52 protein-coding genes (2 of these 52 only partly in view) are annotated in these 57,671 nt (G+C 63.1%); 32 read left to right on the forward strand and 20 right to left on the reverse strand.

From position 1 onward, the window contains the following. From NKH73_RS18090 to NKH73_RS18160, 15 genes are all read left to right on the forward strand, one after another. A protein-coding gene (locus tag NKH73_RS18090; RefSeq protein ID WP_352934217.1) for an ABC transporter permease crosses the window boundary here: on the forward strand, positions 1–546 show its 3' portion. It extends 303 nt beyond the left edge of the window; only the last 546 of its 849 coding nucleotides appear in the window; its start codon lies off the left edge, out of view; the stop codon is at positions 544–546. Continuing rightward, entirely contained in the window at positions 543–1,430 is an 888-nt protein-coding gene (locus tag NKH73_RS18095) for an ABC transporter ATP-binding protein (RefSeq protein WP_352934221.1), read from the forward strand. Before NKH73_RS18090 ends, NKH73_RS18095 begins: the two co-directional genes overlap by 4 nt. Then, positions 1,423–2,253: an ATP-binding cassette domain-containing protein gene (locus NKH73_RS18100; protein WP_352934224.1), complete on the forward strand. Its 831-nt coding sequence runs from the start codon at positions 1,423–1,425 to the stop codon at positions 2,251–2,253. Before NKH73_RS18095 ends, NKH73_RS18100 begins: the two co-directional genes overlap by 8 nt. Positions 2,254–2,349: 96 nt before the next feature. Then, positions 2,350–2,949 carry a VOC family protein gene (locus NKH73_RS18105; RefSeq protein ID WP_352934228.1) on the forward strand — a complete coding sequence of 200 codons (600 nt, stop codon included), beginning with the start codon at positions 2,350–2,352 and terminating at the stop codon, positions 2,947–2,949. A 143-nt stretch (positions 2,950–3,092) separates the two neighbouring features. Further along, on the forward strand, positions 3,093–5,387 hold the full coding sequence (locus NKH73_RS18110; protein WP_352934231.1) for a bifunctional salicylyl-CoA 5-hydroxylase/oxidoreductase: 2,295 nt from the start codon (positions 3,093–3,095) through the stop codon (positions 5,385–5,387). Continuing rightward, the gene (locus NKH73_RS18115) at positions 5,384–6,157 is read left to right on the forward strand and encodes an SDR family NAD(P)-dependent oxidoreductase (protein WP_352934234.1); all 774 of its coding nucleotides are present in this window, start codon (positions 5,384–5,386) and stop codon (positions 6,155–6,157) included. The genes NKH73_RS18110 and NKH73_RS18115 overlap by 4 nt, the downstream gene beginning before the upstream one ends. Beyond that, positions 6,151–6,621: a MarR family winged helix-turn-helix transcriptional regulator gene (locus NKH73_RS18120; protein ID WP_352934237.1), complete on the forward strand. Its 471-nt coding sequence runs from the start codon at positions 6,151–6,153 to the stop codon at positions 6,619–6,621. The genes NKH73_RS18115 and NKH73_RS18120 overlap by 7 nt, the downstream gene beginning before the upstream one ends. After that, positions 6,618–7,430, forward strand: coding sequence for an enoyl-CoA hydratase family protein (locus NKH73_RS18125; protein ID WP_352934240.1), 813 nt, complete (start codon positions 6,618–6,620; stop codon positions 7,428–7,430). Before NKH73_RS18120 ends, NKH73_RS18125 begins: the two co-directional genes overlap by 4 nt. A gap of 240 nt (positions 7,431–7,670) precedes the next feature. Then, positions 7,671–8,819: an acyl-CoA dehydrogenase family protein gene (locus NKH73_RS18130; protein WP_352934243.1), complete on the forward strand. Its 1,149-nt coding sequence runs from the start codon at positions 7,671–7,673 to the stop codon at positions 8,817–8,819. Positions 8,820–8,897: 78 nt separating this feature from the next. Continuing rightward, complete coding sequence (locus NKH73_RS18135) at positions 8,898–9,293, forward strand: RidA family protein (protein ID WP_352934246.1); 396 nt, start codon at positions 8,898–8,900, stop codon at positions 9,291–9,293. Between the two features lie 297 nt (positions 9,294–9,590). Continuing rightward, complete coding sequence (locus NKH73_RS18140) at positions 9,591–10,319, forward strand: GntR family transcriptional regulator (protein WP_352934249.1); 729 nt, start codon at positions 9,591–9,593, stop codon at positions 10,317–10,319. 166 nt (positions 10,320–10,485) lie between these two features. Then, positions 10,486–11,625, forward strand: a complete 1,140-nt coding sequence (locus NKH73_RS18145; RefSeq protein WP_352934251.1) for an aminotransferase class V-fold PLP-dependent enzyme — start codon at positions 10,486–10,488, stop codon at positions 11,623–11,625. 99 nt (positions 11,626–11,724) lie between these two features. Then, entirely contained in the window at positions 11,725–12,522 is a 798-nt protein-coding gene (locus NKH73_RS18150; RefSeq protein ID WP_352934253.1) for an ABC transporter substrate-binding protein, read from the forward strand. Positions 12,523–12,716: 194 nt separating this feature from the next. Continuing rightward, complete coding sequence (locus tag NKH73_RS18155; protein WP_135933560.1) at positions 12,717–13,391, forward strand: amino acid ABC transporter permease; 675 nt, start codon at positions 12,717–12,719, stop codon at positions 13,389–13,391. Between the two features lie 66 nt (positions 13,392–13,457). After that, positions 13,458–14,738, forward strand: coding sequence for a cysteine desulfurase-like protein (locus tag NKH73_RS18160; protein ID WP_352934255.1), 1,281 nt, complete (start codon positions 13,458–13,460; stop codon positions 14,736–14,738). A gap of 30 nt (positions 14,739–14,768) precedes the next feature. On the opposite strand, the gene NKH73_RS18165 is transcribed toward NKH73_RS18160, so the two are convergent. The 5 genes from NKH73_RS18165 to NKH73_RS18185 are packed head-to-tail and all read right to left on the reverse strand — an operon-like array spanning position 14,769 to position 20,051. Continuing rightward, complete coding sequence (locus NKH73_RS18165; protein WP_352934259.1) at positions 14,769–15,599, reverse strand: dipeptide ABC transporter ATP-binding protein; 831 nt, start codon at positions 15,597–15,599, stop codon at positions 14,769–14,771. Continuing rightward, the gene (locus tag NKH73_RS18170; protein WP_352934477.1) at positions 15,596–16,471 is read right to left on the reverse strand and encodes an ABC transporter ATP-binding protein; all 876 of its coding nucleotides are present in this window, start codon (positions 16,469–16,471) and stop codon (positions 15,596–15,598) included. Before NKH73_RS18170 ends, NKH73_RS18165 begins: the two co-directional genes overlap by 4 nt. Before the next feature lie 2 nt (positions 16,472–16,473). Continuing rightward, positions 16,474–17,391 carry an ABC transporter permease subunit gene (locus NKH73_RS18175; protein WP_352934261.1) on the reverse strand — a complete coding sequence of 306 codons (918 nt, stop codon included), beginning with the start codon at positions 17,389–17,391 and terminating at the stop codon, positions 16,474–16,476. A 1-nt stretch (position 17,392) separates the two neighbouring features. Beyond that, positions 17,393–18,400: an ABC transporter permease subunit gene (locus NKH73_RS18180; RefSeq protein ID WP_352934264.1), complete on the reverse strand. Its 1,008-nt coding sequence runs from the start codon at positions 18,398–18,400 to the stop codon at positions 17,393–17,395. A 58-nt stretch (positions 18,401–18,458) separates the two neighbouring features. Then, on the reverse strand, positions 18,459–20,051 hold the full coding sequence (locus NKH73_RS18185) for an ABC transporter substrate-binding protein (RefSeq protein WP_352934266.1): 1,593 nt from the start codon (positions 20,049–20,051) through the stop codon (positions 18,459–18,461). A 454-nt stretch (positions 20,052–20,505) separates the two neighbouring features. On the opposite strand from NKH73_RS18185, the gene NKH73_RS18190 reads away from it, so the two are divergent. Beyond that, entirely contained in the window at positions 20,506–22,344 is a 1,839-nt protein-coding gene (locus NKH73_RS18190; RefSeq protein ID WP_352934480.1) for a long-chain fatty acid--CoA ligase, read from the forward strand. An 83-nt stretch (positions 22,345–22,427) separates the two neighbouring features. Further along, positions 22,428–23,105, forward strand: a complete 678-nt coding sequence (locus NKH73_RS18195) for a class I SAM-dependent methyltransferase (protein ID WP_352934268.1) — start codon at positions 22,428–22,430, stop codon at positions 23,103–23,105. A 59-nt stretch (positions 23,106–23,164) separates the two neighbouring features. On the opposite strand, the gene NKH73_RS18200 is transcribed toward NKH73_RS18195, so the two are convergent. Together NKH73_RS18200 and pgi are read right to left on the reverse strand one after the other, a co-directional pair. Continuing rightward, positions 23,165–23,887: an HAD family hydrolase gene (locus tag NKH73_RS18200; protein ID WP_352934270.1), complete on the reverse strand. Its 723-nt coding sequence runs from the start codon at positions 23,885–23,887 to the stop codon at positions 23,165–23,167. Positions 23,888–23,892: 5 nt separating this feature from the next. Further along, positions 23,893–25,536: a glucose-6-phosphate isomerase gene (gene pgi / locus NKH73_RS18205; RefSeq protein WP_352934271.1), complete on the reverse strand. Its 1,644-nt coding sequence runs from the start codon at positions 25,534–25,536 to the stop codon at positions 23,893–23,895. Positions 25,537–25,825: 289 nt separating this feature from the next. Here pgi and pdxR point away from each other — a divergent pair, with 289 nt between their 5' ends. Both pdxR and NKH73_RS18215 read left to right on the forward strand, forming a co-directional pair. Beyond that, positions 25,826–27,319, forward strand: coding sequence for a MocR-like pyridoxine biosynthesis transcription factor PdxR (gene pdxR / locus NKH73_RS18210; protein ID WP_352934273.1), 1,494 nt, complete (start codon positions 25,826–25,828; stop codon positions 27,317–27,319). Positions 27,320–27,504: 185 nt separating this feature from the next. Beyond that, positions 27,505–29,094, forward strand: a complete 1,590-nt coding sequence (locus tag NKH73_RS18215; protein WP_352934275.1) for a trimethylamine methyltransferase family protein — start codon at positions 27,505–27,507, stop codon at positions 29,092–29,094. 423 nt (positions 29,095–29,517) lie between these two features. On the opposite strand, the gene chrA is transcribed toward NKH73_RS18215, so the two are convergent. Together chrA and NKH73_RS18225 are read right to left on the reverse strand one after the other, a co-directional pair. Further along, positions 29,518–30,942, reverse strand: coding sequence for a chromate efflux transporter (chrA, locus tag NKH73_RS18220; protein ID WP_352934278.1), 1,425 nt, complete (start codon positions 30,940–30,942; stop codon positions 29,518–29,520). After that, positions 30,939–31,757 carry a chromate resistance protein ChrB domain-containing protein gene (locus NKH73_RS18225; protein WP_352934281.1) on the reverse strand — a complete coding sequence of 273 codons (819 nt, stop codon included), beginning with the start codon at positions 31,755–31,757 and terminating at the stop codon, positions 30,939–30,941. The genes chrA and NKH73_RS18225 overlap by 4 nt, the downstream gene beginning before the upstream one ends. Before the next feature lie 191 nt (positions 31,758–31,948). Between NKH73_RS18225 and NKH73_RS18230 the strand changes: the two genes are divergently transcribed. Beyond that, the gene (locus NKH73_RS18230) at positions 31,949–32,368 is read left to right on the forward strand and encodes a GFA family protein (protein WP_352934283.1); all 420 of its coding nucleotides are present in this window, start codon (positions 31,949–31,951) and stop codon (positions 32,366–32,368) included. A gap of 65 nt (positions 32,369–32,433) precedes the next feature. Here the strand turns inward: NKH73_RS18230 and NKH73_RS18235 are convergent, their stop codons facing one another. After that, positions 32,434–34,239, reverse strand: a complete 1,806-nt coding sequence (locus tag NKH73_RS18235; protein ID WP_352934285.1) for an IlvD/Edd family dehydratase — start codon at positions 34,237–34,239, stop codon at positions 32,434–32,436. Between the two features lie 158 nt (positions 34,240–34,397). Here NKH73_RS18235 and NKH73_RS18240 point away from each other — a divergent pair, with 158 nt between their 5' ends. Further along, the gene (locus NKH73_RS18240) at positions 34,398–34,847 is read left to right on the forward strand and encodes an SRPBCC family protein (RefSeq protein WP_352934287.1); all 450 of its coding nucleotides are present in this window, start codon (positions 34,398–34,400) and stop codon (positions 34,845–34,847) included. A gap of 156 nt (positions 34,848–35,003) precedes the next feature. On the opposite strand, the gene NKH73_RS18245 is transcribed toward NKH73_RS18240, so the two are convergent. Further along, positions 35,004–36,197, reverse strand: a complete 1,194-nt coding sequence (locus NKH73_RS18245; RefSeq protein WP_352934289.1) for an Mrp/NBP35 family ATP-binding protein — start codon at positions 36,195–36,197, stop codon at positions 35,004–35,006. 237 nt (positions 36,198–36,434) lie between these two features. Between NKH73_RS18245 and NKH73_RS18250 the strand changes: the two genes are divergently transcribed. Further along, the gene (locus NKH73_RS18250; protein WP_352934291.1) at positions 36,435–36,812 is read left to right on the forward strand and encodes a VOC family protein; all 378 of its coding nucleotides are present in this window, start codon (positions 36,435–36,437) and stop codon (positions 36,810–36,812) included. A gap of 41 nt (positions 36,813–36,853) precedes the next feature. On the opposite strand, the gene NKH73_RS18255 is transcribed toward NKH73_RS18250, so the two are convergent. Both NKH73_RS18255 and NKH73_RS18260 read right to left on the reverse strand, forming a co-directional pair. After that, the gene (locus NKH73_RS18255) at positions 36,854–37,858 is read right to left on the reverse strand and encodes an inorganic phosphate transporter (RefSeq protein ID WP_352934293.1); all 1,005 of its coding nucleotides are present in this window, start codon (positions 37,856–37,858) and stop codon (positions 36,854–36,856) included. Positions 37,859–37,861: 3 nt separating this feature from the next. Then, a complete protein-coding gene (locus tag NKH73_RS18260) occupies positions 37,862–38,503 on the reverse strand; it encodes a DUF47 family protein (RefSeq protein WP_352934295.1) in 642 nt (213 codons plus the stop codon). Between the two features lie 166 nt (positions 38,504–38,669). Here NKH73_RS18260 and NKH73_RS18265 point away from each other — a divergent pair, with 166 nt between their 5' ends. The 6 genes from NKH73_RS18265 (at position 38,670) to NKH73_RS18290 (ending at position 45,810) form a co-directional block, all read left to right on the forward strand. Next, positions 38,670–39,569, forward strand: a complete 900-nt coding sequence (locus NKH73_RS18265; RefSeq protein ID WP_352934297.1) for a LysR family transcriptional regulator — start codon at positions 38,670–38,672, stop codon at positions 39,567–39,569. 136 nt (positions 39,570–39,705) lie between these two features. Beyond that, positions 39,706–40,185: a formate dehydrogenase subunit gamma gene (locus NKH73_RS18270; RefSeq protein WP_352934300.1), complete on the forward strand. Its 480-nt coding sequence runs from the start codon at positions 39,706–39,708 to the stop codon at positions 40,183–40,185. Continuing rightward, complete coding sequence (locus NKH73_RS18275; protein WP_352934303.1) at positions 40,182–41,741, forward strand: formate dehydrogenase beta subunit; 1,560 nt, start codon at positions 40,182–40,184, stop codon at positions 41,739–41,741. The genes NKH73_RS18270 and NKH73_RS18275 overlap by 4 nt, the downstream gene beginning before the upstream one ends. Positions 41,742–41,753: 12 nt before the next feature. Further along, entirely contained in the window at positions 41,754–44,666 is a 2,913-nt protein-coding gene (fdhF, locus tag NKH73_RS18280) for a formate dehydrogenase subunit alpha (RefSeq protein ID WP_352934306.1), read from the forward strand. 3 nt (positions 44,667–44,669) lie between these two features. Next, on the forward strand, positions 44,670–45,500 hold the full coding sequence (gene fdhD / locus NKH73_RS18285) for a formate dehydrogenase accessory sulfurtransferase FdhD (RefSeq protein WP_352934309.1): 831 nt from the start codon (positions 44,670–44,672) through the stop codon (positions 45,498–45,500). Then, positions 45,490–45,810: a formate dehydrogenase subunit delta gene (locus tag NKH73_RS18290; protein ID WP_352934312.1), complete on the forward strand. Its 321-nt coding sequence runs from the start codon at positions 45,490–45,492 to the stop codon at positions 45,808–45,810. Before fdhD ends, NKH73_RS18290 begins: the two co-directional genes overlap by 11 nt. 32 nt (positions 45,811–45,842) lie before the next feature. Here NKH73_RS18290 and NKH73_RS18295 read toward each other — a convergent pair whose 3' ends face one another. The 6 genes from NKH73_RS18295 to NKH73_RS18320 form a co-directional block, all read right to left on the reverse strand. Continuing rightward, on the reverse strand, positions 45,843–47,270 hold the full coding sequence (locus tag NKH73_RS18295) for a gamma-aminobutyraldehyde dehydrogenase (protein WP_352934315.1): 1,428 nt from the start codon (positions 47,268–47,270) through the stop codon (positions 45,843–45,845). A 29-nt stretch (positions 47,271–47,299) separates the two neighbouring features. Next, positions 47,300–48,115, reverse strand: a complete 816-nt coding sequence (locus tag NKH73_RS18300) for an ABC transporter permease (RefSeq protein WP_352934319.1) — start codon at positions 48,113–48,115, stop codon at positions 47,300–47,302. Then, positions 48,105–49,055 (reverse strand): ABC transporter permease, encoded by a 951-nt coding sequence (locus NKH73_RS18305; protein ID WP_352934484.1) that lies wholly within the window; start codon positions 49,053–49,055, stop codon positions 48,105–48,107. Before NKH73_RS18305 ends, NKH73_RS18300 begins: the two co-directional genes overlap by 11 nt. Before the next feature lie 14 nt (positions 49,056–49,069). Next, positions 49,070–50,068: an ABC transporter ATP-binding protein gene (locus NKH73_RS18310; protein WP_352934322.1), complete on the reverse strand. Its 999-nt coding sequence runs from the start codon at positions 50,066–50,068 to the stop codon at positions 49,070–49,072. Between the two features lie 169 nt (positions 50,069–50,237). Continuing rightward, the gene (locus NKH73_RS18315; RefSeq protein WP_352934325.1) at positions 50,238–51,392 is read right to left on the reverse strand and encodes an ABC transporter substrate-binding protein; all 1,155 of its coding nucleotides are present in this window, start codon (positions 51,390–51,392) and stop codon (positions 50,238–50,240) included. A 221-nt stretch (positions 51,393–51,613) separates the two neighbouring features. Then, positions 51,614–52,540 carry a LysR family transcriptional regulator gene (locus NKH73_RS18320; protein WP_352934328.1) on the reverse strand — a complete coding sequence of 309 codons (927 nt, stop codon included), beginning with the start codon at positions 52,538–52,540 and terminating at the stop codon, positions 51,614–51,616. 85 nt (positions 52,541–52,625) lie between these two features. On the opposite strand from NKH73_RS18320, the gene NKH73_RS18325 reads away from it, so the two are divergent. Continuing rightward, positions 52,626–53,075: an RrF2 family transcriptional regulator gene (locus NKH73_RS18325; protein ID WP_352934331.1), complete on the forward strand. Its 450-nt coding sequence runs from the start codon at positions 52,626–52,628 to the stop codon at positions 53,073–53,075. Then, positions 53,065–53,982, forward strand: a complete 918-nt coding sequence (locus NKH73_RS18330; protein ID WP_352934333.1) for an NAD(P)/FAD-dependent oxidoreductase — start codon at positions 53,065–53,067, stop codon at positions 53,980–53,982. Before NKH73_RS18325 ends, NKH73_RS18330 begins: the two co-directional genes overlap by 11 nt. 100 nt (positions 53,983–54,082) lie before the next feature. Here the strand turns inward: NKH73_RS18330 and NKH73_RS18335 are convergent, their stop codons facing one another. Then, a complete protein-coding gene (locus NKH73_RS18335; protein ID WP_352934336.1) occupies positions 54,083–54,859 on the reverse strand; it encodes a DeoR/GlpR family DNA-binding transcription regulator in 777 nt (258 codons plus the stop codon). Positions 54,860–55,295: 436 nt separating this feature from the next. Here NKH73_RS18335 and NKH73_RS18340 point away from each other — a divergent pair, with 436 nt between their 5' ends. Together NKH73_RS18340 and NKH73_RS18345 are read left to right on the forward strand one after the other, a co-directional pair. After that, positions 55,296–56,180 carry a phosphotransferase gene (locus NKH73_RS18340; RefSeq protein ID WP_352934339.1) on the forward strand — a complete coding sequence of 295 codons (885 nt, stop codon included), beginning with the start codon at positions 55,296–55,298 and terminating at the stop codon, positions 56,178–56,180. Beyond that, positions 56,177–57,671: the 5' portion of a GcvT family protein gene (locus tag NKH73_RS18345; protein WP_352934342.1), read on the forward strand. It continues 959 nt past the right edge of the window; only the first 1,495 of its 2,454 coding nucleotides appear in the window; its start codon is at positions 56,177–56,179; its stop codon lies beyond the right edge, outside the window. Before NKH73_RS18340 ends, NKH73_RS18345 begins: the two co-directional genes overlap by 4 nt.

Raw genomic sequence — 57,671 nt, forward strand, 5'->3', positions numbered from 1 at the left:
CTCGGGCTGATATCAGGCTATTTCGGCGGCTGGGCCGACCGCATCATCTCGCGCATCGTCGACGTCTGGATGGCATTCCCGCCGGTGCTGTTTGCCATCCTTTTGGTCGCTGTGCTCGGCACCGGCTTGACCTCGGTCATCATCGCCATCGCCGTCATCGACTGGACGCGCTTCTGCCGGGTGATCCGCGCCGAGACCATGGGCCAAGCGCGCATGGACTATGTCGAGAACGCCCGCATCGCCGGCTACGGCCGCATCGGCATCATGCTGCGCGAAGTGCTGCCCAATGTGGTGCCGTCGATCGTCGCGCTGCTGTCGCTGGAGATGGGCATCGCCGTCATCGTCGAGGCGATCCTGTCCTTCGTCAATCTGTCGATCTCGACCGACGATCCAACCTGGGGCGGCATCATCGCCGAGGGCCGCCTGTCGATCCATCAGGCCTGGTGGGTGCTGGTGTTCCCGCTGGTCACGCTGATCCTGACGGTGCTGTCGTTCAGCCAGTTCGGTGAGGCGTTGAAGGCCCGTTTCGATCCGGTGCTGCGATGAGCGCGGCGAAACCCTGCCTCGACATAAGCGGCTTGAGCGCCGTGCTGGCCAACGGCCAACGCGTGCTACGCTCGGTCTCGCTCTCGGTTCAACCTGGCGAGGTGCGCGCGCTGGTCGGCGAGAGCGGCGCCGGCAAGACGATGATCGGAAAGGCGGTGCTCGGCGTGCTGCCACTGAGCGTGCGTATCGTCGAAGGCGATATGCTGCTCGAAGGCGAGGACCTCGGCCGGCTTCAGCCAAAGGCAAGGCGCACGCTGATCGGCGCACGCACCGCACTGATCCCACAAGATCCGCTGACCGCGCTCAACCCGTCGCGCCGCATCGGTCCGCAGATGACCGACCGGCTGGTGCGCATCCTCGGCTGGAGCGGACAGAGAGCCGATCAACGCACCCGCCAATTGCTCGACGAGGTGCAGATCCGCGACCCGGACCGCGTCCTCAAATGCTATCCGCACGAGCTTTCCGGCGGCATGCGCCAGCGCGTGCTGATCGCCACCGCCTTCGCCGCCGAGCCTCGGCTGATCGTCGCCGACGAACCGACCACGGCGCTCGACGTGACCGTGCAGAAACAGATCCTGCGGCTGATCGCTGAGTTGCAACGCGAGCACGGCACGGCGATCCTGTTCGTCACCCACGATCTCGGCGTCGTCGCCAAGATCAGCCAGAAAGTGTCGGTGCTCTATGCCGGCAAGGTGGTGGAGGAGGCCGAGACGGCGGCACTGTTTGCGGCTCCGCAGCACCCCTATACACGAGCGCTGATGGCGGCGACGCCGCGCTACACCGATCCGCTCGCCTCGCTGAAGCCGGTGGACGACGCGGTACTGGCCGGACTGGCCGCGGAAATCGCCGCTGCCGACCAAGCCTGGAGGCGACCGCATGGCTGAGCCGCTGGTTTCCGTCCGCGGGCTGAAGGTCGCGCTGCCCGATATGACGCGTAAGCCGCTGATCGGCCGGGCGCCGATGGTGGAGATCCTGAAAGGGCTGGATTTCGACCTGCCAAAGGGATCGGTGACCGGCATCGTCGGCGAATCCGGATCGGGCAAATCGACGCTCGGCCGCGCTTTGGTGCGCCTGTTGGAGCCGAGCGCCGGCAGCATCAGTTTCGACGGCCGCGACATCACGCATCTGCCGGAGGCGGAGCTCAGGCCGCTGCGCCGCAATCTGCAGATGATCTTCCAGGATCCGATGTCGTCGCTCAATCCGCGCCGCACCATTTTCAGCATCGTCGCCGCGCCGCTCAAGCAGAACGGCCTCGGCGACAATCTGAAAGGCCGAGTTGCGGAAGCGCTGCATCGTGTGGGCCTGCCGCAGAGCTTCGCCAGCCGCTATCGCCACGAACTGTCAGGCGGCCAGCGTCAGCGCGTCGGCATTGCGCGTGCGCTGGCGCTGTCGCCGAAATTCGTGCTGGCCGACGAGATCGTCTCCGGCCTCGACGTGTCGACACAGGCGCAGATCCTGACGCTGCTGGAAAAGCTGGCCGCCGAGATGGGCCTGACCGTCGCCTTCATCAGCCACGATTTGTCTGTCATTCGGCGGTTGTGCCGGCAGGTGATCGTCATGCGCGAAGGCGTGATTGTCGAGGCAAGCGCGACGGACGCCTTGTTCGAGAAGCCGCAGCAGGCCTATACGCGCGACCTGATATCAGCCATTCCGCTGCCCGAAATCGATGCCGGCTGGCTGCTGCCTGCGGCGAAGGCGCCGGCATGAAGCATCATTCACAGCAAGTCTCATTCGCACGCCGAAGAGCGGGCCTCGGGCGTGCGCCCGGCAAGTCACCCACGTCCCGCGAGAAGGATGACTGACATGAGGAATGCAATCCGAAACGCAACGCTTGCGACCACCGTCCTGGCCGGCATCGGTACCGCGTCCGCCGGCTCCATCCCCGGCATGCGCGGGCACGATCACACCGGGGTTACGGTGCCCGACATGAAGCAGGCGGTCGACTTTTTCACCGAGGTCGTCGGCTGCAAGAAAGCGATGTCCTTCGGCCCGTTCGCCGACGACAAGGGCACGTTCATGCAGGATCTTCTGGGCGTCGATCCCAAGGCGGTGATCGAGGAGATCACCCTGGTCCGCTGCGGCCACGGGTCGAATATCGAGCTGTTCAAATACACCGCGCCTGATCAGAGAGATCTGCAAGCCCGCAACAGCGATATTGGCGGCTTCCATATCGCCTTCTATGTCGACGATATCGCTGCGGCGAAAGCCTATCTCGATGAAAAGAGCGTCAAGACGCGGATGGGGCCGCTGCCGGTTACCGAAGGGCCGGCGGCTGGACAGGCCATCCTCTATTTCCAGGCTCCCTGGGGCCTGCAGCTGGAAGCGATCAGCTATCCCAATGGCATGGCCTATGAAAAGGACGCAGAGACGGTGCTGTGGAGCCCGAAAACGCCGGAAAAATGATCCGGCAAGCGCGTGCTTGCGGATCTGACCGCAGGCACGCCACAGGCCTCCGAAATCAATCGCTTCAATTATGAAACTTCAAGCTTGAAATAATTTGCCTCAGGCGCGATAATAGGCGCAGAAGCGAAGAGGAGATCGCACAGATGAAGGTTGCGGTTCTCGGCGGCGGACCAGCCGGCCTCTACTTTGCCATTTCGATGAAGCTTCGGGATGCCGCGCATGAGGTGACGGTGTTCGAGCGCAACCGCGCCGACGACACATTCGGCTGGGGCGTCGTGCTGTCGGCGGAAACGCTCGACAATCTGACCAAGAACGATCCGGTCAGCGCCGTCTGGATCAAAAAACATTTCGCCTATTGGGACGATATCGCCGTCATCCATGACGGGGTGCGGACGGTTTCGACCGGCCACGGCTTTTGCGGCATCGGCCGCAAGCGGCTGCTTACCCTGCTGCAGCGTCGGGCGCGAGAGCTCGGCGTCAAGCTGGTCTTCGAGACCGATATCGCCGATCCCAAGCCCTATATGGAGAGCCACGATCTGGTGGTCGCCGCCGACGGGCTGAATTCGAAGGCACGGGGCGCCTTCGTCGACGTGTTCAAGCCCGATATCGACACCCGCAAATGCAAGTTCGTCTGGCTCGGCACGCAGCAGAAATTCGACGACGCCTTCACCTTCATCTTCGAAAAGACTAGGCATGGCTGGGTGTGGGCGCATGCCTACCAGTTCGACAAGGACACCGCGACCTTCATTGTCGAATGCAGTGAGCAGACCTGGGAGCGTTTCGGCTTCGGCGCGATGTCGCAGCAGGAATCGATCGCGGTGTGCGAACGGATCTTCGCCAGGCATCTCGGCGGCCACGCGCTGATGACCAATGCCAACCATATCAGAGGGTCGGCCTGGATCAATTTCCCGCGCGTGCTGTGCGAGCGCTGGTCCTACGAGAATCTGGCGCTGATGGGCGATGCGGCGGCATCAGCGCATTTCTCGATCGGCTCCGGTACCAAGCTGGCGCTGGAAAGTGCGGTGGCGCTGGCCGACTATGTCGATTCAGAGCCCGATCTCGAAGCCGCGTTCCGCAAATATGAAGATGCGCGGCGCACCGAAGTGCTGAAGCTGCAGTCGGCGGCGCGCAATTCGCTCGAATGGTTCGAGGAGGTCGAGCGCTACCTCGGCCTCGATCCGGTGCAATTCAATTATTCGCTGCTGACCCGCTCGCAGCGCATCAGCCACGAGAATTTGCGGCTGCGTGATGGCGAGTGGCTGGCCGGCGCCGAAGAGTGGTTTCAGCGCCAGGCCGGCGCCGGCGGCAACAGTCTTCGTCGCGCGCCGATGTTCGCGCCGTTCCGGCTGCGCGACATGGCGCTGCAGAACCGCATCGTCGTCTCGCCGATGGCGCAATACAAGGCCGTCGACGGCTGCCCGACCGACTGGCATTTCGCCCATTATGCCGAACGGGCGAAGGGCGGCGCCGGCCTCGTCTACATCGAGATGACCTGCGTCAGCCCGGAGGGCCGCATCACGCCTGGCTGCCCCGGGTTCTACGCGCCCGAACATGAGGTGGCCTGGAAGCGGCTGGTCGATTTCGTCCATGGCGAGACCGAGGCGAAGATCTGCGCGCAGATCGGCCATTCCGGCGCCAAGGGCTCGACCCGGCTCGGCTGGCAAGGAACCGACGTGCCGCTGACATCAGGCAACTGGCCGGTGATGGCAGCGTCGGCGGTGGCATGGTCGCCTGAGAATCAGCTGCCGAAGGCGATGAACCGCGCCGACATGGATCTGGTGCGCGACCAGTTCGTCGCCTCGGCCGAGATGGCTGATCGTTGCGGCTTCGACATGCTGGAGATCCATGCCGCGCATGGCTATCTCCTGTCGTCCTTTATCACGCCGCTGACCAACCGGCGCACCGACGCCTATGGCGGTTCGCTCGAAAACCGCATGCGCTATCCGCTGGAGATCTTCCGTGCCGTGCGCGCTGCCTGGCCGGCGGAAAAGCCTGTTTCCATGCGCATCTCGGCCAATGACTGGGTCGGCATTGAAGGGGTGACGCCGGCCGATGCGGTCGAGATCGCACGGCTGCTGCATGAGGCCGGCGTCGACATTTGCGACGTGTCGGCCGGCCAGACTTCGGCCGAGGCAAGGCCGGTATATGGCCGCATGTTCCAGACGCCGTTTTCCGACCGCATCCGCAACGAGGTCGGCATGGCGACCATGGCGGTCGGCAACATCTATGAACCGGACCATGTCAATTCGATCCTGATGGCCGGCCGCGCCGATCTGGTCGCGATGGCAAGACCGCATCTCGCCGACCCTTACTGGACGCTGCACGCGGCCGTCACGCTAGGCGACCGCGGTGTCAAATGGCCGGATCCCTATCTGCCGGGCCGCGACCAGATCTACCGGCTGGCCGAACGCGACGCGGCAGCGGGGCTGAAAGTATGAGCGCGGCCGCGACGATCACAGGACGGCATGCGCTGGTCACCGGCGGCGGCTCCGGTGTCGGCCGCGCCATCACGCTGGCGCTCGCCGGCGCCGGCATCAACGTGACTATCTGCGGCCGTCGCGAGGCTGCACTTGCCGAGGTCGCCAGGGGAAATGAACGCATCTTCGGCATCGCTGCCGACGTCACCAATGAGGCAGCGATGGCGTCGCTCTACAGTCAGGCCGAGGCGGAGCACGGGCCGATCAATATCGTCGTGGCCAATGCCGGCATGTCCGGCAGCGCCCCGGCACAGCGGACGTCGCTCGCGGACTGGCAGCGCACGCTCGATGTTAACCTGACCGGCGCATTCCTGACGGTGAAGCCGGCGCTGACCGGCATGGTTGCCCGAAAGACAGGCCGGATCATATTCGTCGCTTCGACGGCCGGCCTGAAGGGCTATCCCTATGTCGCCGCTTACGTGGCGGCCAAGCATGGCGTCGTCGGGCTGATGCGGGCGCTGGCGGTCGAGACCGCCAAATCCGGGGTGACCGTCAATGCCGTCTGCCCTGGCTTCGTCGAAACCGAGATGCTCGAAGTGTCCATCCAACGCATCGTCGAAAAGACCGGCCGCTCGGCCGAAGAAGCAAGGACGAGCCTTGCCTCGACCAACCCGCAAGGCCGCTTCATCCAACCAGAAGAAATTGCAGCCGCGGTGCTGTGGCTGTGCGGCGATGCTGCCCAATCGATCACCGGGCAGACGATCTCTATCTCGGGAGGCGAGACGTGGTAGCCGGCCCCCTGCCCACGCCGTCCGGACCCGGCAAGGACCGGCTGCGGCTGTGGGTTCGCCTGCTGCGCGCCTCGCGCAGCATCGAGGCCGAATTGCGTGAACGCCTGCGGCAGGAGTTCAACACGACGCTGCCGCGCTTCGACGTGATGGCGGCGCTCTATCGCGTGCCGGAAGGCATGCTGATGAGCGACCTGTCGCGCTTCCTGCTGGTGTCCAACGGCAATGTGACAGGGATTGTCGACCGGCTGGTTTCGGAAGGGCTGGTTGCCCGTGCCCGGCGCAATGGCGACCGCCGCACCTCGATGGTGCGGTTGACCGAAGAAGGCTCGAAGGCTTTCGCCGTGATCGCCGCCGCACATGAGAGCTGGATCGGCGAGCTGCTCGGCAATGTCAGCGAGGACGAGGCGCGCCGGCTGACCGGCATGCTGAACTCCTTCCGCAGCAACTGGGAGGGACGGGAATGACAGAAATGGCCGGCCGCAAGCCAAAGCATTTCCTCTGGCAGGTCGAAGCCAAGGTTGCAACAATCCGGCTCGACCGGCCGGAGCGCAAGAACCCGCTGACCTTCGAAAGTTATGCCGAGCTGCGCGATATCTTTCGCGACCTCGTCTATGCCGACGACGTCGATGCGGTGGTGTTCCTGCCCAATGGCGGCAATTTCTGCTCCGGCGGCGATGTTCACGACATCATCGGGCCGCTGGTGAAGATGGACATGAAGGCGATGCTGGCCTTCACCCGCATGACCGGCGATTTCGTCAAGGCGATGCTGAATTGCGGCAAGCCGATCATCGCGGCGATCGACGGCGTGGCGGTGGGCGCCGGTGCCGTCATCGCCATGGCGTCCGATATCCGTATCGCGACACCTGAGGCCAAGACGGCATTCCTGTTCACCCGCGTCGGCCTTGCCGGGTGCGACATGGGCGCCTGTGCGATCCTGCCGCGCATCATCGGCCAGGGCCGCGCCGCAGAACTGCTTTACACCGGCCGGACGATGAGCGCGGCGGAGGGCGAGCGCTGGGGATTCTACAACCGGCTGGTCGATGCGGCGGCACTCGAGGCCGATGCGCTTGAGCTGGCCGCACGCATCGTGTCCGGCCCGACTTTCGCCCACGGCATCACCAAGACGCAGCTGAACCAGGAATGGTCGATGGGCCTCGACCAGGCGATCGAGGCCGAAGCGCAGGCGCAGGCGATCTGCATGCAGACCGGAGATTTCAAGCGGGCTTATGAGGCTTTCGTCGCCAAGGAAAAGCCGATGTTCGAGGGGAATTGAGGATGAGAGCTGCATCCATAAGGACGGACAAGTTGGCGGGACAGCGCCCCCCTCTGTCCTGCCGGACATCTCCCCCACTTGGGGGGAGATTGTCAGTTCCATTGCCTCGCTTCTTTTTGCAACGCTGGAAATTGGCGAAAGCGCCCGCGACAGCCAATCTCCCCCCTCGTGGGGGAGATGTCCGGCAGGACAGAGGGGGGCGCCGTGGAGTGCAAGGCCCGAAGCACAGTGGAGGCAGAAATGCCTGACCGGTCCTTCCTCAACTGGCCGTTTTTCGAGAACCGCCATCGCGCACTCGCCGAACAACTGGACGCCTGGTGTGCGAAAAACCTGCCGGTCGCGCATGACGATGTCGATGCCGCCTGCCGCGAGCTAGTGGTGAAGCTCGGCAAGGACGGGTGGCTGAAACCAACGGCGCTCGACATGGACAATCCCGGACCGCTCGACGTGCGCGCACTTTGCATCACGCGTGAAACGCTGGCCCGGCATGACGGGCTGGCCGACTTCGCCTTCGCCATGCAGGGGCTCGGCACTGGCGCGCTCAGCCTGTTCGGCACGCCGGAGCAGCAGCGCTGGCTCGCGAAGACCCGCGCCGGCAAGGCGATTTCCGCTTTCGCGCTGTCGGAGCCGCGCTCCGGATCTGATGTCGCCAATATGGAGATGACGGCGACGCGTGACGGCGACGACTATGTGCTGTCAGGTGAAAAGACCTGGATTTCCAATGGCGGCATTGCCGATCTCTATGTCGTTTTCGCCCGCACCGGCGAAGGGCCCGGCGCCAAGGGGCTTTCCGCCTTCATCGTGCCGGCAGAAACGAAAGGTCTCGCCATCGCCGAGCGGCTGGAAGTGATCGCGCCGCATCCTCTCGCCCGCCTGTCTTTCGACAATGTCCACATTCCGGCCTCGGCATTGATCGGCCGGCCAGGCGATGGTTTCCGCATCGCCATGTCGGTGCTCGACGTGTTCCGCTCGACCGTCGGTGCTGCGGCACTCGGCTTTGCCCGGCGCGCGCTGGACGAGAGCATCGGCAGAGTGGCCGAGCGCAAACTGTTCGGTGCTGCAATGGCCGAGCTGCAGATGGTGCAAGGCCACATCGCCGACATGGCGCTGGATGTCGATGCCGCCGCCTTGCTGGTCTACCGCGCCGCCTGGACCAAGGATATGGGCGCCGCCCGTGTCACCCGTGAAGCGGCGATGGCCAAGCTGTTCGCCACCGACAAGGCGCAGGAGGTAATCGACAAGGCCGTGCAGCTGCATGGTGGCGACGGCGTCCGCAAGGGCCACATCATCGAAAGCCTGTATCGAGAGATCCGTGCGCTGCGCATCTATGAGGGCGCGTCCGACGTGCAGAAGGTGGTCATCGCCAGGCAAGTGATGGGAGCGGCCTGAGGCCGAGCTTGCGACAAAAAATTGCGGATTGGTTCGATTTGAGTATCACGACCGGATTTGAGTATCGGGAGGCTTGATATGCACACCATCCTGCAGCCGGAAGGCTGGGCGAAACCTGTCGGCTACGCCAATGGCGTCGCGGCGCGCGGGCAGCTGATTTTCATCGGCGGCCAGGTCGGCTGGACCGGGCAATGCAAATTCGAAACCGATGATTTTGTCGGCCAGGTGCGCCAGACGCTGGCCAACATCGTCGCAGTGCTCGCCGAGGCCGGCGCCAGGCCTGAGCATATCACTTCGATGACCTGGTACTTTACCGACAAGGCCGAGTACCTGGCCAATCTCAAGGGTATTGGCGAGGCCTATCGCGAGGTCATCGGTCGGCATTTTCCGGCGATGGCCGCTATGCAGGTGGTGGCATTGGTCGAGGATCGCGCCAAGGTGGAAATCCAGGCCACAGCGGTGATCCCGGAGTAATTGCGGGCAAGGTTAGTCCACGCAACGTTACACTGCATTCGATCGCGCCTTCTTAGCGCGCCCGCTGACGCTGCGACGCTCAAATGACAGCAGCCGATGAGCGCAGCGATCCAGTAGTTTCACTGTCTAGCCCGGTAGAGGTAAAGGACGAAGGGCGAACCTGAAGAGGCTACTCCTGCGTCAGCCCGATGGCTTGGCTCCCCGCATATTTTGTGATCAGATGATCACGTCCTGCTTCGGCTGGGCAGTGTATCGCTTGCACATAGCTTCTGTCGAAACCCAAGGAAACCAAAAACCGTGGCTCTGGGATTTGAACCTGTAATGGGACGCGTAACCGTCCAGGATGGTGTTTACCAGCAGCTTCGGCATGCGCTAATGGTCGGCAGCTTCGATCCGGCCCAGGTGCTGACCATTGCCTCGCTGGCCGAAGCCTTCGGCACTTCGAACATGCCGGTGCGCGAGGCCTTGCGGCGGCTCGCCGCTGAGAACGCGCTGGAGATATCGCAGAACGGCTCGGCCTGCGTGCCCGTCGTCACCCGGGCGCGGCTCGACGACCTCTGCCGGGCACGTGTCGCCGTGGAAGGCTTGGCGGCCGAACTGGGGGCGCCGCGCCTGACTGCTTCCGAGATAGCCACGTTGCAGCAGATCACCGACGACCAGCAGGCGATCGGGCGCAATGGCAGCATCTACGAGCTGATCGCCAAGAACCAGCAGTTCCATTTCACCATCTATCGCGCGTCTGGGTCAGACGTGCTGTTTCAGCTGATCGAGACGCTGTGGCTGCGCTTCGGCCCCTATATGCGGCTGCTGTCCAACCATGTCGCGCCTTTGATGCACGCCGGCACGATGGAGCCGTCCGGGCGGCACACGGCGATCATCGCAGCACTGAAGGATCGCGATTTCCCGCGCGCCCGCGAAGAGGTGGTTGCCGACATCCAGACGACGCAGGAGACGCTGCGCGCGATCTGCCCCGACGTGCCGGAACCCAGGCCGGTCGAGTTCGCTGGATTCGGCAAGGCCTCCTGAAGCTGGCTGCGGGTTGACCGCAAGATCGGCGCCGGAATGTGCCGATCCCGACTGCTCGTGGCCGGAAAATCACCCCGATCTTCGCTATTGAATTGCATTTCTTCGAGTGCAGCGATTGATCCCCGTTCCGTTTTGTGATCACATGATCACAGGGAGCAAAAACGTAGTGTCTGGTTACTTTCTATACCATTCGATTGGGACTTTTCCCGGCAAGGCGGAGCGCATGGCTGCCGCGCTGTCGGAATTCTCGGGCGTCTGGTCGGCGGAAGATGACGGCCAGTGGCCGGCCGCCCTTGCCGCGCGGCAGCGCTTCATCGATGCCTGGAGTTCGCTCATCGAAGCCCCACAGGGCACGCTGACCACCGCCGAGAACGTCACGTCAGCGCTCTACAGCCTGATCGGCGCCCTGCCGCCCGAGGGCCTGGCGGGAAAGCGCCTGCTGGTCGCGGCCGACTGTTTTCCGAGCCTGCACTTCCTGCTCGCCGGTCTGGCCGAGCGCTTCGACTTCACCCTCGACACCGTGCCGCTGCGGCCTGGCGAGAGCTGGGTGCGTGACGAGGATTTCATCGCCCGCTGGCAGGACGATGTCGGGCTGGCCTTGCTGACCTTCGTCACCTCGACGGCATCTCACCGCTGCGACGTGGCGCGGCTTGCCGCGCATGGCCGCAAGATGGGTAGCATTGTCGGTGTCGACATCACCCAAGGCGTCGGCGTAACGCCCTTCTCGATTGCGAAGACGCCGGTCGATTTCGTCGTCTCGACTTCGTTGAAATGGCTGTGCGGCGCGTCAGGTGCAGGCATCCTGCAGGTGACGCCCGATCTTCTGACAACATGCCGGCCGGAACTTCGCGGCTGGTTCAGTCAACCAAATCCGTTTTCGTGGGATCTCGACAGTTTCACCTATGCCGACGATGCGCGCCGGTTCGACCATGGAACGCCAGCCATCCTGGCCAGTGTCGCCTCGCTGCCTGGCCTTGAATGGGTCGCCGAGACAGGCATCGACGCGATCCGCGCTCAGAACGCCGGCATGGCCGAGCGCATTATCGCTTGTGCGCTGGACAATGGCTGGACGGTCCGTTCCCCGCTCGATCCAGACCAGCGCGGCGGCAGCGTCATGCTGACCTTGCCGCAAGACGTCGACCCGGTGAAAACAGTGTCGACGCTGCGCGGTGAGCGACTCTACTGCGACGCGCGCGGCGCGACGCTGAGGCTGTCGCCCGGCATGGTCACATCCGGCGACGCGGTGGATGCACTGCTGGAGCGCCTGCAACAGTTGATCGGCGCGCAGCAACGCCGCGCATGCTGATTCAGGTGCCGCCTCGCCTGCAGTGTCCGGAACCAGGGCGCTGAAAGGGGCGGAAGTGGAAAAGCGCCACAGGGAGTGGCCGAACCAGAGGGAACAAAAATGAGCTTCACTCGTCGCAACCTGCTTCTTCTCGCCGCCACCATCGGCATCGCCGCCGCACCGGCTGCCGCCTATGCCGCGGACGTGCTGAATGTCGGCGCCTATCCGACCAATCCGCCTTTTGAGTACAAGAACGAAAGCGGCACTTTCGAAGGTTTCGAAGTCGACATCGTCAACGAGGCGGCAAAGCGCATCGGCATGACCACGGAAATCGCCGATCTCGGATTTCAGGCCCTGTTCGCCGCTACCACATCGAAGCGCATCGACGTCGCCATCTCGTCGATCACGATCAACCCGGAGCGGCTGAAGTCGCAGGCTTTCACGCAACCCTATTATGATTCCGACATGGGCATCGCCGCAAAGGCTGACAGCCCGATCAAGGCCGAGGCCGACCTCAAGGGCAAGATCATCGGCGTGCTGTCCGGCTCGACAGGCGAAGCCTGGACCAAGCAACACCAGGAGGCCGGCGGGTTCAGCGAGGTGAAGGGCTACGACACGCAGCAGAACCTGCTGCTCGACCTCAGCGCCGGGCGCGTCGACGCCGCGGTCAGCGACGTCCCGGGCCTCGAATACTCCTTCACCAGGATGAAGGATCTCGCCGTAAAAGCGCGTATCAAGACCGGCGAGCAGTATGGCCTGATGATGGCCAAGGACCACCCGTTGCTCGGCAAGCTGAACGACGCACTGACCGCGATGAAGAAGGACGGCACGCTGGCCGCGATCCACAAGAAGTGGTTCGGCAGCGACGCGCCCGCCGATTCGTCGACGGTCAAGGAAATGCCGATGCCGAAGGCCTAAGCGGCAACTGATGCCGAGATTGTGCCGGCTTTCCACGCCGGCACAACTTCATGGGCAGCGCCGCGCGTCCTCCTGGACGCGCAACAGACGTCGCAGCCCTTCTTTCACGCATGATCCACTCCGAGGGCCTATTTCGGTGTTTCGGGATCACGCTTTAGCGTCGCGGGACGCCAAATCTTTCGGGAATGCTCCCCATGTCGCTGCTCGAGACCTTCTTCAACGCCGATGTCATGATCTCTAGCCTGCCAGCGCTGCTGCGCGGTTTCCTGAACACGCTGCTGCTCGGGCTGTTGAGCATCGGCATCGGCATCCCCGTCGGCCTGGCGATCAGCCTGATACGGCTCTATGCGCCAAAACCACTGCGGCTGCTGGCGGTCGGCTATATCGATATTTTCCGGGCGATGCCGGTGCTGGTCGTGCTGATCCTGATCTACTACGCGCTGCCGTTTCTCGGCATCCGCCTGTCGTCCTGGACCTCCGCGGTGACCGCATTCGCCATCATCATGGCGGCCTATTCGGCCGAGGTGTTCCGCTCCGGCATCGAAAGCATCCCACGCGGCCAGTTCGAGGCGGCGCAGGCACTCGGCCTGCCGTTTTTACTGACCTTGCGCAAGGTGGTGCTGCCGCAGGCGATCCGCGTGGTCATTCCGCCGATGACCAGCAACTGCGTTTCGATGTTCAAGGACACGTCGCTCGCCTCCACCGTGGCTCTGCCCGAATTGCTGAAGGAAGCGACCAACGCGCAGTCGCTCTACGCCAACCCGTCGCCGCTGATCGGCGCAGCGCTGGTCTATCTCCTTTTTCTCTGGCCGATGGTCCGCCTCGTCAGCCTGCTGGAACGCCGTTTCAAAACCGAAAAGACCCGCTGACGTCGCCAGTTTCTCATCTGTCAATTTTCGCCTCCCAATCTGTCAGGCACTTCGCAGGAGACCATCTTGAACAAGCATCAGACCCCCAGTGCGAGCGACGTCTCCGCAGCCTTCCCGGTCGATACGATCCGCGCCATGTTTCCGGCCCTACAGCAGGCCGGCGACTTCATCTTCATGGATAATGCCGCCGGCGCGCAGATCCCGCAGAGCGTGCTCGATGCGGTCACCAACCATCTGGTCGCGCATAATGTGCAGCGCGGCGGCCGCTATGGGCGCAGCGTCACCGTCGATCAAGCGATCGCCGACGCGCGTGAAAGCGTGGCGCTGCTGATCAATGCCTACAGTCCTTCGGAAATCTGTTTCGGCATGAACGCCACTTCGTTCATCCGCCTCGTCAGTCTCGGCATCGGCCAGATGCTTCAGGAACGGGACGAGATCGTCATCACCGACATGGACCATGACGCCAACATCGCGACCTGGCTGGCGCTGGCGCCCGCTGGCGCCAAGTTCAAATGGTGGCGGATGCGCGAGGACGGCAATCTCCATGTCGATGATTTGCGCCCGCTGATCTCCGACCGCACCCGGCTTGTCGCCTGCACGGTCACGGCGCATTCGATCGGCTCGATCGTCGATGTCGCTGCAGTGGCCGACATCGCGCATGCGGCCGGCGCCGAGGTGTTCCTCGACTGCGTGCATTACGGGCCGCACGGGCTGATCGACGTGCAGGCCTGGGATTGCGACTATCTGGTCTGCTCCGGCTACAAAAATTTCTCGCCGCATATGGGCTTCCTGTGGGGCCACTTCGAGACGTTGAAGCGGCTGCCGACCTTCCGTGAGGATTTCATCCCCGACGAGCCACCCTACAAGGTCGAGGCCGGCACCTTCATCTACGAGAACGTCTCCGGCATGGATGCAGCCGTGCGGTATCTCGAATCGATCGGCCGCAACTTCCTGGCCGAGAACAACCGGTCGCGGCGCGACAACCTCGTCGCCGGCATGAATGCCATCCGCGACTATGAACTGGTGCTGGCGCGCGAAATGCTCGCCGTGCTCAAGGATTGCGGCGCGGCGATCTATGGCGTCGCCGACGAAGCCCGTCTCAACGAGCGCGTGCCTACCTTCTGCTTCAACATCGGCACGCTGTCACCCCAGCGGATCGTCGAAGAGATGGCCAGGATGCAGATCGGCATCCGCGACGGCCATATGTACGCGCCGCGGCTGATGAAGCGCCTGAACCTCTCGATGGACAGCGGCGCCATCCGCGCCTCGCTGGTGCATTACAACACGATCGAGGAGGTCCGGCGCTTCGGCGAGGCGCTGCGCACCATCATCGCTCGGCTGTCCTGATCGGCATCGCCTGCCGGCCGCAATTCGGCGTCAAGCGGCCTTCTTCTTCGCCAGCCTCGCCTTGATGCTGGCGACGTCGGCGCGCGGCGTCGCCGCGAACAGCGTCTTGGTGTAGCTGTGCTTGGGGTCGGCAAAGACCTCGTCGCGCGAGCCGTATTCGACCGCCTCGCCGTAATACATGACCATCACGTCGTCGGCGATGTAGCGCACCACCGACAGATCATGGCTGATGAAGACATAGGTCAGCTTGAACTCGTCCTGCAGGTCGGCGAGCAGGTTGAGCACCTGCGCCTGCACCGACAGATCGAGCGCCGAAACCGGTTCGTCAAGCACCAAAAGGCTCGGATTGAGCATCAGCGCGCGGGCGATGGCGATGCGCTGGCGCTGGCCCCCCGAGAACATGTGCGGGTAACGGTTGTAATGCTCCGGCCCGAGACCGACCTTTCTCAGCATCCTCATGGCCAGATCGCGCCGTTCGTTGGCCGGCGTGTCGGTGTTGATGAGCAGCGGCTCGCCCAGCACGTCGCCGATCTTCTGGCGCGGATTGAGCGAACCGTACGGGTTCTGGAAGACGATCTGCACCTTGCGGCGCATCTCCTTCGACAGCCCATCCTTGGCGATATCGACCTTTTCGCCGTCGATGAAGAGCTCACCCGCCGTGGCCGGATCGATCAGCGTGATGATGCGAGCGAGCGTTGACTTGCCGCAGCCGCTTTCGCCGACGATGGCGAGCGTCTTGGCCTTGTCGACGCTGAACGAGACGCCCTTGACCGCGTGAACCGTGCGCGAGGGGCGAAACAGGCCGCCCCCGACATGATAGTCGCGCACGATGTTCTTGCCTTCGAGAACCGTCACGCTCATGACGCGGCTCCCGTTGCAGACCCGGTTCCCGCAGCCGAGAGGGCTGGTTCAAACAGCATGTCGGAGATGGTCGGCAGCCGGTCGCCGACGGCGTTCTCCGGCAGCGCCGACAGGAGCGCGCGGGTATAGTTGCTCTTCGGCTGCTCGAACAGCGACAGAACGTCGGCCTCTTCCATCTTGCGGCCCTTGTACTGGACGATGACGCGGTCGGCGGTCTCGGCCACGACGCCCATATTGTGGGTGATCATGATCAAGCCCATGCCGTATTTGGCCTGCAGGCCAACCAAGAGGTCAAGGATCTGCTTCTGGATGGTGACGTCGAGCGCGGTGGTCGGCTCGTCGGCGATCAACAGCTTCGGATTGCAGGCGATGGCGATGGCGATCATGACGCGCTGGCATTGGCCACCCGACATCTGGTGCGGGAACGAATTCAGCCGCTCTTCCGGATCGGCGATGCCGACCAGCTTCATCAGCTCGATGGCGCGGGCCCGGCGCTGGGCGCGGTCCATGCCCATATGGAAGCGCAGCACCTCCTCGATCTGGAAGCCGGCGGTGAAGCATGGATTGAGACTGGCGATCGGCTCCTGGAAGATCATCGAGATGTCCTTGCCGACGATCTTGCGGCGCTCGGACGGACTGAGCTCAAGCAGGTCGATACCGTCGAACGCCATGCGGTCGGCCTTCACCGTCGCCGTATTCGGCAAAAGCCCCATCACCGCAAGCATCGCCACCGATTTGCCGGAGCCGGATTCGCCGACGATCGCCAGCACCTCGCGCGGCTCGATCGACAGGTCGATGCCTTGCACCGCCATGAACGGTCCGGCGGCGGTATCGAAGGACACGGTGAGGTTCTTGATCTCGAGAAGAGGCATGGTCACGACCTCTTCAGCTTGGGGTCGAAGGCGTCGCGCAGGCCATCGCCGATCAGGTTGATGGCAAGCACCGTGATCAGGATGGCAAGGCCGGGGAAGGTCACCACCCAAGGCGCGCGCAGGATGAACTCGCGTGCCGTTGCCAGCATCGTTCCCCATTCCGGCGTTGGCGGCTGCGCGCCGACGCCGAGGAAGCCGAGAGCCGCGGCCTCGAGAATGGCGTTGGAGAAGGACAACGTCGCCTGCACGATCAGCGGCGCCATGCAATTCGGCAAGATCGTCTTCACCATCAGCCTGACGTGACTGGCACCGGCCACCTTGGCGGAGATCACATATTCGCGGTTCTTTTCGGCCATTACGGCCGCGCGCGTGAGCCGCGCGAAATGCGGCTGCAGCACCAGCGCAATCGCCAGCATGGCGTTGAACAGGCCAGGCCCGAGGATCGCCACCAGAACCAGGGCAAGGAGCAGCGACGGGAAGGCCAGAATGACGTCCATGATGCGCATGATCAGCGTATCGACCCAGCCGCGGAAATAGCCGGCGAGCACGCCGAGGATGATGCCGCTGGTCAGCGAGAAAACGACGACGACCAGACCGATGAACAGCGAGAACCGCGCCCCGAAAATCAGCCGCGAAAGCATGTCGCGGCCAACGGCGTCGGTGCCCAGAAGGAACATCGATTTGCCGCCCTCTTGCCAGACCGGCGGCGTCAGCAGCGCATCGCGAAACTGTTCGTCAGGCGAATGCGGCGCCACCAGCGGCGCGAAAATCGCTACCAGCACCAGAGCCGAGAACACGACCAGGCCGATGACGGCGCCGGTGTTCATCGAGTAGTAATGCCAGAACTCGGTGAAGGCGCGTTGCCGGCCGCCGGTCGGGATCGATGCGGCGGTGGCTTCTGCCGTGGTTTGGTCGGTCATCTCACTGCACCCGAATACGTGGGTTGATGACGGCATAGAGCACGTCGACGATCAGGTTCACCGCCATGACAATCAGGGCGATGATCAGCAAGCCGCTCTGGACGACAACATAGTCGCGCTTGGCGATCGCGTCGATCATCCACTTGCCGATACCCGGCCAGGAAAAGATCGTTTCGGTCAGAATGGCGCCGGCCATCAGAGTGCCGACCTGCAGACCGATGGTGGTGACAACGGGGATCAGCGCGTTGCGGAAGGCATGAAGCCCGATGACGCGGCGCGGCGCCAGGCCCTTGGCGCGGGCAGTGCGGACATAATCCTCGCCCAGAACCTCCAGCATCGCCGAACGCGTCTGGCGCGCTATGACGGCGAGCGGAATCGTCGCCAGCACGATCGCCGGCAGGATCAGATGACTGGCGGCGGACCTGAAGGCGCCGCTTTTGCCGGAGATCAGGCTATCTATCAGCATGAAGCCCGTCGTCGGCTTGAAGAAATACTGAAGGCCGATGCGACCGGAGACCGGCGTCCAACCGAGATAGCCGGAGAAAAAGATGATAAGCAGCAGCCCCCACCAGAAGATCGGCATGGAATAGCCGGTCAGCGCCACGCCCATCGTCGCCTGGTCGAACCATGATCCGCGCTTGACCGCTGCGAAGATGCCGGCGGGAATGCCGATGAGTACGGCGATGATCAGCGCGATCGTCGCCAGTTCCAGCGTGGCCGGAAACAGCGCCTGGAATTCACCGAGCACCGGCCGCTTGGTGGCGATCGATATGCCGAAGTCGCCGGTCAGGACCCTGCCGATATACTCCAGATACTGGATGACATAAGGCCTGTTATAGCCAAACCGCTCGATAAGCTCTGCGTAGCGTTCGGGGCTGACGCCGCGCTCGCCGGCCAGGGCCAGGATCGGGTCACCCGGCAGAAGCCGGACGAAAGCGAACGCCGCCAGCGATATGCCGAATACGGTCGGGATGATCAGAGCGAGCTTGTGGAGGAGATAGCGGAGCATCTTACTTCATAGAACGGCGGCGCCGGAAGTCCAGCGCCGCCGTCCAATTTCTCAGGAGTTATTCGGTGACGTCGACGCCGTCAAACCGATGAATGCCGAGCGGATCCATGACGAAGCCCGAAACTTTCTTGTTCATCGGCATGAAGACCTTGGAATGGGCGATGGTCAGCCACGGGGCCTCACGCTTGAACACGACCTGAGCTTCCTCGTAGATCTTGGTGCGTTCGGCGACATCAGTTGTCGCCTTGCCCTTCTGCAACAGGGCTTCGAACTCCTGGTTGCACCAGATCGCATAGTTGGACTGGCCAATGGCATCGCAGCCGAGCAGGAACAGGAAGTTGTCCGGATCGCCATTGTCGCCGGTCCAGCCGAGCTGGAAGGCGCCGTCGCGGTCCTTCTGCTTGCCGCGTTCGCGATACTCGGTCCATTCGTAGCTGACGATCTCAGCCTTCACACCGATCTTGGCGTAGTCGGCCTGGATCAGTTCCGCGACCCTTTGGGCGTTCGGATTGTACGGGCGGCTGACGGGCATGGCCCAGATCTTCATCGAAAGATCCGTGACGCCGGCGTCGGCCAGCATCTTCTTGGCCGCATCCGGATCGTACGGATCGTCCTTGACGTCCTTGTTGTAGGACCACATCGTCGGCGGGATCGGGTTGATGGCCGCCTGGCCAGCGCCCTGATAGACCGCATCGAGAATGGCCTGCTTGTTGACGGCCATGTTGAGGGCCTTGCGGACCTCGACCTTGTCGAAGGGCGGCAGCGTCGTGTTGTAGGCCATGTAGCCGATATTCAGGCCTTCCTGCTCGTCGACCTTGAGGTTTGGGTCAGCCTGCAGGCCGGCGATGTCGGCCGGTGCCGGGTACGACATGATATCGCACTCGCCTGCCTTCAGCTTCTGCGCGCGCACGGCCGGATCGGTGGTGATGGCGAAGATCAAATCGTCGATCTTCTGACGGCCGCCATAATAGCCGTCCCATGCCGCATAGCGCACGACCGCATCGACCTGGTAGTCGACGAACTGGAACGGACCGGTGCCGACCGGCTTCTGGGTGAATTGCTGCCTGGTGCCGGCCTTGTCGAGCTGGTCGGCATATTCCTTGGAGACGATCGAAGCGAAATCCATGCCGAGGTCCGGCAGGAAGGCGACTTCAGGCTTGTTCAGCACGAATTTCACCGTCAGGTCGTCGACCTTGACGATTTCCTTGAGAAGATCCGGGAAGCCCATGCCGGTGAAATATTCCCAGCCGGTGCCTTCCAGATAGCTGAACCACGGGCTTTCCTTCTTCCACTGACGTTCGAAGGAGAAGATCACGTCGTCGGCGTTGAGATCACGCGTCGGCGTGAAGTAGTCGGTGGTCTGGAACTTCACGCCCGGCCGAAGCTTGAACGTGTATTCGAGACCGTCGTCGGAAACCGTCCAGCTCTCGGCGAGGCCGGGCGTGATGGTGGTCTTGCCGTGTTCGAACTCGACCAGGCGCGAATAGATAGTGCGCGACGACGCGTCGAAGTCGTTGCCACCGCTCCACGGCGACGGGTCGAAGCCGGCGGGCGACGCCTCCGAGCAGTAGACCAATTGCTTCGCATTGGCCATGCCGCCGAGGACGCTTGCGGCCAGCAACGCTGCCGCAAAAGTCAGTTTCTTTTTCATGGAGGACTCCCTGATGTTCTTCCAAGCCCCTCTATCAGGCTCGCGAAGCGCGCATATAAGCACCGTTTTTCCGGCTTTGGAACACCCCGCTTGCCTACCCCATGGGAAGCAGAATTTAATTCTGCATGTCCCCGAAAAAAGAGAACGAAATGTCGATTCTTGCCGATCACGGTATTGTTAACGACTGCATTTTTTTATTATCTTCAACGTGCCCGGTGGCCGAAGATAGTGACCTTCGGCCTATTATAGGCGTGGAAGATTTTCTTTCCCGTCTTGCCGCAGGGGCAGACTTGCACCGCTGCCGATAGTCGCAATACATAGATGGCATGCTGGATTTCCTTGACGCCGGCAGCAGCGGAGGGGCGTCTCGATCACTCGGAGACGACGCGGCAGGCAAGCAGAGACAAGACAAAAAGAACAACCTAGGGAGGGACAGGTGACAAAAGCACCAAGGATGGCGGCACCAGCGAAAGCGAAGGCCAAAGCTGCCGCAAAACCGGCCAGCCTCGACAAGCCAATATCCCCGTCCGGCAAAGCCGTTGCCGCGGCCAAGCCGAAGGCGACAACGGCTTCATCGGCGCCGAGTTCGGCCAGGAGATCGCCGAAGGCGCCTACCGCCCGATTGCCGGAAAAGCCTTGGCTCAAAAGCTACCCGAAAGTCGTTCCGGCCGAGATCGGCGCCCTGCCCTTCGGCTCCATCGGCGATCTGCTCGCCGACGTCTGCAAGCAGTTCGCCGGCCGACCGGCCTTCACCTGCATGGGCAAGACCATCACCTATGCGGAAGTCGAGCGGCAATCGGCCGCCTTCGGCGCCTATCTGCAATCGAAGGGACTGCAGAAAGGCGCGCGCGTGGCGATAATGATGCCGAACGTGCTGCAATATCCGGTGGCGATGATGGCAGTGCTGCGCGCCGGGTATATCGTGGTCAATATTAACCCGCTCTACACGCCGCGCGAGCTGGAACATCAGCTCAAGGATTCCGGCGTCCAAGCCATCGTCATTCTCGAGAATTTCGCCAACACCTTGCAGGCGGTGATCGCCAAGACGGCGGTCAAGCATGTCGTGGTGGCGGCGATGGGCGACATGCTTGGCGGCCTGAAAGGGATGATCGTCAATTTCGTCGTGCGCCGCGTTAAGAAGATGGTGCCGGCCTGGTCGCTGCCGGGCCATGTCAAGTTCAACGCGGCGTTGAAGGCAGGCGCCGGCATGAATTTCAAGCCAGTGAAGGTCGCTGCCGACGATATCGCCTTCCTGCAATATACCGGCGGCACCACCGGCATCTCGAAGGGCGCAGTACTGCTGCACAGCAACGTGCTGGCCAATGTCGCGCAGAACGCGCTCTGGATCGAAGATGCCTACACGGTCAAGCCGAAGCCGGCCCATCTCAACCTCATCTGCGCGCTGCCGCTCTATCATATCTTCGCGCTGACGGTGAACGCGTTGATGGGCATGCAGATGGGCGGCCGGAACATACTCATTCCCAATCCGCGCGACATTCCCAACTTCGTCAAGGAATTCGGCAAATACCCGATCCACATTTTTCCGGGCCTCAACACGCTGTTCAACGCGCTGCTCAACAATGAGGATTTCCGCAAACTCGATTTCAAGCCGCTGATCCTGACGCTGGGTGGCGGCATGGCGGTGCAGAAGGGTGTCGCCGAACGCTGGAAGACGCTCACCGGCTGCCCGGTCACCGAGGGCTACGGGCTTTCGGAAACCTCACCGGTGGCTACCGCCAACACATTCAGCGATGGCAACTTCACCGGCACGATCGGCCTGCCGCTGCCGTCCACCGAGATCGCCATCCGCGACGACGACGGCAACGATTTGCCGCTCGGCGAAGTCGGCGAGATCTGCATCCGCGGACCGCAAGTGATGGCCGGTTATTGGAACCGGCCGGACGAGACGACCAAGGTGATGACCAAGGATGGTTTCTTCAAGTCGGGCGACATGGGCTTCATGGACGAGCGCGGCTACACCAAGGTCGTCGACCGCAAGAAGGACATGATCCTCGTGTCCGGCTTCAACGTCTATCCGAACGAGCTTGAGGAGGTCGTGGCTCTCCATCCGGGCGTGCTTGAAGTGGCGGCGATCGGCGTGCCGGACGAGCATTCGGGCGAAGTGCCAAAGCTGTTCGTCGTCAAGAAGGATCCGTTGCTGACCGCCGAGATGCTGACTGTGTATTGCCGCGAGAACCTGACCGGCTACAAGCGGCCAAAATACATCGAGTTCCGGACCGAACTGCCGAAGACGCCGGTGGGCAAGATCCTGCGGCGGGCGCTACGAGGGTAGGTACAGACTTGGGCGATTGCCTTCCTGTAGACGCGGCGGGTACGTTTTCCCTCCCCGATCCGCTGACATTCATCAAGGCGAACATGCGGATCGTTCCTGTTCCCGCACTTCCAGAAATCCGGCTTTACGCAGCCCACCCAACGAGTGGTCTGTGGCGGCTCACGCATCCACATGGACGAGGAGCCGAGCCGGACGAAGACGGAACTGAATCTGACGAGGACAGGCCCGAGCCCCAGCCACCTTACTGGGCCTACGCCTGGGCCGGCGGTGCGGTGCTTGCCCGCTACATCCTCGATCGGCCGGAGTCCGTGTCAGGGCGTCGCGTGCTCGACCTCGGCGCCGGTTCAGGCATCGTCGGCATCGCCGCGGCAAAGGCCGGAGCCAGCGAAGTGATCGCGGCCGAGATCGATCGTAACGGTGTCGCCGCGCTCAGCCTCAATGCGGCGGCAAATGGCGTTACGATCACGGTCGTCGGCGAGGACATTACCGATGATCCGCCGCCGCCGGTGGATGTCGTGGCGGTCGGCGACTTGTTTTACGGGCAAGACCTCGCCGACCGGGTCATCCCCTTCCTCGACCGCTGCCTGGCCGCCGGCATCGATGTACTGATCGGCGACCCGGGCCGCGCCTACCTGCCCCGCTCGCGACTTGGCCTGTTGGCCGAGTACCGCGTGCGGGATGTCGGCGAAATCGGCGACGCCGGGATGAAGCCGAGCGGCGTCTTCTCGTTCGGCCCGGCGCTGCCCGGAGGCGAGCTTTAAGTCTTTGTTTTATGCATGTCGTTGGCCCAAAACCGCTGCGCACTTTTGGGCGACATGCATTAGATCGCCTCCCTGACCCTCGCCGAAAGAAAGGCGGGCAGATCGGCAACGGAATCCAGGATGACGTCGGCGACCGGCGAAAGCGATTGGCGCGTGCCGGTGCCGGAGAGCACGCCGATAGCCAGCCCGCAGCCGCCGACCCGCGCCATCTCCAGATCATGACGGCTATCGCCGATCATCGCGATCGCGGCCGGCTTCAGGCCGGTCAGGTCGCAAAAGGCGAGGACCGTATCTGGCGCCGGTTTCGGATTGGCTACCGCATCGTAGCCATAGGCGGCGTCGAATAGCTGCGCGACGCCCAGCGTCAACAATGTCCTTTCCGCGCCGCTGGTCGAATCGTTGGTGGCCACGCCAAGGCGGTAGGATTTCCTGTGAAGAACGCCAAGCGTCTCGACGATGCCAGGCAGCGCCACCGCCATCGCCGACCCCTGAGCCGACGTGATCTCGTTGAACCGGGCGACGGCGAGCATCTGGTCTTCGTCGGACAGACGCGGAAACCAAAGCTCGACGACATCCATGTTGGAGCCGGAAGCAAAGATGGAATCAGGCTTGAAGCGCTTGGTGGCGAAATCGAAGCCCGCCGCGGCAAGCAGCCTGTCGGCCTTCCAGCGGTCGCCCTCCGACGCATCCATTGCCATGAAATCGGCAACGCCAAGCCATGTTGCATTGAAGTCGACAAGCGTGCCGTCCTTGTCGAACAGTATTCCCTTGATCTCGGCCAAGCCGGTTACTCCGATCCGCGCAGTCGGTGGATGTGTCCCACCAGTCCAGCGGTCGACGCGTCCCGCTTTGCGGCATTCTCCTTGCCTTCCACGACAGGCAGCAGCCCGGTCGCCAGTTCCTTGCCCAGCTCGACGCCCCACTGGTCGAAGGAATTGATGTTGAAGAGCGTGCCCTCGACGAAGACGCGGTGCTCATAGAGCGCGATCAGCCGCCCGAACGTATGCGGGTCGAGTTGTCTGTAGAGGATCGTCACCGATGGCCGGTTGCCGGAGAAGACGCGGTGCGGCGCGATCCTGTCGACATCGGCTGACTTCTTGCCTTTTGCCAGCATCTGCGCGCGCGCTTCCTCCAGCGTGCGGCCCTTCATGAAGGCCTCCGACTGCGCCAGGCAGTTGGCGAGCAACAGATCGTGATGATGCTTGAGATCCGGCTCATGGCCGATTGCCGCGGCTAGGAATTCGACCGGGATGAAGTCGGTGCCCTGGTGCAGCAGTTGAAAGAAGGCGTGCTGGCCATTGGTGCCGGGCTCACCCCAGACCAGCGGGCCGGTCGGCGTGGTCACAGCGCCGCCGTCGAGGGTGACGCTCTTGCCGTTCGATTCCATGTCGAGCTGCTGCAGATAGGCCGGCAGCCTCGACAGGCGCTGATCATAGGGAATGACGGCGCGGGCGGGGTATTTGCAGATCACGCGATGCCACCAGCCGATCAGCCCCATCAGCGCTGGCAGATTCCTGGCCAGCGGCGCCGTCTGGAAATGTTCGTCCATCGCATGCGCGCCATCGAGAAAGGCACGAAAATTCTTCGGGCCGACGGCGATCATCACCGGCAGACCGATCGCGCCCCACACCGAATAGCGTCCGCCGACCCAGTCCCAGAAGCCGAAGACGCGGTCGGACGCGATGCCGAATTTGGCCACCAGGTCCAGCGCCGTCGAGACGGCGGCGAAATGCTTGCCTACCGCTTCCTTGCCGAGCGCCTTCTGCACCCATTCGCGCGCCGTCTCGGCATTGGTCATCGTCTCGACCGTGGTGAAGGTCTTCGAGGCGACGATGAACAGCGTGGTTTCGGGGGAAAGGCCCTTCAGCGTGTCGTGGATATGGGCGCCGTCGATGTTGGACACGTAATGCGTGCGCGGCCCGTCGTGATAGGGCGCCAGCGCCAGCGTCGCCATGGCCGGGCCAAGGTCGGAACCGCCGATGCCGATATTGACGATGTCGGTGATCTTCTTGCCGGTCGCGCCGGCCGCTTTGCCGGAGCGCACGGCATCGGCGAAGGCCCCCATCGCGTCGAGCACGGCAACAACCTCCGCCTTCACATCCTGGCCGTCGAGCACGATGCCCTTGCCGTTCAGGTTGCGCAGCGCGGTGTGCAGCACGGCGCGGCCTTCGGTGACGTTGATCTTCTTGCCCGAGAACATCGCGGCGCGCCGGCCTTCGAGATCGGCGGCTTCCGCCAGCTTCTCCAGCAGATGCATGGTCTGCGCATCGACCGCGCATTTCGACCAGTCGAGCAGCAGGTCGCCGTCGGTGGCGGAGAATTTTTCGAAGCGCTGCGGATCAGCGGCGAAAGCCTCGCGCACGCTGCCCGATTTGGCCGCTTGGTGATCGCGCAGCGCGTCGAGCTGTTTTTGAAAGGACGATTGATCCACTGCCTCACTCCGAAGTCTCTGTTGCCACCATATCAGACCGGATGTTTCCGGCGCGTGTCGTCGCGGCAAACTATCTAGCCGAAATCCACTGGTTTCAATGCGCGGGGATGACGCACGGCGTCACGCCAGGGATGACGCACTGCGTCACCTGGGGATGCTGCAGCGCAGCGAAGGATCACTGGCATAAATCCCAACGATCAGAAAAATTGATTGGCGCAACACCTTGTGCCACCGATACATTCGACTGGTCCAGCCAAGTGAAAAGGCTGGCCATCGAGGAAGATTTCCCATGCCACAGCGAAACGACACGGCCATATGGTCCGGCTTGTTCCGGATTTCGGCGGACTCCGGCCAGACCCTGCAGGCGCAGATCCGTCAGGCCATCGTCGCCGCCATCCTCGACCGGCAGATCGCCGCCTCGATGCCGCTTCCGTCCTGCCGCATCCTGGCCGAGAAACTCGGCGTGGCGCGCGGCACCGTGGTGCTCGCCTTCCAGCAGCTCGTCGACCAGGGTTTCCTGGTGGCGCGCGAACGGCGCGGCCATTTCGTCAATCCCGACGTGCTGGCGACCCCGGCGCGGCCGCATCAGAAGGCGCCCGACCAGGCCAACGAGATCGACTGGAAGGCGCGCCGACAGATCGCGGCCAGCGATATGCCGCCGCCGGCCAAGCACGACAACTGGATCAAGTCGTCCTACCCCTTCGTCTATGGCCAGTTCGATCCGGCACTGTTCCCAACCGCCGAGTGGCGCGAGTGCAACCGCATGGCGCTCGCCGTGCTCGAGATCCGCAACTGGGCGTCCGACATGGTCGACCGCGACGATCCGCTCTTGATCGAGCAGATCCAGGCGCGGCTGTTGCCGCGGCGCGGCATCTTCGCCAATCCCGACGAGATCATCGTCACGCTCGGCGCGCAGAACGCGCTCTATATGCTGGCGACGCTGTTGATGACCAAGGGCTCCAAGGTGGCCATGGAAGACCCCGGCTATCCCGACGCACGCTCGATCTTCCGGCTGGCGGGCGCCGACGTCACACCAGTCCCGGTCGACCACTCCGGCATCGTAACCGCTTCTATTCCCAATGATTCCGGCTTCGTCTTCGTGACGCCTAGCCACCATTGCCCGACCATGGTGCCGCTGTCGGCAGAGCGCCGGCAGGACCTTTTGGCGCGGGCCAATCGCCACAACCAGATCATCATCGAGGACGGCTATGACAGCCAGCTTTTGGACGAAGCGCCGCAGCAGGCGCTGAAGAGCCTCGATCGTTCCGGCCGCGTCATCTATGTCGGCTCGATGTCGAAGACGCTGGCTCCCGGTCTGCGGCTCGGCTACATCGTCGCCTCGACCGGGCTGATCTCCGAGCTTCGCGCGCTGCGCCGCTTCATGCTGCGCCATCCGCCGGCCAACAACCAGCGCGCGGTCGCGCTGTTCCTGTCGCTTGGCCACCACGAGGCGCTGGTGCGGCGGCTGTCGAGCGCTTTCGACGAACGGCGCAAGCGTCTGATCCATGCGATTACCGCATTCCTGCCGGAGTGGCGCTCTACCGATTCGGCCGGCGGCGCATCGCTCTGGCTCGAGGGACCGCGCGGCACCGATTCACGCGGACTGGCCGAGGCCGCCGCCTCGCGCAGCGTCATCATCGAGCCCGGCGACCGCTTCTTCGACCGCACTGAAAAGCCGTCGCGCTTCATGCGGCTGGGCATCTCCTCGATTGCGCTGCAGCACATCGAACCCGGCATCCGCGAACTGGCAACGGCGGCCGGGCGCAGGCCGGCGGCGGCTTGAAGCCTCGTCCGAGCTGGGACCGGGACCAGCCGCCGTTCTTTAGCGCCCTGGCATATGCGACGGGACCGTCTGGCTCATAGGCTGTGCCAATGCCGACGGCATAGTTCGAGGCATAAGGGGACGAAGCAGGCCGATGGTGGACCAACCGCCGCCGCCAGCTTCGCAGCTAAAGGTGGAGTGCCTCCATGTCAGTGGCTGTTGAGAAGCCGGATATGCCCTCGGACCAACGTTCGCGGCGTTCCGGCGGGCGCGAAGCGCGCCGCGCCATGCGGGCAGCACCCCTTGCCGACGATATCAAGCCGGTGCGCGCCGGTCTCGAAGGCGGAAGCTACGGGCCGCTCAGCGAGAACGACCGCGAGCGCATCCACGAAGCGGTGCTGACGCTGCTTGAAACGGTCGGCTTCGCCAATGCCATCCCATCCTGCATCGAGGCGTTGACCAAGGCCGGCGCTACCCTCGGCGAGGACGGGCGAATTCGCTTTCCCCGCGCGCTTGTCCTCGACACCATCAAGAAGGCCGCCCGCCACTTCACCCTGCATGGCCAGGATCCCAAGCACGACATGCTGATCCAGGGCAAGCGCGTGCATTACGGCACAGCGGGTGCCGCGGTGCACCTGGTCGACGTCGAGAAGCGCGAATACCGCGAGTCGCTGCTGCAGGACATCTATGACGCCGCCCGCATCGTCGAGGGGCTCGATAACATCCATTTCTTCCAGCGGCCGATGGTGCCGCGCGACATTCCCGATCCGCTCGACATGGATTTCAACACGCTCTACGCCTGCGTGATGGGCACGTCGAAGCATGTCGGCACGTCCTTCACGGTGCGCGAGAACGTCAAGCCGGCGCTCGACATGCTCTATGCGATTGCCGGCGGCGAAGAGAATTTTCGTGCGCGGCCTTTCGTCTCCAATTCGAACTGTTTTGTCGTACCGCCGATGAAGTTTGCCGAGGACGCCTGCGGCGTGCTCGAGGCCTGCGTCGAAGGCGGCATTCCGATCCTGCTGCTGTCCGCCGGCCAGGCAGGCGCTACGGCGCCGGCGGCGATTGCCGGGGCGGTGGTGCAAGCGGTGGCCGAGGTGCTCGCCGGTCTCGTCTATGTCAACACCATCAAACCGGGGCATCCGGCGATCTTCGGCACCTGGCCGTTCGTCTCGGATCTCAGGACCGGCGCCATGTCCGGCGGCTCGGCCGAGCAAGCGGTGCTGACGGCTGCCTGCGCCCAGATGGCGCAATTCTACGACCTGCCAGGCGGTTCGGCCGCCGGCATGACGGATTCGAAATTGCCCGACATTCAGTCCGGTTACGAAAAGGGCATCACCGATGTGATGGCCGGCCTTGCCGGCCTCAATCTCGTCTACGAATCGGCCGGCATGCATGCCTCGCTGCTCGGCTTCTGCCTGGAAAGCCTGATCATCGACAACGATATGCTCGGCCATTGCCTGCGCTGCGTGCGCGGCATCGAGGTGACCGACGAGTCGCTATCGATAGACACCATCGCCGACGTTTGCCTGAAGGGGCCGGGTCACTATCTCGGCAATGAGCAGACGCTGCGGTTGATGCAGACCGAATATTTCTACCCGGCGGTCGGCGATCGCTTTTCGCCGAAGGAGTGGAACGAGAAAGGCAGGCCCGACATCTTGCAGCGGGCGATCACCGAAAAGAAACGCATCCTCGCCGAGCGCTTCCCGCGCCATGTGCCGAAGCCGGTCGACGACAAATTGCGCGCTCGCTTCGGCAATCTGATCCATCTGCCGCGCAGCGGCATGGGTGGCTGAAGACGTTTCTCGTCAAGAACTGTCAGTCGGCGCTCAAACCGTAGCGCTCGACGACCTCGCCACTGATCAGTTTGGCATGCAGCGCCATCAGAATGATTTGCGTAAGCCTCAAGGGCTGCCTCGAGCCGGCGCTCCGCATCCAGCCGATGTTGAAGGCCGTTGGATCGCTCGAACGCTTCCGGCCCGGCAATACAATAGCCAAATAGCTGCGCCACCGACGGGTAGGCTCGCGGTGGCGGCTCGTCGGGCCAGTGATCCTTCATCAGGTTGACGATGGTGAGCTTTGCTCCTTCCGGCACAAGGGCGGGATGAAGGTCGACGCCGCGCAACGCGGCGTCGAGTTGCCTGAGGTCGCCTGAACGGCCGAACATGCCAAGGAAGCCTAGGGAAGAGCGTCGTCTCGCCATGATGATCCACGCGCCCCTATCCGCTGACCGCCAGCAACAAAACACCGGCAAGGGCCGACCCTGCAAGCGTCGGCAGCATGCCGATCCTCAGCTTCAGAATGGCGACCATCGCCGCGGCGGACAGCAGCGCCGCATGCCAGTCGATCGATGCAAACACCGGCACGTCCATGCCAAGCCCAATGTTGCGCACCTCGCCGAAAATGACGTGCAAGCCGAACCACAGGGCGAGATTCATGATGACGCCGACGACGGCGGCGGTGATCGCGGTCAGCGCCGCCGACAGCGCCTTGTTGCCGCGCAGGGATTCGATATAGGGCCCGCCAAGGAATATCCAGAAGAAGCAAGGCGTGAACGTCGCCCACAGGGTGAGCATCGCCCCTAGCGATCCGGCAAGCAGTGGGTTCAAGGCTCCGGGTTGGCGGAACGCGGCAAGAAAACCGACGAACTGCAGGACAAGAATGAGCGGGCCCGGCGTGGTTTCGGCAAGCCCAAGGCCGTCGACCATTTCACCGGGTGCGAGCCAGCCGAAGGACTCGACCGCAGCCTGCGCGACATAGGCAAGGACCGCGTAGGCGCCGCCGAAGGTGACGACCGCCATGACGCTGAAGAAGCCACCGATCTCAGTCCACACGCTGGCGGATCCGGTGAAAGCCCAGATCAGAAGCACAGGCCCGAGCCAGATCGGTACCCAGATCGCAATGGTGCGCGGCGCATGCCACCGCGTCGGCCTGGTATGGGCCAGCTCGCCGCGTTCGAACATCAGGTCGACCGCGCCCTTGATGTCTGGGACCGTGTCTTTGCCGTGCGCCGACCCGGAAAAAAAGGCCGGCGCAATATGGTTGCCAATCCAGCCCGTCAGCCCGGCAAGCAGAATGATGAGCGGAAACGGCACGTTTAGTGCATAGATAGCGACGAAGGCGGCAAGCGCGATCGACACCATGACCCGATTTTTGAGGGCACGTCGTCCGATCCGGATCATCGCCTCGATCACGATGGCAAGGACGGCCGCTTTAACCCCGAAAAACAGCGCGTCGACGAGAGGAGCGTCGCCATACAGCGCATAGAGGATGCTCAAGGCGAGCATCACAAGCGCACCCGGCGCGACGAAGAGGATGCCGGCGACCAGGCCGCCGATCGTCCGGTGCAGCAGCCAGCCGATATAGATGGCGAGTTGCTGGGCTTCAGGGCCGGGCAGCAGCATGCAGTAGTTCAACGCATGCAGGAAACGTTGCTCGCCGATCCAACGCCGTTCCTCGACCAGTTCCCTGTGCATGAGCGCGATCTGCCCTGCCGGCCCGCCGAAGCTGAGCAGGCCGATTTTCGCCCAGAGCTTTACGCCTTCGCGGAAGGTTGGCGTTGCTGGCGCTTCAACGATCTCGCCCGTTTTCTCCGAAGCGCCCGTTTTGTGAGAAGCCCCCGTTTTGTCAGAAGGGGCGCTCATGATGGCTTGCTCGTGCTTGGCCAGTTGTGCGTCTCCTCGGTGGCGTCGCGGCACCATCGGTAAAACGCATCGTAGAGCAGCATGCCTGCCTCCAACTGCTCCAGATCATCGCGGAACATCCGCGACAGGCCGAGCGAGGCGGCCAGGAATCCGGCTGCCTGGGGAACCAGGTCCAGGCTTGCGGTATCGGCTGCGCGCACGATCATGGCGAGGCGGTCGAGCGCCTCGGATTCGAGCCCGAACTCTTCGATCATCGTGTCGAAGGTGCAGCGTTCGCCGCGGTGTGACCAGAACACATTGTCGATGTCGAAAGGCACGGCCTGAAAGCGATCCGCAGTGGCCGACACTTCGGCCGCCTCGACAAAGAGGAAGACCGCGCCCGGGTCGATGAAGCGCCTGATCAGCCAGGGACAGGCGATGCGATCGACCTTCGGGCGGGCCCGCGTCACCCACACGGTGCGGCCTTTTTCATCACGGGGCGGTATCTTGTCGGCGTCAATCAGAAGCCCCTTGGCATCGCGCCAGGCCTCGAACCCGCCTTCGAGGGATTCGGCACCAACTCCCTCATGACGCAGCCATGCAGCCACGCCTTGCGAGAGCTTTTGTCCCCTTTGGCAGACGACCGCCACTCGGCTGCCGGCGAATTCGAATGCCCAGGTCGAGACGGTTTTGAAATCACGCCGGCTTGAGGCCGGCAGCAGGCGCGGATCGGCATTGTAATCATCTTCGATGCGAACATCGATGATTACCGGCGCGCCGGGCAGACCAACCAGACGGGACAGTTGTGATACGGTGATAGCGGTTGTTGACGGCATGGCGTCCACCTCCTTGAAAGAGAAGCTTGGACGCGAACGTTGGGCTGACGCCTCACGGGGTCGTCGCGATGCACCCCTTGGCATGATCGTGGATTTGTAGTGCCCACTTGTCAAGCGTCATCCCTGGCGCAAAGGATGCTCCGGCTCCGACGGGTGGTTTGGCGGGCCAGAACATTTCTGGGAGGAAAACCATGAAAAAGACCTATCACGGCAGTTGCCATTGCGGCGCGGTGCGTTTCGAAGCCGATATCGACCTCGCCGAAGGCATCCGCAAATGCAATTGCAGCTTCTGCTGGAAGCTCGGCTACCGGAAATCCTTCGCAGCCTATGAGGCTGTGCGGGTGACGGATGGCCGCGACCGGATGCGGGAGTACAAGGCGACGCCGTCGAACTGGCCGGAAGGCGACATCAACCACTATATGTGCCCGAACTGCGGCGCCAATTTCCTTTCTCGCGGCTATCTCGACTTCATGGGCGGGAATTTCTGGGCGGTGAACGTCGCCTGTCTCGACGACGCCACCGAAGAGGAACTCGCCGCAGCACCGATCGTCTATGAGGATGGCAAGCACGGCAGGCAGATGGAAGCGCCCGAGGTCACCAGCTATCTATAGGCGCTGCTTGGGCGGCTCTCCCTCTCCCACAAGGGTCCCTTGTGGGAGAAGGAAAGAAGAGGCGTTCAGTGATTGTCCCGCGGCACGCCGCGGGTGTGCGCCACGTCCTGATATTTCACCGCTGGCTTCAGCACCATTCCTTCGGAAAACTGGTCGACCATGCCGCGCTGGATCTCCTGCCATGGTGTCTGGTGCTTGGGGTAGTGATAGCCGCCATTGTTCTGCAGCTCGGCGCGACGGCGCGTGATCTCTTCGTCGGTGACGAGGATGTCGGCGGTGCCCTTGCGCAAATCGATGCGGACGCGGTCTCCGGTCTTCAACAGCGCCAGCCCGCCGCCTATGGCGGCTTCGGGCGAGGCGTTGAGGATCGAGGGCGAGCCCGACGTTCCCGACTGGCGGCCGTCGCCGATGCAGGCCAACGCATGGATGCCCTTCTTGATGAGATGGGCCGGCGGCTGCATGTTGACGACCTCGGCTCCGCCGGGATAGCCGATCGGGCCGGCGCCGCGCATGAACAGGATGGTGTGTTCATCGATGCCTTGCGCCGGATCGTCAATGCGGGCGTGATAGTCCTCCGGTCCGTCGAAGACCATGGCGTTGCCCTCGAAGGCCTCGGGGTCCCTAGGATTCGACAGATAGCGTTCGCGGAATTCGGGCGAGATGCCGCTGGTCTTCATGATCGCCGAATCGAACAGATTGCCTTTGAGATTGATGAAACCGGCGTTGACTTTCAGCGGCTCGGCGACGGTGCGGATGACGTCGAGATTCTCGTTGGCGACCCCACTGCAATTGTCGCCGATCGTCTTGCCGTTGACGGTCACGGCATTGGGATGGGGCAATAGCCCGGCCTTCATCAGTTCGGCCACCACCGCCGGCACGCCACCGGCATGGTGGTAATCCTCGCCGAGATATTCGCCCGACGGCTGCAGGTTGACGATGAGCGGTATGTTGAGGCCGACCTTCTGCCAGTCGTCATTGTCGAGCGGCACGCCGAGATGGCGGGCAATCGCATTGAGATGGATCGGTGCATTGGTCGAGCCGCCGATCGCCGAATTGACGACGATGGCATTCTCGAAGGCCTGCCGGGTCATGATGTCGGACGGCTTCAGGTCCTCATGCACCATGTCGACGATGCGCTTGCCCGTTTCATATGCGATCTGGCCGCGCTCGCGATAGGGCGCCGGAATCGCGGCTGAGCCCGGCAACTGCATGCCAAGCGCCTCGGCCAACGAATTCATGGTGGTGGCGGTGCCCATGGTGTTGCAATAGCCGGTGGACGGCGCCGAGGAGGCGACGATGTCCATGAACTCGTCATAGTCGATCTCGCCGGCCGACAGACGCTGGCGCGATTCCCAGACGATCGTACCCGAGCCGGTGCGCTTGCCCTTGTGCCAACCGTTGAGCATCGGGCCGACCGACAGCGCGATGGCCGGGATGTTGACAGTGGCCGCCGCCATCAGCAGGGCCGGCGTGGTCTTGTCGCAGCCGATGGTGAGCACGACGCCGTCGAGCGGATAACCGTAAAGCACCTCGACCAGGCCGAGATAGGCAAGGTTGCGGTCGAGTGCTGCGGTCGGGCGCTTGCCCGTCTCCTGGATCGGATGGCACGGGAACTCGAAAGGAATGCCGCCCATCGAGACGATGCCTTCGCGTACGCGCTTGGCCAGCTCGATATGATGGCGATTGCAGGGTGACAGATCCGAGCCGGTCTGGGCAATGCCGATCAGCGGCTTGCCCGACATCAGTTCGGCGCGCGTCAGCCCGTAGTTCAGGTAGCGCTCGAGGTAAAGCGCCGTCATCCCCGGATTGTCGGGATTGTCGAACCACTCCTGCGAGCGAAATTTCTTGTTCTGTTTGGGGGCGCCGGCCATCATGGTCTCCGTATTTGTATGACAAATCGATATGACAACGCGCGAGAGCAGGCAAGAGGCACGCGCCATCCGAATCCGGACTTTGGTGCGATAGACATACATCTGGCCCCACGCTAGACGGGATCGGAGTTTGTCGATCTGTTATCCGGGAGATTTTGATGGCTTTGGTGATCGAAGGCGAGGAACGCATCGCCGCACCCCTGCAAAAGGTGTGGGAAGCGCTGAACGACCCGGACGTTCTGAGGCAGACCATTCCGGGCTGCCAAAGCCTTGAAAAGAGGTCGGACACCGAGATGGCGGCGACCGTCGTGCTCAAGATCGGGCCGATCAAGGCAACCTTCAACGGCGAGGTGACGCTGAAGAACCTTAACCCGCCGCATTCCTACACCATCCAGGGCGAAGGCAAAGGGGGCATCGCCGGCTTCGCTAAGGGCGGCGCCGACGTGACGCTGACATCAGACGGGCCGGAGACGACGATCCTGAAATATGCGGCCAAGGCCGATGTCGGCGGCAAGATCGCCCAGCTTGGCAGCCGGCTGATCGAATCGACGTCGAAGAAACTGGCGGGGCAGTTTTTTTCGAGTTTTGGCGAGAAGGTAGGCGGCTGAACCCCTCCCCCTTGAGGGGAGGGTGCCGCGCGAAGCGCGGCGGGTGGGGTCGCCTTAACTGCCCCAACCTATAATTGGATTTACCAAGAAAGGTAGAGCGCGTCGCCACCGACCCCACCCGGCCCTTCGGGCCACCCTCCCCTCAAGGGGGAGGGGTTATTCAAACACGATGCTCGGCACAGCGGCTTCCGCCGCGCCGCGTTCTTCGTTGACCCTGCCCCAGACCTTCGCGGCGATGTCGCGGTAGATCTTCGCCTCGGCGCTATCGGGCTTCGAGACCACCACCGGCGTACCAGCGTCCGAGCTCTCGCGGATGCCCATTTCGAGCGGCACTTCGCCGAGGAAGGTGACGCCGAGACGCTCGGCCTCGCGCCGCGCGCCGCCGTGGCCGAAAATGTCGTAGCGCTTGCCGGTGTCGGGGGCGAGGAAATAGCTCATATTCTCGACGATGCCCAACAGCGGCACATCGACCTTCCTGAACATGTTGAGGCCCTTTCGCGCATCGATCAGGGCCAGATCCTGCGGCGTCGATACGATGACGGCGCCGGCCAGCGGCACCTGCTGGGCCATGGTCAGCTGCGCGTCGCCGGTGCCGGGCGGCATGTCGACGACGAGCACGTCGAGCGGACCCCATTCGACCTCGCGCAGCATCTGCGTCAGCGCTGACATCACCATCGGCCCGCGCCAGATCATCGGCGTCTCCTCGTCGACGAGGAAACCCATCGACATGACCTTCAGGCCGTAATTCTCCATCGGCTTCAGGATCTTGCCGTCGACGGTCTGCGGCCGACCATGGATGTTGAGCAGCCGCGGCATCGACGGGCCGTAGATGTCGGCGTCGAGCACGCCGACCCTCAGGCCGTTGGCGGCGAGGCCAAGCGCGATGTTGACGGCGGTGGTCGACTTGCCGACGCCACCCTTGCCGGAAGCGACCGCGATGATCGCCTCGATGCCGGGCACACCGCGCTTGCCCTGGCTGTGGGAGGCTGGAGCATGCGGAGCCGGGCGTGGCGCGGCAGCAGGTGCTGGCGGCGGCGCGGGCCTGGGGGCTGGTCTTTGCGGAACCGGAGCTTCCATGCCGCCGCCCTTCTTTTCCGCCGTCAGCGCAACCACGGCGCCGGCGACACCGGGGATAGCCTTGACGACCCGCTCGGCGGCGGCGCGCAACGGCTCCATCTCCTGAGCCCGGGCAGCCGGCACGGTGATCGAGAAGAAGACCTTGGCATCGGCAATGAAAATCTCGGAAACCATGCCGAGGTCGACGATGTTGCCGGTGAAGTCCGGTCCGTTGACCGTCTTCAGGCGTTCGATGACGGTTTCCTTGGTGACGTTTTCCTGGACGGCGGGCATCAGCTTTTCCTCTGCTTTTCGCTTCAGATAAGGCAGTTCCCGAACAGAACCAAGCGGCGGAACGACACGCACTGCGGCATACGCCCATAAACTGCATTGGCTTGTAGGGTTTTGCGGGTGCCAAACGTTCTTCAAGGAGACACGCCGATCGGCAAGCTGCGGTCGCCAGAAAACGAAGTGGCCCTATTTTGCTGCACAGCTCTCGGACGTGATCACCGGTAAGGAAAGGAGACCATCATGCTCGCAAACAGCAACGCAACAGCCGATCTCGCGGTGACGGACCTGGTCAGGGCCAAGGCCTTCTATGAAGACATTCTGGGTTTGACGGAGGTCCACAACGAGGGTGGCGAACTGATCGTCTACAAATGCGGCGATACCAGCATCAATGTGTATCGCTCGAAGTTCGCCGGGACCAACAAGGCGACGGCGGTGACCTGGATGGTCGGCGACGAAATCGAAAAGATTGTCGGCGGACTAAGGTCGAAGGGTGTCGTTTTCGAACATTATGACATGCCCCACACCACGATCGAAGGCGACATCCACGTCGGCCACGGCATGAAGGTCGCCTGGTTCAAGGATCCAGACGGCAACATCCTGAACCTTGTGGACAGGTAGATTCGCGCCGCCGCACAATGCGAGTTCGAGCATCGCTCGCGTCACGTCGCCAGGCTGACGGCGAGGTAGGTCAGGGCCGAGATCGCGGCGGTGGCCGGCAGCGTGACAATCCAGGCGATGACGATGTTGCCGGCGATGCCCCAGCGCACGGCCGAGACGCGGCGGGCGGCGCCGACACCGATGATGGCGCCGGTGATCGTATGCGTCGTCGACACCGGAATGCCGAGCCAGGTGGCGGCGAACAGGGTGATCGCGCCGCCGGTCTCGGCACAGAACCCTTGCATCGGGTTCAGCCGGGTGATCTTCGAGCCCATCGTGTGGACGATGCGCCAGCCGCCGAATAGCGTGCCCAGCGCCAGCGCCGCCTGGCAAGTGATGACGACCCATAGCGGCACGTAGAAATTCTCTCCGAGCATGCCTTGCGAATAGAGCAGCACGGCAATGATACCCATGGTTTTCTGTGCGTCGTTGCCGCCATGGCCGAGCGAATAGAGCGAGGCGGAAACGAACTGCATGACGCGGAACGTGCTATCCACGGCGAACGGGGTCTGGCGCACGAACGCCCAGGAAACCGTAAGGATCAAGACAAGCGCCAGCAGAAATCCGGTCGCCGGCGACAGGACGATCGCCGCAATGGTCTTGCCAAGCCCGGCCCAGACGATGGCGCCGCCGCCCGCCTTTGCAACGCCGGCGCCGACCAGTCCGCCGATCAGCGCATGCGAGCTGCTGGAGGGAATGCCGACGAGCCAGGTGACGATATTCCAGACAATGGCACCGACAAGGGCGGCGAATACCACCCCAGGGGTGACGATGCTGGCGTCGATAATCCCCGTTCCCAGGGTCTCGGCAACATGAAGACCGAAGAACAGGAAGGCGATGAAATTGAAGAAGGCCGCCCATAGCACCGCATAGTGCGGCCTCAGCACCCGCGTGGAGACGATGGTGGCGATGGAGTTGGCGGCATCGTGCAGGCCGTTGAGAAAATCGAAGAACAGCGCAACGGCGATGAGCCCGACCAACACGGGAAAGGCGATGGCGGCTTCCATTGGCTAAACGTTCTCGATGACGATGCCGCTGATCTCGTTGGCGACGTCCTCGAAACGGTCGACCACTTTTTCCAGCTCGCCATAGATCTCACTGCCGATGAGGTAGGCCATCGGGTCGCTGCGGCCGTGCCTCTTGAACAGGTCCTTCAGGCCCTGCTCGTGCAGATCGTCGGCCCGGCCTTCCGCGCGCATGACCTCTTCGGCGATCGCATTGAGGCGCACGCTGTGGGCGCCTACCTTGCTGAGCAATGGGATGGCTTCGGCGACCAGCTTGGCTGCAATGACGATGATGCCGCCCATTTCCTGCATCAGCGGGTCGAATTCCTTCTTCTCGAACAGCTTCACCGTTTTGACGGTTTTGTGCATCATGTCGATGGCGTCATCCATCGACTGGATCAGGTCCTTGATGTCCCCGCGATCGAAAGGCGTGATGAACGAGCGCCGCACGGAAAGCAGGACTTCCGCGGTGATGTGATCGGCCTGGTCTTCAAGATCGACGATCCTCTGGCACCAGCGATCGATGTCCTTGCCCTGGAGAAGCTGTTCGAGCGCCTCGGCGCCATCGACCACGGTACGGGAGTGTTGCTCGAAAAGATCGAAGAAGCGATCTTCGCGCGGCAGCAGCTTGCGGAACCAGCTTAGCATGTTCGATCTCCCGTGCCCCACGACCTCGCCCCATCCACATAGCGCCGCACACCGCTGCGGGAAATAGTAAGCCGGCTGAAAGATGTGGACGCTGCCGATTGCACATGCAGCTTGCGGCGGAACGCAATTTCCCCGACCTTGGCGCTGGGCCCACCGGACAGATGGCATGATCGACAAGCTGGAATTCTTCATCGCGCTGGCCAGGGAAGAGCATTTCGGTCGGGCGGCGGAGGTGTGCGGCGTCACCCAGCCGACGCTTTCGGCAGGGATCAAGCAACTGGAGGGCCAGCTCGGCGTGATGCTGGTTCTGCGTGGATCGCGCTTCCAGGGGCTGACGCCGGAGGGCGAACAGGTGCTGGTGTGGGCGCGCCGCATCGTCGGCGATAGCAGGACCATGCGCGAGGAGATGCGGGCGGCGCGCCACGGACTTTCGGGGCGCATCCGCATCGCCGCCATCCCAACGGCGCTGGCCATGGTAGCGCGGCTGACGACGCCCTTTCGGGCAAAACATCCCGGCGTCACCTTCTCGGTACTGTCGCGCACCTCGATCGAGGTGCTGTCGCTGCTCGGCAATTTCGACATCGACGCCGGCATCACCTATCTCGACAACGAGCCGCTGGGGCGGGTGACCAGCGTGCCGCTTTATGACGAGCGTTACCAACTGATCACCGCGGTCGGAAACCCCTATTCCGACCGCGACAAAGTGACATGGGCGGAGCTCAGCCAGCTGCCGCTCTGCCTGTTGACGCCGGACATGCAGAACCGCCGCATCATCGACCAGCATCTGGCCGAGGCTGGCACGCAGGTGCGGCCGACGCTCGAATCCAATTCTATGATCGTGCTGTTCTCCCATATCCGTACCGGCAAATGGTCGTCGATCATGCCGCTCAACCTCTCGGAAACGTTCGGCTTTTCCGAGCCGATCCGGGCCATTCCGATCGTCGAGCCGGACGCCAGCCACACCGTCGGGCTGGTGGCGACGCCGCGCGAGCCGCACACGCCGCTGGTCTCGGCGTTGCTGGACGAGGCGATGGCGCTGGCAGACGATTTCCGCTCCCGCAATTGAGCTAGAGATTGCAGGCTGAACGAGGTCGATAGAAAACTCCTATCGAGCAACGGATCAGCTTTATTGATCTGGCGGGTTTCCTCTGATTTCCTAAATACTTAGCGGAAGATCGCTACGACACCAGGGAGGGCGCTGCATGACGATGCAGCCTGCAAGTACCGAGATCGCGTCGCGCACGGCGGCGATCGTCCAGGAGTTGAAGGGCCTCGAAGGCCCGCTGCTGCCGATCCTCCATGGCATCCAGGAAGAGTTCGGCCACGTGCCGCAGGACGCGCTGCCGGTAATCGCCGAGGCGCTGAACATCACCAAGGCGGAGGTGCACGGCGTCGTCAGCTTCTATCATGACTACCGCAGCCACCCGGCTGGCCGGCACGTACTCAAAGTCTGCCAGGCGGAAGCCTGTCAGTCGATGGGCTCGGATTTGATCGCCGCCAAGCTCAAGCAATTGCTGGGCATCGGTTTTCACGAGACAACCCGCGACGGTTCGGTGACGCTGGAACCGGTCTATTGCCTCGGCCTTTGCGCCTGCGCGCCGTCAGCGATGCTGGACGGCGAGGTGATCGGCCGGCTCAACGACGAAAAACTCGACGAGATCGTTGCCGAGGTGCGTTCATGATCCCGCGCATCTACATTCCCGGCGATTCCGGCGCACTGGCGCTCGGTGCGGAAAAGGTCGCCAAGGCGATTGAGAAGGAATTGGCCGATCGCGGCATCGAGGCCAAGATCGTGCGCAATGGTTCGCGCGGCGCCTATTTTCTCGAGCCGATGGTCGAAGTGGCAACAGCAGACAAGGGCCGCGTCGCCTATGGGCCGGTGAAGCCGTCCGACGTCAAAGGCCTGTTCGACAGCGGCTTTCTCACCGGCGGCCACCACAAGCGCTGGCTGGGTGCGCCCGACAAGATCCCGTTCCTGGCCAAGCAGACGCGGCTGACCTTTGCGCGTTGCGGTGTCATCAACCCGCTGTCACTCGATCACTACAAGGCGCATGGCGGGCTGAAGGGCTTGCAGAACGCCGTGGCACTAACGCCTGCCGACATCGTCAAGCAGGTTACGGAATCGGGCCTGCGCGGGCGCGGCGGCGCCGGTTTTCCGACCGGCATCAAATGGAAGACGGTGCTCGATACCACGGCCGACCGCAAATACATCGTCTGCAATGCCGACGAGGGCGATTCGGGCACGTTCGCCGACCGTATGATCATGGAAGGCGACCCGTTCGTGCTGATCGAAGGCATGACCATCGCCGGCATCGCAACGGGCGCCAGCAAGGGCTTCATCTATATACGCTCGGAATATCCACACGCAGTAGCGGTCATGCAGAAAGCCGTCGAGATCGCCCGCAAGGCCTTCGTGCTCGGCGTCAACGTGCTGGGCTCGCCCAACGCCTTCGACATGGAAGTCCGCGTCGGCGCCGGCGCTTATGTCTGCGGCGAGGAGACCTCGCTGCTCGACAGCCTCGAAGGCAAGCGCGGGCAAGTGCGGGCCAAGCCGCCGCTGCCGGCGCACAAGGGCCTGTTCGGCAAACCGACGGTGATCAACAACGTCATCTCGCTGGCTTCGGTGCCCGTCATCATGGATAGGGGTGCTGCCTTCTACAAGGATTTCGGCATGGGCCGTTCGCGCGGCACCATCCCGATCCAGATCGCCGGCAACGTCAGATATCCCGGTCTCTATGAGGCTGCGTTCGGCATGACGCTGGGCGAGATCGTCGACGAGATCGGCGGTGGCACCGCGACAGGACGTCCGGTCAAGGCCGTACAGGTCGGCGGCCCTCTCGGCGCCTATTTCCCGCGCACGCTGTTCGATACACCGTTCGACTACGAGGCGTTTGCCGCCAAGGACGGGTTGATCGGCCATGCCGGTATCGTCGTTTTCGACGACAGCGCCGACATGCTGAAGCAGGCGCGCTTCGCCATGGAATTCTGCAGCATCGAAAGCTGTGGCAAGTGCACGCCCTGCCGCATCGGCTCGACGCGCGGCGTCGAGGTGCTGGACCGGCTCGCCCAGAACATCGAACCCGATAAGCAGATTGCCCTGGTCACCGACCTCTGCAACACGATGAAGTTCGGCTCCCTTTGCGCTCTGGGCGGCTTCACCCCATATCCAGTAATGAGTGCACTCAACCATTTCCCCGACGACTTTCGGCCGACGCCGGTCGCCGAAGCAGCGGAATAGGAGCGGACAGCCATGAACGCGGCATTCGACATCAAATCGCTGGTCCAGGAAATCGACTACGGCACACCCGCTTCGGAAGCGGAACAGCAAGTGACCCTGACGGTCGACGGCAAGTCCGTGACCGTTCCGGCAGGTACCTCTATCATGCGCGCTTCGATGGAAGCAGGCGTCGAAATCCCGAAACTCTGCGCAACCGACATGCTGGACTCCTTCGGCTCCTGCCGGATCTGCCTGGTCGAGATCGATGGACGCGGCGGCACGCCAGCCTCCTGCACGACACCTGTCGGCGAAGGCATGATCGTGCACACGCAGACCGACCGCCTCAACGCCATCCGCCGCGGCGTGATGGAACTCTATGTCTCCGACCACCCGATCGGCTGGAACGAGAAGGCCGGCACAGGCGCCAGCGAGTTCGACAAGGTCGCCAACACGGTCGGCCTGACCGAGAACCGCTATGGCGTGGACGGCCGCAACCACGTCAAGCAGGAGAATGGGGTCGCGCCCGGCCATGGTTCGCTGGCTGTCGACTACATCGCCCGCGATGAATCCAATCCCTATTTCACCTATGATCCGGCGCAATGCATCGTCTGCTCGCGTTGCGTGCGGGCTTGCGAGGAGGTGCAAGGCACCTTCGCGTTGACCATCGAGGGCCGCGGTTTCGAATCGCGCATGGTCGCCGGCATGCACGAGGAATTCATCGCCTCCGAATGCGTATCTTGCGGCGCCTGCGTGCAGGCCTGCCCGACCGATGCGCTGCGCGAGAAATCGGTCCTTGCCAAGGGCCTGCCGGAGCGCTCGGCCGTCACCACCTGCGCTTATTGCGGCGTCGGCTGTTCGTTCAAGGCCGAGGTCAAGGGCGACGAGGTCATTCGCATGCTGCCCTACAAGGAGGGCAAGGCGAACCACGGCCACTCCTGCGTCAAAGGCCGTTTCGCCTATGGCTACGCCACCCACAAGGACCGCATCCTGTCGCCAATGATCCGGGAAAAGATCACCGATCCCTGGCGCGAGGTGAGCTGGGAAGAGGCGATTGCGCATACGGCCAAGGAGTTCCGCCGCATCCAGTATCAGTACGGACGCACCGCGATCGGTGGCATCACTTCCTCGCGCTGCACGAACGAGGAGACCTATCTCGTCCAGAAGCTGGTGCGGCAAGGCTTCCGCAACAACAATGTCGACACCTGTGCGCGCGTCTGCCATTCGCCGACCGGCTATGGGCTCGGCCAGACCTATGGCACCTCGGCCGGCACGCAGGATTTCGACTCCGTCGAATTCACCGACGTGGCCGTGGTCATCGGCGCCAATCCGGTTTCGGCCCATCCGGTGTTCGCCTCGCGGCTGAAGAAGCGGCTGCGCCAGGGCGCCAAGCTGATCGTACTGGACCCTCGTCGCACCGAGATGGTCAAGTCGGCGCACGTCGAAGCGGCCTATCACCTGCCGCTGAAGCCCGGCACCAATGTGGCGGTGCTGACGGCGCTGGCGCATGTCGTCGTCACCGAAGGTCTTTTCGACGAAGCCTTCATCCGCGAACGTTGCGACTGGGCGGAGTTCCAGGACTGGGCTTCTTTCGTCGCCTTGCCGGAAAACAGCCCCGAAACCGTCGGCAAACTGTCCGGCGTCGATCCCGAACTGATCCGGGGTGCGGCGCGTCTCTACGCCACCGGCGGCAACGGCGCGATCTACTACGGCCTCGGCGTCACGGAACACAGCCAGGGTTCGACCACTGTCATGGCGATCGCCAACCTCGCCATGGCCACCGGCAATATCGGCCGGCCGGGCGTTGGCGTGAACCCGCTGCGCGGCCAGAACAATGTGCAGGGCTCGTGCGACATGGGCTCCTTCCCGCACGAGCTGCCCGGTTATCGCCATATCTCCGGCGAAGCCGTGCGCGACATCTATGAAAGCCTGTGGGGCGTGAAGCTGGACGACGAACCGGGCCTGCGCATTCCCAACATGCTGGATGCCGCCGTCGACGGTAGCTTCAAGGGCATCTACATCCAGGGCGAGGACATCCTGCAGTCCGATCCCGATACCAAGCATGTCGCCGCCGGCCTCGCCGCGATGGAATGCGTCGTCGTGCACGACCTTTTCCTCAACGAGACCGCGAATTACGCGCATGTTTTCCTGCCGGGCTCGACCTTCCTCGAGAAGGACGGCACTTTCACCAATGCCGAGCGCCGCATCAACATGGTGCGCAAGGTTCTGGAGCCGAAGGCCCGCTACGCCGACTGGGAGGCGACGCAGGAGCTTGCCCGTGCGGTCGGGCTGGACTGGAACTATCAGCATCCTTCCGAAATCATGGACGAGATCGCCAAGACGACACCGAGCTTCGCCAACGTCTCCTTCGAACTGCTCGACCGTGTCGGATCGGTGCAGTGGCCCTGCAACGAGAAGGCGCCGCTCGGCACCCCGATCATGCATATCGATGGTTTCGTGCGCGGCAAGGGCAAGTTCATCCGCACCGAATATGTGGCGACGGACGAAAGGACCGGGCCGCGCTTCCCGCTGCTGCTCACCACCGGCCGGATTCTGTCGCAGTACAATGTCGGGGCGCAGACCAGGCGTACCGAAAATGTGATGTGGCATGCCGAAGACCGGTTGGAGATCCACCCGCACGATGCCGAGAACCGCGGCATACGCGACGGCGACTGGGTGCGGATGGCGAGCCGCTCCGGCGAGACGACGCTGCGCGCGCTGATCACCGACCGGGTGTCGCCGGGCGTCGTCTACACGACCTTCCACCACCCCGACACGCAGGCCAACGTGATCACCACCGACTTCTCGGACTGGGCGACCAACTGTCCGGAATACAAAGTCACTGCCGTGCAGGTGGCACCGTCCAACGGCCCGACCGAGTGGCAGAGGGATTATAACGAGCAGGCTCGCCAGAGCCGGCGCATCGCCCCGCTGGAAGCGGCGGAGTAGTCCTTGGCCGCGCGCCGCAAAGCGACGACGCAGATATCGCGGCTGGCGCATCGCGCCAGCGGCACGACGGCCGCGAACCGCATGGTGCCGGAGGAGACCCCGGTGGCGTTCTCCTTTGCCGGAACCACCCATGCGGTGATGATGGCGAGCCCCGCCGATTTCGAGGATTTCGCGCTCGGCTTCTCGCTGACCGAAGGCATCATTGCCACGCCCGAGGAGATCGAGGCCATCGAAGTCGAAAATCTTGGCGCGGGTATCGACATACAGATCCGGCTGAGGGACCAGGCCAATACCCGCTTCCAGGCGCGGCGGCGCAGACTTGCCGGTCCGGTCGGCTGCGGGCTGTGTGGCATCGAGTCGATCGAGGAAGCGATGCGGTCGGTGGATGCGGTTGGTTCGTCGAAGCTCACACTTGATGCCGACGACATCGTCCGCTCGGTCAAGCTCTTGTCGAAGGTGCAACCGCTGCACGCCGAGACCGGGGCGGTTCATGCCGCGGGTTTTTATGTGCCGGGCAAGGGCATCGTCATGGCGCGCGAGGATGTCGGCCGCCACAATGCGCTGGACAAGCTGGCCGGCGCGCTGGCCAAGGCCGGCATAAACGGCGCCGCCGGCGCTGTCGTGGTGACGTCGCGCGTTTCGGTCGAGATGGTGCAGAAGACGGCGGCGATCGGCGCGGCGTTCATCATCGCCGTCTCGGCGCCGACCGCGCTAGCCATCCGCACAGCGGAAGCCGCCGGGATGACGCTGGTGGCGTTGGTGCGCGGCGACGATTTTGATATTTTCACCCACCCTGACCGGGTGGCTGCTGGAGTTGCCAAGCATGTCGCATGACGAAGAACACATCATGAGCACCGGGGAAAAGCTGGTGCGTATGGCCAACCAGATCGCCGATTTTTTCCATTCCAAGCCGCGCGACGAAGGTATCGCCGGCGTTGCCGAGCACATCAACAAGTTCTGGGAGCCGAGGATGCGGCGGCAGCTGTTCGAGATGCTGGACGGCGGCGGTGAAGGCTTCAACGAACTCGTGGTGGCTGCTTCCGCCAAAATCAAGCGGCCCAAGACGCCAGAACAGTCCGATATGAGCATCGGTTACACCGGGCGTGGGCCTGCGCAGGCCGAGAGCGCCGCTCCGCAGAAATAGCCCGACAACCGCCTCCCCAGAGGTAAGAAGCGCTAGCCGTGTGCCACCATCACATGCCGCACGGCGGTATAATCCTCCAGGGCATAGAGCGACATGTCCTTGCCGTAGCCGGACTGTTTCAGCCCGCCATGCGGCATCTCGTTGGTCAGCATGAAATGGGTGTTGATCCAGGTGCAGCCATATTGCAACCGAGCGGCTGTCGCCATGGCGCGCGAGACATCCTTGGTCCACACAGAGGACGCGAGGCCATAGTCGCTGTCATTGGCCCAGTTCACTGCCTCGTCCACCTCGGAAAAGCGAGTGACCGAGACGACCGGCCCGAACACTTCGCGGCGCACGATCTCGTCTTCCTGCAAGGCGCCGGCGACGACCGTCGGCTGATAAAAGAAGCCGGAGCCCTCGCCCGGCTTGCCGCCGGTGGTGATCTCGATGTGCTTCAGCTCCGAGGCGCGTTCGACGAAGCTCGAAACGCGGTCGCGCTGGCGGCGTGAGATGAGCGGCCCGATCTCGTTCTCGGTGTCGTCGGGGCGGTCGTATTTGATGGTCGAGACGGCCGAGGAAAGGTCGGCGACAAGCTTGTCGTAGATCTTCTTGCCGGCATAGATGCGACAGGCGGCTGTGCAATCCTGGCCGGCATTGTAATAGCCGAAGGCGCGCAGGCCGTTGATCACCGCGCCGAGGTCGGCGTCATCGAAGACGATGACCGGCGCCTTGCCGCCGAGTTCGAGATGCGTGCGCTTGACCGACTTGGCGGCCGCCTGCAGCACCTTCTTGCCGGTGGCGACGTCGCCGGTGATTGAGATCATATTGATTTTCGGGTGGTTGATCAGCGTGTTACCAACGCTGTCGCCTCGGCCGAGCACGACGTTGACGACGCCTTCCGGTAGGATCTCGGCAAGGATCTTCGCCAGTTTCAGCGCGGTCAGCGGCGTCTGCTCCGACGGTTTGAAGACCACCGTGTTGCCGCCGGCAATCGCCGGGGCCAGCTTCCAGGCCATCATCATCAGCGGATAGTTCCACGGTGCGATCGAGGCAACAACGCCGATGGCATCGCGCCGGACCATCGAAGTGTGGCCGGGGATGTATTCGCCGGCGACCTGACCGGGCATTGACCGAACAGCACCGGCGAAGAAGCGGTAGCAATCGACGATCGCCGGGATTTCGTCGTTGAGCACGGCATTGATCGGCTTGCCGCAATTGAGCGCCTCGAGGTCGGCGAAATCCTTCGCATCGGCTTCGATGCGGTCGGCGATCTTCAAGAGATAGCTCGCGCGCTGCGCCGGCGTGGTGCGCGACCAGGTGAGGAAGGCCTTTTCGGCCGCAAGCACCGCCGCCTCGATCTGCGCCTGGCTGGCTTCAGGCAGGTTGAGAATGGTCGCGCCGGTCTTCGGGTTGAGGATCGGTTCTTCGGTTTCGGTGCCCTTCTCGAATTTCGAGCCGATCAGCATCTTTGTGTCCATGGAAGTCTCTCCCTTATGGATTCTTGACGTCATTTGCCCGAACCGGCGATCTGGTCGCCGTCGCGGGTCAGGTAATAGGCGGCGAGGATGGGCAGCAGCGTCACCAGCACGACAACCATGGCCACGACATTGGTGACCGGGCGCTGGCGCGGACGGATCAGTTCCTCCAGCATCCAGATCGGCAGCGTCTGCTGCTGGCCGGCGGTGAAGGTGGTGACGATGACCTCGTCGAATGACAGGGCGAAGGCCAGCATGCCGCCGGCGAGCAGGGCGGTGGCGATGTTGGGCAGCACGACATGGCGGAACGTTTGGAAGCCGTCGGCGCCAAGGTCCATCGAGGCCTCGATCATCGAGCCGGAGGTGCGGCGGAAGCGGGCGACGGCGTTGTTGTAGACGACGACGACGCAGAAGGTGGCGTGGCCGAGCACGATCGTCCAGAACGAGAACGGAATCTCGGCCAGCGAAAAGGCCGAACGCAACGCGATGCCGGTGATGATGCCGGGCAGTGCGATGGGCAGGATGACCAGCAGCGAGATGGTTTCGCGGCCAAAGAACCGCGTTCGCGACACGGCCGCGGCGCACAGCGTGCCGAGGACCAGCGCGACGACGGTCGAGATGGCAGCGACCCGGACTGACAGCGACAGCGCTTGCCAAACGTCCGGGCGGTTCCAGGTGACGGCGAACCACTGCGTCGTTAGCCCCGGCGGCGGCCAGACGAAGCTCTTTTCCTCGGTCGTGAAGGCATAGATAAAGATCAGGAAGATCGGCAGATGCAGGAACAGCAACCCGCAGGCGGCGGCGACCTTCAGGCCGATAGGCGCGGGATGTGAGCCATCAGAGCGCATCGAAAGCTCCCATGCGCTTGGCGCCCCAGAGGTAGAAGCCCATGATAACGATGGGCACCACGGTGAAGGCGGCGGCGAGAGGGATGTTGCCGGCGGTGCCCTGCTGCGAATAGACGGCCTGCCCGATGAACAGCCGCGAGGTGCCGATGATCTGCGGGATGATGTAATCGCCCAATGTCAGCGAGAAGGTGAAGATCGAGCCGGCGACGATGCCCGGCAGAGCCAGCGGGAACAGCACGTTGCGGAAGGTCTGGCCGGGCGAAGCGCCAAGATCGGACGAGGCCTCGACCAGATTGCCCGGCACGCGTTCGAGTGCCGCCTGCACCGGCAGGATCATGAAGGGCAGCCAGACGTAAACGAAGACGATGAAGGTGCCGGTGGATGACACCGACAGAGAATTGCCACCGACGATCGGCAGCGACAGCCAGCCATCAACAAGCCATAGAAGATGCAGCTTGGCGAGCAGCCAGGTCAGGATGCCTTCCTTGGCGAGAATGAGCTTCCAGGCGTAGATCTTGACCAGATAGCTCGACCACAGCGGCAGCATGACGCCGAGATAGAACAGCGCCTTCCAGCGGCCGCGCGCATAGCGCGCCGCGTAATAGGCGATGGGGAAGGCGATCACCGCGGAGGCGAGCGTGACCAGGGCTGCCATCGTCACCGTGCGCAGGATGATGTCGAGATTGGCGGCCTGCAGCAGGTCGCCATAGGTCTTCAGCGTGAATTCGCGGTTGATGAGGCCAGAGAATTCGTCGATCGAGAAAAAACTCTGCAAGAGCAGCGCGAACAGCGATCCGATATAGACGATACCGAGCCATAGCACCGGCGGCAGCAGCATCAAGAGCAGCAGGACCCTCGGCTTGCGCCAGAACAGGTCCGACAACGCGCCGCGCAAGCCGCCGCTTCCCGGCAGGATGGCGGGGGGCGTAGCACGCGGCATGGCGACGTCGAGGCTCATGCCGGCTCGTCCATCAGGTGCAAATGCTCGCGGTTGAAGGTGAGCATGACCGCCTCGCCTTCCCCGGGCAATTTCGCACCCGCCGGCACGATAGCGTGCAGCCTCAGCCCGTCGGCGTCGAGCGCCAGTCTGGTCGTGGCGCCGAGATAGTTGGTCGAGACAAGGCGAGCGGCAACGCCGTCGCCCTTGGCGGCTCGACCGATGCGAATGGATTCAGGGCGCAGGCTGCCCCAGCGATGCTGGCCGGAGTAACGCTGGACGAAATCAGGCGGCAGCACATTGGACGAGCCGACGAAATCGGCGACGAAGCGCGTCTTCGGGCGCTGGTAGATGTCCTCCGGCGTGCCGATCTGCATGACCTTGCCGTCGTTGAAGACGGCGACGCGGTCCGCCATCGAAAGGGCCTCGCCCTGGTCGTGGGTGACGAAGACGAAGGTGATGCCGAGCGCCTTCTGCAGCGACTTCAGCTCCTCCTGCATGTTCTCGCGCAGCTTGAGGTCGAGCGCGCCAAGCGGCTCGTCGAGCAGAAGCACCTTGGGCTGGTTGACCAGGGCGCGGGCAAGCGCAACGCGCTGGCGCTGGCCGCCGGAGAGCTGGCCGGGACGACGGGCGCCGTAGCCAGGAAGCCGCACCAGCGACAGCGCCTCTTCCGCCGCCTTCTGTCGCTCCGGCTTGCCGACGCCCTTGACCATCAGCCCATAGGCGACGTTGTCGAGCACGTTGAGATGTGGGAACAGCGCGTAATCCTGAAACACGGTGTTGACGTTGCGGCGATAGGGCGGAACGCCTTCGGCGCGTTCGCCGAAGATGGAGATCGAGCCCGATGTCGGCTGCTCGAAGCCGGCGATGAGGCGCAGGCAGGTCGTCTTGCCGGAACCTGAAGGCCCAAGCATGGCAAAGAACTCGCCCGGCACGATATCGAGATCGACCATATCGACGGCGCGCACGCTGCCGAAATGGCGAGAGACTTTGGCGAACGAAACGGCGGAGGTCATGGGCTTTCCCAAGCTGATCAAATTCAGGCGCCGGCGCTGCCCTCATCCGCCTGCCGGCCCCTCCCCGTAAAGTGACGGGGAGAAGGGGGCTCACCGAAACGCCGGCGGCGTCCCTCTCCCGTCGGGGAGAGGGAGAGGGTGATACGGTCTCAGAACGAGTGAGGCGAACTCACCGTCCGCCGATAACGCCGATATAGTCCGACACCCAGCGATAGTAAGGCACGCACTGGTCGTTCTGGGTGGCGCATTTCGACACCGGCGTCTTCCAGAACTTGATCTTTTCGAAATTGTCGTAGCCGTTGGTCTTGCAGCCTTCCTCGCCGAGCAGTTCGTTGCCCTTGCAGGCACCCGGCACCACCGGCAGCGAACCGAACCAGGCGGAAATGTCGCCCTGCACTTTCGCCGACAGCGAATGCTCCAGCCACATATAGGCGCAGTTCGGGTGGGCCGCGTCGGCCTCCATCATGGTGGTGTCGGCCCAGCCGGTGACACCTTCCTGGGGAACGGTCGAAGCAACCGGCTTCTTGGCGGCAACCAGCGTGTTGACCTGATAGGGCCATGAACCGGAGGCGACGACGCCTTCGTTCTGGAAATCGTCGACCTGGATGGCGGCATCATGCCAATAACGTCCGACCAGCGTACGCTGGACGCGCAGCAGATCTAGCGCGGCCTTGTACTGATCCTCGGTCAGCTCGTAGGGATCCTTGATGCCGAGCTCCGGCTTGTGGGCCATCAGATAGTTGGCGGCGTCGGCGACGTGGATCGGCCCGTCATAGGCCTGAACGCGGCCCTTGTTCGACTTGCCGTCGGGCAAGGTCATCTCCTCGAAGACGACGTTCCAGCTCTTCGGCGCTTCCTTGAACACCTCGGTGTTGTACATCAGCACATTCGGTCCCCACTGGTACGGGACGCCATAGTGGACGCCGCCGACCGTGAACCACGGCGCATCCTTGAGCCGGTCGTCGACCGTTTTCCAGCTCGGGACGAGATCGGTGTTGATCGGCTGGACGCGCTTGCCCGCGACGAGGCGCAGCGAAGCGTCGCCCGAGGCGGTGACGAGATCGAAGCCGCCCTCATTCATCAGCGCGACCATCTCGTCGGAGGTGTTGGCGGTCTTGACGTTGACCTTGCAGCCTGTGTCCTTCTCGAAGGACGTTACCCAGTCGTAGCCCTTGTCGGTTTCGCCGCGCTCGATGTAGCCGGGCCAGGCGACAATATTGACCTGACCTTCGCCCTTGCCGAGTTCCTTGACCTGAGCGACGGCCTGGCCGGAGAAGGTCAGCGCGACCGTCAATGCAGTGCATGACTTCAAGAATGAATTCATCGTCGATCTCCCATTTTGGCGCATGACCCCCAAAACCGTTTCGGTTTTCGGAAAGGATCATGCGCAACTCAAAAGTTAGAGCGTCGTTGCGCATCCCCGACGCACGGCGCTCTAAGGGGCCGCACTGTCGCGGCGGCTTGGTCCCGGTCATGAAGGTGCTGCGAAATTCTCGGTTTCGCAAATTCATTTATCAGAAGGACGATATCGGTTTTTCCGATAGATCAGCGGCCAATCTTGTCCGGCCGCTGGCGGACCATGCGCTGTGATTGCGCAAGCCCGATGAAGTCGCGGGCGGCCTGCGGCAGACCGGAGCCGCGCCGCCATACCATGCCGACCTGGACCACCGGCAAGGAGCCCGAAATGTCGCGCGATTCGATGCGGTCGCCTTCGAGCGACCATGGCCGGTAGACGAGGTCGGGCAATAACGCCACACCCGCGCCGGTGGCGACGAGGCTGCGCACCGCTTCGACCGAGCGGGTGCGGAAGGCGACATGCGGCTTGGCGCCGATCGCCGCCAGCAATTTACCGGTATTCTCCTCGATCTCATCGACGGTCAGCATGATCAGCGGCTCCGAGGCGATGTCGCCAATGCCGATGATGTCGGCGCCGACCAGCGGATGGCCGAGCGGCAGCCATAGCCGATAGGCCGAGACTTCGAGGATTTCGGACTGCAGCGCGGTGCGGTCGCGCAGGTTCGAGGTGACCATGACGGCGATGTCGAGCTTGCCGCCGATCAGCAGATGTTCGAGGTAGTCGCCATTGTCCTCGATGGCCGAGACCTCGACGCCCGGATAGGCGCGGCGGTAGCGGGCAAGGAGATCCGACAGCACATAGCCGGCGACCAGCGAGGTGACACCGAGCTGCAGCCGGCCGCCCGCCGCCGCTTGCTCGCCGAAGAAGGCGCGGCGCGCGTCGGAGACGTCGGCAAGGATCTTTGTCGCGTGGCGCAGGAACTGATGGCCCTTGTGGGTGATGTTGAGGCCGCGCGGGTGGCGCTCGAACAGCTCGACGCCGAGATCGTGTTCCAGTTCCTTGATCGCTTCGGTGACCGACGATTGCGAGATCGACAGGTTCTGGGCGGCGCCCGACACCGTACCTTGCTCGGCGACGGCGATGAAGAACTGCAATTGGCGGATGGTGAATGCCATAGCCGGACTAAACACGGCGGGGGCGGCGCTGGAAAGGGGTTGAAGAGCGCTTGACGACCGCGGGACTCGTAACTAACTAAGTTACATGAAACGAAACAGCAGACTTTCCTCGACCCTGCACATTCTCGTCCACATGGCCGAGACGCAGGAGCACGCGCTGACCTCGGAGCAGCTCGCTACCTTCATCCACACCAACCCGGTCGTCGTCCGCCGAACCATCGCCGGCTTGCGCGACGCCGGCATCGTCACCTCCTCGCGCGGACATGGCGGCGGCTGGCAGCTTGCCCGCGCGCCCGAGAAAATTTCGCTGGCCGAGATCAGCGCCGCGCTCGGAGAAACGCTGCTGCCGTTCAGCACCGAGCCGGAAAGCCCAGGCTGCCTTGTCGAACAAGCGGTGATAGCGGCGCTCGATGATTTTCGCGTCGAGGCCGAGAGGCTGCTGGAGGAAAAACTCAGCCGCATCACGCTTGCCGATCTCGCCGCCGATTTCCACCGCCGTTACGAGATGATTGGAGTGACCAGCCATGCAGTATGATCTGCCATCTACGCAGTATGATCTGATTGTCGTCGGCGGCAGCTTTGCCGGTCTGTCCGCCGCCATCCAGGCGGCACGAGCCCGGCGCAACGTCCTGGTGATCGACACAGGCCAGCCACGCAATCGCTTTGCCGAGCATTCGCATGGTTTCCTGGGGCAGAATGGGCGCGCGCCCGGCGCAATCCTGGACGAAGCAAGACGGCAGCTGCTGGTTTATCCGACAGCCAAGTTCGTCGCCGGATTGGCGGAGAGGGCTACTGCCACCAGTGCCGGCTTCGAGGTCACGACGGGAGACGGCGAGACATTCGGCGCATTGCGGCTGGTGCTTGCCACCGGCGTGCGCGATATCCTGCCGGATGTTCCCGGACTTGCCGAGCATTGGGGAAAGAGCGTGCTGCATTGTCCTTATTGCCACGGCTACGAAGTGGCTGGCGGCCCGCTTGGTGTACTGGCAATCGGCCCGATGGCGGCGCACCAGGCGCAATTGATCGCCGATTGGGGCGACGTGACGCTGTTCGCAAATGGCGTGTTCGAGCCTGACGCGGAACAAATGCTTGCGTTGGAAAGGCGAAACGTGCGGTTCGAGCCGACCGGGGTGGCGAACCTGGAAAAGGATGGCTCGGGCGGGCTGATCGCCAACCTCAAAGACGGCCGCAAAGCCGGCATCAAGGCGCTGTTCACCGCACCGCGCAACACGATGGCCAGTCCACTGGCCGAGCAGCTTGGCTGTAGCTTCACGGAAGGCTTGCTCGGCCCAGTGATCGTCGTCGACGACCGACAGCAGACGACTGTGCCCGGCGTCTATGCCGCCGGAGACGCGGCACGATCGATGCACAACATCGCCTTCGCCGTATCAAGCGGCGCCTTCGCGGGCGTATGCGCCCACCAATCGCTGGTTTTCGAATAATGCATGTCGCGCAAAAGTGCACAGCGGTTTTGCGATAACGACATGCATAAAGACAAGAATCTAAGGCGCGTCGCACGAATCCGCTCAAATGCAACGCGCTTTAGATCCCGGCCTCGTCATTCGCAATGCTGAGCCGTGCGCCCGCCTGGGCAAGGGCGGCGGCGATGTGGCGCGGCGGCGATCGGTCGGTGGCGAGTTCGGAAAAACCCTCGAATCCGCAGACCTGGACCAGACCCTGACGGCCGAATTTGGTGTGGTCGGTGATGACGAGCGAGCGCTGGCCGCGCGACAGCACCATGCGGGCGAATTCAGCCTCTTCCAGATCATAGTCCATGACGCCGGTGACGGCATCGACCGCGCCGATGGAGATCACCGCATGGCTGACGGAAAACCGGCTGACGAATTCGATGGCCGAGACGCCTAAAGCAGCGCCCGAATCGCTACGCAATTCGCCGCCGGCCATATAGACCTTGTTGCCGTTGACGGTGGCCAGCGTGCGGGCGATGTCGGAGGAGTTGGTAACGACCGTCAGCCTGCGGTGGCCGAGCAGTTCGCGGGCCAGGAAAGACGTTGTCGTGCCGGTGTCGAACATGATCGATTCGCCGTCGCGAATGGTCGCGGCAACCATGCGGGCGATGGCACGCTTGGCGTCGGCATTCTCGCGCATGCGCCCCTCGAACGGCGCCTCGCCGGCCATCGCCGGCAGGCCGACGGCGCCGTGCATCTTCAGGATCGAACCGCCACGGGTCAGCGGCTTGACGTCGCGGCGCACGGTCTCCAGAGAGACGCCCAGCCGGTCGGCCAGGCTGGCGATGGTGACCGTGCCTTCCTCTTTCAAGAGACGGAGTATTTCGCCGTGCCGCTTCGAATGGACCATCGAGTTTCGCCAATCGGATTGTTGCGCTGCTGACCGGTTCTAAGGCAAATCGGCCACAGTTTACAACAATTCCTTACGATTCCGGTCAAAAGCGCAGAAAAAGCCACAAGTTTTCGTTGACAAGCCAGGTTACAAGGCGTGACATTGGCTTGGTGACAGGTTCGGAGCTACCACAGGAGAACGATGGCTGAGCCGCACCAAATTTCGTCTGCCCGAACGTCTGCGAAGATCATCTGGGGCAGGGGAAAGGACTTTTTGGAATCCGCGGGGGCGGATGCCGGCGTCGAAGAACCCGGCAAAGGGGCTCGTCGGTGCGGTGCGGGATACCGATCCTGGCATCCCGCACCGACGAGATCTTCGCATCGCTCCCTCCTGCCGGCCGCCATCTTTATGACACCTGTGGCGCCTTGAACCCTGCCCAAGGAGCGACGAGCCTGTGACCGTCGAGGACCGTATCCGCGCCCTGCCCTGCTGGACCGGCAACATCGAGATCGCGCCGTTGCCCGGCGGCCTGAGCAACGCCAACTATCTGGTCAAAGACGCGGCCGGACGGCATGTCGTGCGCTTCGGCCAGGACTTTCCGTTCCACCACGTCTTTCGCGAGCGCGAGGTGATGACCACCCGTGCGGCGCACGCCGCCGGCTTCGCGCCGACGGTTCTTTATTCCGAGCCCGGCATCCTGGTGACGGAATTTATCGGCGCCAAGACCTATGTCGCGGAGGACGTACGCGCCAATATCGGCCGCGTCGCCGCCCTGATGCGCGGCTTCCACCGGGAAATGCCCAACCATGTCTCCGGCGCCGGCTTCATGTTCTGGGTGTTCCATGTCATCCGCGACTATGCGCGCACGCTGGAGGAAGGCGGCAGCCGCATGCGAAGCGAGTTACCGCGGCTCTTGACGCTTGCCGACGAGCTCGAACGAGCGCAGAAGCTGTTGCCGATCGTCTTTGGCCATAATGATCTTTTGCCGGCTAATATTCTCGATGACGGCCATAGGCTATGGCTTATCGACTTCGAATATGCCGGCTTCAATACGGCGATGTTCGACCTTGCCGGCGTCGCCTCGAACGCCGGCATGAGCGACGAGGAGTCCTTTGCCTTCCTGACCGCCTATTTCATGAAGGAGCCGGACGAGGCGATCCGCCGCTCGCATGCGGCCATGCAATGCGCATCGCTGCTGCGCGAAGCGATGTGGAGCATGGTTTCTGAACTTTATCTCGACGCGCCGGGCATCGACTACGTCGCCTACACCGACGAAAACCTGACGCGGCTGGAAGCCGCGCTGGAAAACTACAGAACAAAATACGGACAAAAGTCATGACATTGCCCGCCCATGCCGAGATCGTCGTCATCGGCGGCGGCATCATCGGTTGTTCGACGGCCTATCATCTGGCGCGTGACCACAAGGCCGATGTCGTGCTTTTGGAACAGGGCAAGCTGACTTCAGGCTCCACTTGGCATGCGGCGGGGCTGGTCGGACAGTTACGGTCGTCGGCTTCCATCACCCGCGTGCTCAAATATTCGGTCGATCTGTACAAAGGACTGGAAGCCGAAACCGGGCTGGCCACTGGCTGGAAGATGACCGGGTGCCTCAGGCTCGCCACCAATGCCGACCGCTGGATCGAGTATAAAAGGCTGGCGACGACGGCGAAAAGCTTCGGCATGGATATGCAGTTGCTGTCGCCGGCCGAGGTCAAGACAATGTGGCCGCTGCTGGAAACCGGCGATCTCGTCGGCGCCAGCTGGCTGCCTACCGACGGCCAGGCAAGCCCCTCCGACATCACCCAGTCGCTTGCCAAAGGCGCGCGCATGCACGGTGCCAGGCTGTTCGAGGATGTCCGCGTCACCGGCTTCGACATGAGGGATGGCCGCATCACCGCGGTAAAGACCAACAGCGGCGATATCGCCTGCGACAAGGTGGTGAACTGTGCCGGGCAATGGGCGCGGCAGGTGGGCTCCCTTGCCGGCATCAACGTGCCGCTGCAGCCGGTGAAGCACCAGTACATCATCACCGAAAAGATCGACGGATTAGCAACCGATGCGCCAACGATCCGCGACCCCGATCGCCGCACCTATTTCAAAGAGGAAGTCGGCGGGCTGGTGATGGGCGGCTATGAGCCGAACCCGCAACCCTGGACGACAGGCCTGCCGGGCGGCGACGTGCCTGACGACTGGGAATTCCGGCTGTTCGACGACGATTACGATCATTTCGAGCAGCATATGAACCAGGCGATCGCGCGTGTTCCGGCACTCGAATCCGTCGGCGTCAAACAGATGATCAACGGGCCGGAGAGTTTCACGCCGGACGGCAATTTCATTCTCGGCCTAGCGCCCGAATGCCCCAACATGTTCGTCGGCGCCGGCTTCAATGCCTTCGGCATCGCATCGGGCGGCGGCGCCGGCTGGGTGCTGGCACAATGGGTGGTCGACGGCGAGGCGCCGCTTGACCTGTGGGTGGTCGACATCAGGCGTTTTTCCGACCTGCACCGCGACCGGCAATGGGTCTGCGACCGCACGCTGGAAGCCTATGGCAAGCACTACACGATCGGCTTCCCGCACGAGGAATATCTTTCCGGCCGGCCGCGGATCGTCTCGCCGCTCTATGAGCGGCTGCAAAAGCACCGCGCTGCGTTCGGCTCGAAACTCGGCTGGGAGCGGCCGAACTGGTTCGCACCCGAAGGTGTCGAGCCGAAGGACATCTATTCGATGGGCCGGCAGAACTGGTTTTCGCCAGTCAGCGACGAACACCGGCATGTGCGCGAAAACGTCGGCATCTTCGACCAGTCGTCCTTTGCCAAATATGAAATCACCG

This window comes from Mesorhizobium sp. M0938 (assembly GCF_040319125.1).
Lineage (GTDB): Bacteria > Pseudomonadota > Alphaproteobacteria > Rhizobiales > Rhizobiaceae > Mesorhizobium > Mesorhizobium robiniae.

Bases quoted from the DNA above. Each gene is read 5' to 3' on its own strand.
- NKH73_RS18095 (WP_352934221.1), top strand. From the start codon at position 543: ATGAGCGCGGCGAAACCCTGCCTCGACATAAGCGGCTTGAGCGCCGTG.
- NKH73_RS18100 (WP_352934224.1), top strand. From the start codon at position 1,423: ATGGCTGAGCCGCTGGTTTCCGTCCGCGGGCTGAAGGTCGCGCTGCCC.
- NKH73_RS18105 (WP_352934228.1), top strand. From the start codon at position 2,350: ATGAGGAATGCAATCCGAAACGCAACGCTTGCGACCACCGTCCTGGCC.
- NKH73_RS18110 (WP_352934231.1), top strand. From the start codon at position 3,093: ATGAAGGTTGCGGTTCTCGGCGGCGGACCAGCCGGCCTCTACTTTGCC.
- NKH73_RS18115 (WP_352934234.1), top strand. From the start codon at position 5,384: ATGAGCGCGGCCGCGACGATCACAGGACGGCATGCGCTGGTCACCGGC.
- NKH73_RS18125 (WP_352934240.1), top strand. From the start codon at position 6,618: ATGACAGAAATGGCCGGCCGCAAGCCAAAGCATTTCCTCTGGCAGGTC.
- NKH73_RS18130 (WP_352934243.1), top strand. From the start codon at position 7,671: ATGCCTGACCGGTCCTTCCTCAACTGGCCGTTTTTCGAGAACCGCCAT.
- NKH73_RS18135 (WP_352934246.1), top strand. From the start codon at position 8,898: ATGCACACCATCCTGCAGCCGGAAGGCTGGGCGAAACCTGTCGGCTAC.
- NKH73_RS18150 (WP_352934253.1), top strand. From the start codon at position 11,725: ATGAGCTTCACTCGTCGCAACCTGCTTCTTCTCGCCGCCACCATCGGC.
- NKH73_RS18155 (WP_135933560.1), top strand. From the start codon at position 12,717: ATGTCGCTGCTCGAGACCTTCTTCAACGCCGATGTCATGATCTCTAGC.
- NKH73_RS18165 (WP_352934259.1), bottom strand. From the start codon at position 15,599: ATGAGCGTGACGGTTCTCGAAGGCAAGAACATCGTGCGCGACTATCAT.
- NKH73_RS18170 (WP_352934477.1), bottom strand. From the start codon at position 16,471: ATGCCTCTTCTCGAGATCAAGAACCTCACCGTGTCCTTCGATACCGCC.
- NKH73_RS18175 (WP_352934261.1), bottom strand. From the start codon at position 17,391: ATGACCGACCAAACCACGGCAGAAGCCACCGCCGCATCGATCCCGACC.
- NKH73_RS18180 (WP_352934264.1), bottom strand. From the start codon at position 18,400: ATGCTCCGCTATCTCCTCCACAAGCTCGCTCTGATCATCCCGACCGTA.
- NKH73_RS18185 (WP_352934266.1), bottom strand. From the start codon at position 20,051: ATGAAAAAGAAACTGACTTTTGCGGCAGCGTTGCTGGCCGCAAGCGTC.
- NKH73_RS18190 (WP_352934480.1), top strand. From the start codon at position 20,506: ATGGCGGCACCAGCGAAAGCGAAGGCCAAAGCTGCCGCAAAACCGGCC.
- NKH73_RS18195 (WP_352934268.1), top strand. From the start codon at position 22,428: ATGCGGATCGTTCCTGTTCCCGCACTTCCAGAAATCCGGCTTTACGCA.
- pdxR (WP_352934273.1), top strand. From the start codon at position 25,826: ATGCCACAGCGAAACGACACGGCCATATGGTCCGGCTTGTTCCGGATT.
- NKH73_RS18215 (WP_352934275.1), top strand. From the start codon at position 27,505: ATGTCAGTGGCTGTTGAGAAGCCGGATATGCCCTCGGACCAACGTTCG.
- chrA (WP_352934278.1), bottom strand. From the start codon at position 30,942: ATGAGCGCCCCTTCTGACAAAACGGGGGCTTCTCACAAAACGGGCGCT.
- NKH73_RS18225 (WP_352934281.1), bottom strand. From the start codon at position 31,757: ATGCCGTCAACAACCGCTATCACCGTATCACAACTGTCCCGTCTGGTT.
- NKH73_RS18230 (WP_352934283.1), top strand. From the start codon at position 31,949: ATGAAAAAGACCTATCACGGCAGTTGCCATTGCGGCGCGGTGCGTTTC.
- NKH73_RS18235 (WP_352934285.1), bottom strand. From the start codon at position 34,239: ATGGCCGGCGCCCCCAAACAGAACAAGAAATTTCGCTCGCAGGAGTGG.
- NKH73_RS18240 (WP_352934287.1), top strand. From the start codon at position 34,398: ATGGCTTTGGTGATCGAAGGCGAGGAACGCATCGCCGCACCCCTGCAA.
- NKH73_RS18245 (WP_352934289.1), bottom strand. From the start codon at position 36,197: ATGCCCGCCGTCCAGGAAAACGTCACCAAGGAAACCGTCATCGAACGC.
- NKH73_RS18250 (WP_352934291.1), top strand. From the start codon at position 36,435: ATGCTCGCAAACAGCAACGCAACAGCCGATCTCGCGGTGACGGACCTG.
- NKH73_RS18255 (WP_352934293.1), bottom strand. From the start codon at position 37,858: ATGGAAGCCGCCATCGCCTTTCCCGTGTTGGTCGGGCTCATCGCCGTT.
- NKH73_RS18260 (WP_352934295.1), bottom strand. From the start codon at position 38,503: ATGCTAAGCTGGTTCCGCAAGCTGCTGCCGCGCGAAGATCGCTTCTTC.
- NKH73_RS18265 (WP_352934297.1), top strand. From the start codon at position 38,670: ATGATCGACAAGCTGGAATTCTTCATCGCGCTGGCCAGGGAAGAGCAT.
- NKH73_RS18270 (WP_352934300.1), top strand. From the start codon at position 39,706: ATGACGATGCAGCCTGCAAGTACCGAGATCGCGTCGCGCACGGCGGCG.
- NKH73_RS18275 (WP_352934303.1), top strand. From the start codon at position 40,182: ATGATCCCGCGCATCTACATTCCCGGCGATTCCGGCGCACTGGCGCTC.
- fdhF (WP_352934306.1), top strand. From the start codon at position 41,754: ATGAACGCGGCATTCGACATCAAATCGCTGGTCCAGGAAATCGACTAC.
- NKH73_RS18290 (WP_352934312.1), top strand. From the start codon at position 45,490: ATGTCGCATGACGAAGAACACATCATGAGCACCGGGGAAAAGCTGGTG.
- NKH73_RS18295 (WP_352934315.1), bottom strand. From the start codon at position 47,270: ATGGACACAAAGATGCTGATCGGCTCGAAATTCGAGAAGGGCACCGAA.
- NKH73_RS18300 (WP_352934319.1), bottom strand. From the start codon at position 48,115: ATGCGCTCTGATGGCTCACATCCCGCGCCTATCGGCCTGAAGGTCGCC.
- NKH73_RS18305 (WP_352934484.1), bottom strand. From the start codon at position 49,055: ATGCCGCGTGCTACGCCCCCCGCCATCCTGCCGGGAAGCGGCGGCTTG.
- NKH73_RS18310 (WP_352934322.1), bottom strand. From the start codon at position 50,068: ATGACCTCCGCCGTTTCGTTCGCCAAAGTCTCTCGCCATTTCGGCAGC.
- NKH73_RS18315 (WP_352934325.1), bottom strand. From the start codon at position 51,392: ATGAATTCATTCTTGAAGTCATGCACTGCATTGACGGTCGCGCTGACC.
- NKH73_RS18320 (WP_352934328.1), bottom strand. From the start codon at position 52,540: ATGGCATTCACCATCCGCCAATTGCAGTTCTTCATCGCCGTCGCCGAG.
- NKH73_RS18325 (WP_352934331.1), top strand. From the start codon at position 52,626: ATGAAACGAAACAGCAGACTTTCCTCGACCCTGCACATTCTCGTCCAC.
- NKH73_RS18330 (WP_352934333.1), top strand. From the start codon at position 53,065: ATGCAGTATGATCTGCCATCTACGCAGTATGATCTGATTGTCGTCGGC.
- NKH73_RS18335 (WP_352934336.1), bottom strand. From the start codon at position 54,859: ATGGTCCATTCGAAGCGGCACGGCGAAATACTCCGTCTCTTGAAAGAG.